This window comes from Actibacterium sp. 188UL27-1, assembly GCF_016901225.1.
Lineage (GTDB): Bacteria > Pseudomonadota > Alphaproteobacteria > Rhodobacterales > Rhodobacteraceae > 188UL27-1.
In genome coordinates, this window is the sequence record NZ_JAFEUL010000005.1 from 55650 (window position 1) to 112598 (window position 56949).

General features: G+C 60.5%; 55 protein-coding genes and 1 tRNA gene (1 of these 56 cut by a window edge). 25 read left to right on the forward strand and 31 right to left on the reverse strand.

Annotated features, from left to right (window positions below):
• Positions 1-359: 359 nt before the first annotated feature.
• The 4 genes from IU397_RS08580 to pdxH form a co-directional block, all read right to left on the reverse strand.
• Positions 360-436 (reverse strand) — tRNA-Pro (locus IU397_RS08580).
• A gap of 60 nt (positions 437-496) precedes the next feature.
• Positions 497-970 (reverse strand): DUF192 domain-containing protein, encoded by a 474-nt coding sequence (locus IU397_RS08585; protein ID WP_204412348.1) that lies wholly within the window; start codon positions 968-970, stop codon positions 497-499.
• Positions 970-1527 carry a cold-shock protein gene (locus tag IU397_RS08590; protein ID WP_370541643.1) on the reverse strand — a complete coding sequence of 186 codons (558 nt, stop codon included), beginning with the start codon at positions 1525-1527 and terminating at the stop codon, positions 970-972. The genes IU397_RS08585 and IU397_RS08590 overlap by 1 nt, the downstream gene beginning before the upstream one ends.
• 100 nt (positions 1528-1627) lie before the next feature.
• A complete protein-coding gene (pdxH, locus tag IU397_RS08595) occupies positions 1628-2230 on the reverse strand; it encodes a pyridoxamine 5'-phosphate oxidase (RefSeq protein ID WP_204412350.1) in 603 nt (200 codons plus the stop codon).
• A 163-nt stretch (positions 2231-2393) separates the two neighbouring features.
• Here pdxH and fabI point away from each other — a divergent pair, with 163 nt between their 5' ends.
• Genes fabI through trpE form a run of 5 tightly spaced genes read left to right on the forward strand, consistent with a single transcriptional unit; the run spans position 2394 to position 8408 of the window.
• A complete protein-coding gene (fabI, locus tag IU397_RS08600; protein ID WP_204412352.1) occupies positions 2394-3206 on the forward strand; it encodes an enoyl-ACP reductase FabI in 813 nt (270 codons plus the stop codon).
• Between the two features lie 18 nt (positions 3207-3224).
• Positions 3225-3728: a xanthine phosphoribosyltransferase gene (gpt, locus tag IU397_RS08605; RefSeq protein ID WP_204412354.1), complete on the forward strand. Its 504-nt coding sequence runs from the start codon at positions 3225-3227 to the stop codon at positions 3726-3728.
• A 42-nt stretch (positions 3729-3770) separates the two neighbouring features.
• Entirely contained in the window at positions 3771-4991 is a 1221-nt protein-coding gene (locus tag IU397_RS08610) for an aminotransferase (protein ID WP_204412356.1), read from the forward strand.
• Between the two features lie 34 nt (positions 4992-5025).
• Complete coding sequence (locus IU397_RS08615; protein ID WP_204412358.1) at positions 5026-6888, forward strand: peptidyl-prolyl cis-trans isomerase; 1863 nt, start codon at positions 5026-5028, stop codon at positions 6886-6888.
• A 2-nt stretch (positions 6889-6890) separates the two neighbouring features.
• Entirely contained in the window at positions 6891-8408 is a 1518-nt protein-coding gene (gene trpE / locus IU397_RS08620; protein WP_204412360.1) for an anthranilate synthase component I, read from the forward strand.
• A gap of 207 nt (positions 8409-8615) precedes the next feature.
• On the opposite strand, the gene IU397_RS08625 is transcribed toward trpE, so the two are convergent.
• Positions 8616-10853, reverse strand: coding sequence for a divergent polysaccharide deacetylase family protein (locus IU397_RS08625; protein WP_204412362.1), 2238 nt, complete (start codon positions 10851-10853; stop codon positions 8616-8618).
• Between the two features lie 137 nt (positions 10854-10990).
• On the opposite strand from IU397_RS08625, the gene IU397_RS08630 reads away from it, so the two are divergent.
• The 7 genes from IU397_RS08630 to lexA all read left to right on the forward strand — a co-directional run bounded on the left by IU397_RS08630 (position 10991) and on the right by lexA (position 16484).
• Positions 10991-11572, forward strand: coding sequence for an aminodeoxychorismate/anthranilate synthase component II (locus IU397_RS08630; RefSeq protein ID WP_204412364.1), 582 nt, complete (start codon positions 10991-10993; stop codon positions 11570-11572).
• Positions 11569-12585, forward strand: a complete 1017-nt coding sequence (gene trpD / locus IU397_RS08635) for an anthranilate phosphoribosyltransferase (protein ID WP_204412366.1) — start codon at positions 11569-11571, stop codon at positions 12583-12585. The genes IU397_RS08630 and trpD overlap by 4 nt, the downstream gene beginning before the upstream one ends.
• Positions 12585-13241 carry a uracil-DNA glycosylase gene (locus tag IU397_RS08640; RefSeq protein ID WP_204412369.1) on the forward strand — a complete coding sequence of 219 codons (657 nt, stop codon included), beginning with the start codon at positions 12585-12587 and terminating at the stop codon, positions 13239-13241. The genes trpD and IU397_RS08640 overlap by 1 nt, the downstream gene beginning before the upstream one ends.
• Before the next feature lie 2 nt (positions 13242-13243).
• Complete coding sequence (gene trpC / locus IU397_RS08645; RefSeq protein WP_204412371.1) at positions 13244-14059, forward strand: indole-3-glycerol phosphate synthase TrpC; 816 nt, start codon at positions 13244-13246, stop codon at positions 14057-14059.
• On the forward strand, positions 14059-14535 hold the full coding sequence (moaC, locus tag IU397_RS08650; protein WP_204412373.1) for a cyclic pyranopterin monophosphate synthase MoaC: 477 nt from the start codon (positions 14059-14061) through the stop codon (positions 14533-14535). Before trpC ends, moaC begins: the two co-directional genes overlap by 1 nt.
• A gap of 2 nt (positions 14536-14537) precedes the next feature.
• Positions 14538-15710, forward strand: coding sequence for a gephyrin-like molybdotransferase Glp (glp, locus tag IU397_RS08655; protein ID WP_204412761.1), 1173 nt, complete (start codon positions 14538-14540; stop codon positions 15708-15710).
• An 87-nt stretch (positions 15711-15797) separates the two neighbouring features.
• Entirely contained in the window at positions 15798-16484 is a 687-nt protein-coding gene (gene lexA / locus IU397_RS08660) for a transcriptional repressor LexA (protein ID WP_204412375.1), read from the forward strand.
• A 155-nt stretch (positions 16485-16639) separates the two neighbouring features.
• Here the strand turns inward: lexA and IU397_RS08665 are convergent, their stop codons facing one another.
• Positions 16640-18730: a ComEC/Rec2 family competence protein gene (locus IU397_RS08665; protein ID WP_370541644.1), complete on the reverse strand. Its 2091-nt coding sequence runs from the start codon at positions 18728-18730 to the stop codon at positions 16640-16642.
• A 48-nt stretch (positions 18731-18778) separates the two neighbouring features.
• Between IU397_RS08665 and gltX the strand changes: the two genes are divergently transcribed.
• Together gltX and gltA are read left to right on the forward strand one after the other, a co-directional pair.
• Positions 18779-20185 carry a glutamate--tRNA ligase gene (gltX, locus tag IU397_RS08670; protein WP_204412377.1) on the forward strand — a complete coding sequence of 469 codons (1407 nt, stop codon included), beginning with the start codon at positions 18779-18781 and terminating at the stop codon, positions 20183-20185.
• Positions 20186-20266: 81 nt separating this feature from the next.
• Positions 20267-21571, forward strand: coding sequence for a citrate synthase (gene gltA, locus IU397_RS08675; RefSeq protein ID WP_204412379.1), 1305 nt, complete (start codon positions 20267-20269; stop codon positions 21569-21571).
• Positions 21572-21933: 362 nt separating this feature from the next.
• Here gltA and IU397_RS08680 read toward each other — a convergent pair whose 3' ends face one another.
• From IU397_RS08680 to IU397_RS08745, 14 genes are all read right to left on the reverse strand, one after another.
• Positions 21934-23040 (reverse strand): alkene reductase, encoded by a 1107-nt coding sequence (locus tag IU397_RS08680; protein ID WP_204412381.1) that lies wholly within the window; start codon positions 23038-23040, stop codon positions 21934-21936.
• Between the two features lie 67 nt (positions 23041-23107).
• Positions 23108-23452: a 2Fe-2S iron-sulfur cluster-binding protein gene (locus tag IU397_RS08685; RefSeq protein ID WP_204412383.1), complete on the reverse strand. Its 345-nt coding sequence runs from the start codon at positions 23450-23452 to the stop codon at positions 23108-23110.
• A 117-nt stretch (positions 23453-23569) separates the two neighbouring features.
• Entirely contained in the window at positions 23570-24919 is a 1350-nt protein-coding gene (locus IU397_RS08690) for a selenium-binding family protein (protein WP_204412385.1), read from the reverse strand.
• A 200-nt stretch (positions 24920-25119) separates the two neighbouring features.
• Positions 25120-25896, reverse strand: coding sequence for an enoyl-CoA hydratase-related protein (locus tag IU397_RS08695; protein ID WP_204412387.1), 777 nt, complete (start codon positions 25894-25896; stop codon positions 25120-25122).
• A 72-nt stretch (positions 25897-25968) separates the two neighbouring features.
• The gene (locus IU397_RS08700; protein WP_204412389.1) at positions 25969-26421 is read right to left on the reverse strand and encodes a cytochrome c-type biogenesis protein; all 453 of its coding nucleotides are present in this window, start codon (positions 26419-26421) and stop codon (positions 25969-25971) included.
• A complete protein-coding gene (locus IU397_RS08705; protein ID WP_204412391.1) occupies positions 26418-28391 on the reverse strand; it encodes a heme lyase CcmF/NrfE family subunit in 1974 nt (657 codons plus the stop codon). Before IU397_RS08705 ends, IU397_RS08700 begins: the two co-directional genes overlap by 4 nt.
• 98 nt (positions 28392-28489) lie before the next feature.
• Complete coding sequence (locus tag IU397_RS08710; RefSeq protein ID WP_204412393.1) at positions 28490-28696, reverse strand: hemolysin XhlA family protein; 207 nt, start codon at positions 28694-28696, stop codon at positions 28490-28492.
• Positions 28689-29246, reverse strand: a complete 558-nt coding sequence (locus tag IU397_RS08715; protein WP_204412396.1) for a holin family protein — start codon at positions 29244-29246, stop codon at positions 28689-28691. The genes IU397_RS08710 and IU397_RS08715 overlap by 8 nt, the downstream gene beginning before the upstream one ends.
• Positions 29237-29848: a holin-associated N-acetylmuramidase gene (locus IU397_RS08720; RefSeq protein WP_204412398.1), complete on the reverse strand. Its 612-nt coding sequence runs from the start codon at positions 29846-29848 to the stop codon at positions 29237-29239. Before IU397_RS08720 ends, IU397_RS08715 begins: the two co-directional genes overlap by 10 nt.
• Positions 29849-29936: 88 nt before the next feature.
• Positions 29937-30386 carry a cytochrome c maturation protein CcmE gene (gene ccmE / locus IU397_RS08725; protein WP_204412400.1) on the reverse strand — a complete coding sequence of 150 codons (450 nt, stop codon included), beginning with the start codon at positions 30384-30386 and terminating at the stop codon, positions 29937-29939.
• A gap of 10 nt (positions 30387-30396) precedes the next feature.
• Positions 30397-31425: an N-acetyl-gamma-glutamyl-phosphate reductase gene (gene argC, locus IU397_RS08730; protein ID WP_204412402.1), complete on the reverse strand. Its 1029-nt coding sequence runs from the start codon at positions 31423-31425 to the stop codon at positions 30397-30399.
• Positions 31426-31460: 35 nt separating this feature from the next.
• Positions 31461-32273 (reverse strand): glutamate racemase, encoded by an 813-nt coding sequence (locus tag IU397_RS08735; protein WP_204412411.1) that lies wholly within the window; start codon positions 32271-32273, stop codon positions 31461-31463.
• 3 nt (positions 32274-32276) lie between these two features.
• Positions 32277-33152 carry a lysophospholipid acyltransferase family protein gene (locus IU397_RS08740; RefSeq protein WP_204412413.1) on the reverse strand — a complete coding sequence of 292 codons (876 nt, stop codon included), beginning with the start codon at positions 33150-33152 and terminating at the stop codon, positions 32277-32279.
• 78 nt (positions 33153-33230) lie between these two features.
• On the reverse strand, positions 33231-36632 hold the full coding sequence (locus IU397_RS08745; protein WP_204412415.1) for an indolepyruvate ferredoxin oxidoreductase family protein: 3402 nt from the start codon (positions 36630-36632) through the stop codon (positions 33231-33233).
• Between the two features lie 154 nt (positions 36633-36786).
• Between IU397_RS08745 and IU397_RS08750 the strand changes: the two genes are divergently transcribed.
• From IU397_RS08750 to grxD, 6 genes are all read left to right on the forward strand, one after another.
• Positions 36787-37698, forward strand: coding sequence for a LysR family transcriptional regulator (locus IU397_RS08750; protein WP_204412417.1), 912 nt, complete (start codon positions 36787-36789; stop codon positions 37696-37698).
• Between the two features lie 315 nt (positions 37699-38013).
• Entirely contained in the window at positions 38014-40173 is a 2160-nt protein-coding gene (gene purL, locus IU397_RS08755) for a phosphoribosylformylglycinamidine synthase subunit PurL (RefSeq protein ID WP_204412419.1), read from the forward strand.
• A 236-nt stretch (positions 40174-40409) separates the two neighbouring features.
• On the forward strand, positions 40410-40562 hold the full coding sequence (locus tag IU397_RS08760) for a hypothetical protein (RefSeq protein ID WP_204412421.1): 153 nt from the start codon (positions 40410-40412) through the stop codon (positions 40560-40562).
• Between the two features lie 156 nt (positions 40563-40718).
• Positions 40719-41192, forward strand: a complete 474-nt coding sequence (locus IU397_RS08765) for a GNAT family N-acetyltransferase (RefSeq protein WP_204412423.1) — start codon at positions 40719-40721, stop codon at positions 41190-41192.
• Positions 41193-41255: 63 nt separating this feature from the next.
• Positions 41256-41492 (forward strand): BolA/IbaG family iron-sulfur metabolism protein, encoded by a 237-nt coding sequence (locus IU397_RS08770; RefSeq protein WP_204412432.1) that lies wholly within the window; start codon positions 41256-41258, stop codon positions 41490-41492.
• Positions 41493-41622: 130 nt separating this feature from the next.
• Complete coding sequence (gene grxD / locus IU397_RS08775) at positions 41623-41985, forward strand: Grx4 family monothiol glutaredoxin (protein ID WP_204412434.1); 363 nt, start codon at positions 41623-41625, stop codon at positions 41983-41985.
• Between the two features lie 27 nt (positions 41986-42012).
• Here the strand turns inward: grxD and IU397_RS08780 are convergent, their stop codons facing one another.
• The 3 genes from IU397_RS08780 to IU397_RS08790 all read right to left on the reverse strand — a co-directional run bounded on the left by IU397_RS08780 (position 42013) and on the right by IU397_RS08790 (position 43507).
• Positions 42013-42522 (reverse strand): DUF1877 family protein, encoded by a 510-nt coding sequence (locus tag IU397_RS08780; RefSeq protein ID WP_204412436.1) that lies wholly within the window; start codon positions 42520-42522, stop codon positions 42013-42015.
• A 206-nt stretch (positions 42523-42728) separates the two neighbouring features.
• On the reverse strand, positions 42729-43127 hold the full coding sequence (locus IU397_RS08785) for a cell division protein ZapA (RefSeq protein ID WP_204412439.1): 399 nt from the start codon (positions 43125-43127) through the stop codon (positions 42729-42731).
• Complete coding sequence (locus IU397_RS08790) at positions 43127-43507, reverse strand: hypothetical protein (protein WP_204412441.1); 381 nt, start codon at positions 43505-43507, stop codon at positions 43127-43129. Before IU397_RS08790 ends, IU397_RS08785 begins: the two co-directional genes overlap by 1 nt.
• Before the next feature lie 229 nt (positions 43508-43736).
• Here IU397_RS08790 and tkt point away from each other — a divergent pair, with 229 nt between their 5' ends.
• Positions 43737-45758 carry a transketolase gene (gene tkt, locus IU397_RS08795; protein WP_204412443.1) on the forward strand — a complete coding sequence of 674 codons (2022 nt, stop codon included), beginning with the start codon at positions 43737-43739 and terminating at the stop codon, positions 45756-45758.
• 66 nt (positions 45759-45824) lie between these two features.
• On the opposite strand, the gene IU397_RS08800 is transcribed toward tkt, so the two are convergent.
• Positions 45825-46208 (reverse strand): hypothetical protein, encoded by a 384-nt coding sequence (locus IU397_RS08800; RefSeq protein WP_204412445.1) that lies wholly within the window; start codon positions 46206-46208, stop codon positions 45825-45827.
• 307 nt (positions 46209-46515) lie between these two features.
• Between IU397_RS08800 and gap (IU397_RS08805) the strand changes: the two genes are divergently transcribed.
• Both gap (IU397_RS08805) and gap (IU397_RS08810) read left to right on the forward strand, forming a co-directional pair.
• Positions 46516-47520 (forward strand): type I glyceraldehyde-3-phosphate dehydrogenase, encoded by a 1005-nt coding sequence (gene gap / locus IU397_RS08805; protein ID WP_204412453.1) that lies wholly within the window; start codon positions 46516-46518, stop codon positions 47518-47520.
• Between the two features lie 389 nt (positions 47521-47909).
• Positions 47910-48911: a type I glyceraldehyde-3-phosphate dehydrogenase gene (gene gap / locus IU397_RS08810; RefSeq protein ID WP_204412455.1), complete on the forward strand. Its 1002-nt coding sequence runs from the start codon at positions 47910-47912 to the stop codon at positions 48909-48911.
• A gap of 52 nt (positions 48912-48963) precedes the next feature.
• Here gap (IU397_RS08810) and IU397_RS08815 read toward each other — a convergent pair whose 3' ends face one another.
• The 4 genes from IU397_RS08815 to IU397_RS08830 all read right to left on the reverse strand — a co-directional run bounded on the left by IU397_RS08815 (position 48964) and on the right by IU397_RS08830 (position 50847).
• Entirely contained in the window at positions 48964-49419 is a 456-nt protein-coding gene (locus IU397_RS08815; RefSeq protein ID WP_204412456.1) for a hypothetical protein, read from the reverse strand.
• A gap of 111 nt (positions 49420-49530) precedes the next feature.
• The gene (gene coaD, locus IU397_RS08820) at positions 49531-50022 is read right to left on the reverse strand and encodes a pantetheine-phosphate adenylyltransferase (RefSeq protein WP_204412458.1); all 492 of its coding nucleotides are present in this window, start codon (positions 50020-50022) and stop codon (positions 49531-49533) included.
• Between the two features lie 67 nt (positions 50023-50089).
• Positions 50090-50299: a hypothetical protein gene (locus IU397_RS23265; RefSeq protein ID WP_239479691.1), complete on the reverse strand. Its 210-nt coding sequence runs from the start codon at positions 50297-50299 to the stop codon at positions 50090-50092.
• 113 nt (positions 50300-50412) lie between these two features.
• On the reverse strand, positions 50413-50847 hold the full coding sequence (locus IU397_RS08830; protein WP_204412460.1) for a CBS domain-containing protein: 435 nt from the start codon (positions 50845-50847) through the stop codon (positions 50413-50415).
• Between the two features lie 145 nt (positions 50848-50992).
• On the opposite strand from IU397_RS08830, the gene IU397_RS08835 reads away from it, so the two are divergent.
• On the forward strand, positions 50993-52492 hold the full coding sequence (locus IU397_RS08835) for a CoA-acylating methylmalonate-semialdehyde dehydrogenase (RefSeq protein WP_204412462.1): 1500 nt from the start codon (positions 50993-50995) through the stop codon (positions 52490-52492).
• Between the two features lie 351 nt (positions 52493-52843).
• On the opposite strand, the gene IU397_RS08840 is transcribed toward IU397_RS08835, so the two are convergent.
• The 3 genes from IU397_RS08840 to IU397_RS08850 form a co-directional block, all read right to left on the reverse strand.
• The gene (locus tag IU397_RS08840) at positions 52844-53554 is read right to left on the reverse strand and encodes a VPLPA-CTERM sorting domain-containing protein (protein WP_204412464.1); all 711 of its coding nucleotides are present in this window, start codon (positions 53552-53554) and stop codon (positions 52844-52846) included.
• Positions 53555-53920: 366 nt separating this feature from the next.
• Complete coding sequence (locus IU397_RS08845) at positions 53921-54865, reverse strand: DUF808 domain-containing protein (protein WP_204412466.1); 945 nt, start codon at positions 54863-54865, stop codon at positions 53921-53923.
• A 681-nt stretch (positions 54866-55546) separates the two neighbouring features.
• Positions 55547-55816 (reverse strand): usg protein, encoded by a 270-nt coding sequence (locus IU397_RS08850; RefSeq protein ID WP_204412467.1) that lies wholly within the window; start codon positions 55814-55816, stop codon positions 55547-55549.
• 192 nt (positions 55817-56008) lie between these two features.
• Between IU397_RS08850 and gyrA the strand changes: the two genes are divergently transcribed.
• Positions 56009-56949, forward strand: partial view of a DNA gyrase subunit A gene (gene gyrA, locus IU397_RS08855; protein WP_204412470.1) — the 5' end (the start) only. It continues 1810 nt past the right edge of the window; only the first 941 of its 2751 coding nucleotides appear in the window; its start codon is at positions 56009-56011; its stop codon lies off the right edge, out of view.

Here is a 56949-nt window from a genome sequence, read left to right on the forward strand (position 1 = left end):
AAACTGACGTAGGTTAGGGGAGTCGGTCAACCAGTAATTGAGCGTTTGGGAAACTCTTTTCTGTTGACGGAAATCGCGCCAGGCCACCGGTTTGATTCTCTTTTGTTACAAAGGGTGTCGGCCAAATCTGTGCATATCTAAAATTTTCGATACAATATATAGATTTAGCAGGCGTGATTGAGAGCTTGTGTGAGCATTAGCTGTTGCCAATGGGTGGTGACCGCAGTCATCCAAGATTAGCATTGCAGTGACGCACGCGGCGCGAATGCCACACCTGCCACGGCACAACAGGCCAACCACCATATGTTGACAATTTGGTAAGGTCTGCGCGCTAACGCACCAGATGGCTTGTCAGGAAGTGGTCGGGACAGCTGGATTCGAACCAACGACCTACGGTACCCAAAACCGTCGCGCTACCAGACTGCGCCATGCCCCGATCAGGCGCACTCTTTACGATGCAAAATCCCCGTTGAAAAGCCCAAGGATGCGTCAGCGGTTAATTTGACGCCGTGTCATCACAGGGCCATACCGCGTCATCGCCGAAAAACGGATGCTGCATCTGGCTGCCCGCCTCGATACCGTAGATATCGGACAACCCGCCATTGATTTCCAAGACAGCGATGATGTTGTCACCCCCGGGTATGCCGGTCAGATCCCCCGGCACAGCATTTTCATGGACATGCTGAACCGTGCCGGTCGGATCGACGAAAATCATGTCGAGCGAAATCAACGTGTTCTTCATCCAAAATGCGACGGGTTGTGGGCGATCGTACAGGAATAGCATTCCGGCCGACCGGGCCATGCTTTCGCGAAACATCAACCCCTCGGCGCGTTCCGCATCATCATCGGCAATCTCAACCCTGAATTGTGCGCGGCCCCAATCGCCGCGCAGGGCCACCTCTCCCGGGTCACAGGCTCCGATGGCCTGAGTGGCGCCGAGGGCGAGGCAAACGACCATGAAAAACCGCATCACTCGCGATCCTGCAGCGCCGCCTCCCAGGATGTGACCTGTGTGGCCATCCGGCCACGCTTTCCATCAACCGTGCGCAGCCCGACAGCCTCGCCCGGTTGCAAATCCGCCAAGCCAGAGCGTCGCAGCACCTCAAAATGGACAAACACATCTTCGGGCCGACCAAAAATGTTGGCAAAACCAAAGCCTTTGGTCTTGTCGAACCATTTCACACGGGCGGGTTCCAGCGGCAAACTGGCCAGAACGTCCGGATCGACCGTCGCCATGTCTTCCAACGGGGCGGGCTCTGTCGGCACGGGCGGATCGATCCGCAATACTTCGACAGCCTGCATGCCACGGGCTGTTTGCTGAACGATCACCTCGATCCCAGCGGAATCCGCCACCGAGCTCTGGCCGAAATTGCGCAGGACATTCGCGTGCAACAAGATGTCGGGGCCGCCATCGTCGGTCACAACAAAACCAAAGCCCTTGGTAGGGTCAAACCACTTAACGTGACCCTGCACCGTACGCGGTGCTAAGTATTCGTCTTTCATTTCCACGAAGCCATCATCATTCATACCAGGGTGACGCAGTCTGCTTTACGTTGCGTCTGTTAACGTCATTCAAACTCAGAAATAACAATATTTCCAGAGGTTTGTCATCCACGAAGCGTGAATTTCAAGGATTCAAGCGACAGATCTCCCACTCCTCATGTCCAGATTTCGTCCAGCGAAACCGGTCATGCAACCGGAAGGCACCATCGGACCAGAATTCAATTTCCACGGGTTTGATCCGAAACCCGCCCCAAAAGGGTGGTCTTTTAGGATTTGGCCCGTTTTTGGCCGTCACCTCTGCAACTTTAGCGAGCAATGCCCCGCGCGAGGACAAAGGCTGACTTTGATTGGACGCCCAGGCCCCCAGCCGACTTTGCAGCGACCGGGAGGCGTAATAGGCATCAGCCTTGGGTCCGTCTTCCTTGGTCACCGCACCTCTCACACGAATTTGCCGCTGTAACGATTTCCAGTGTAACACAAAAGCCGCGTTACCTGACGTCAGAATTTCCTGCGCCTTACAACTCTCATAATTTGTATAAAAGACAAAGGCGTCATCTTCTATCTCTTTTAGCAAAACCATGCGCACATTGGGCATGCCCTGCGGATCGACAGTCGCCAGGGCAATTGCGTTGGGATCGTTGATTTCAGACGTCGTAGCCTCGGCCAGCCACTGGCGGGCAAGCTCAAACGGGTCTTTCCCGTCGAATGGTCCAGTTCGGTCCGTCAATATTACCTCCGGGCGAGATTACCGCGGTTAACGATGGTTACCAGCCAAATCAAGGCTGACCTTGCTGACCCCACCGATTGCCTAATGACGCGTGCCCTTGAAACCCCACCGGTGCTTGGCCTAAAGGACCACATCAGCACAAGGATTAGGCCGGAGGGCAGAAATGGCGACACAATTGATGACAGGCAAACGTGGTCTGATCATGGGGCTCGCCAATGACAAGTCCATTGCCTGGGGCATCGCCAAGGCCTGTGCGGATGCGGGGGCTGAACTGGCACTGACCTATCAGGGGGAGGCATTCAAGAAGCGCGTCACCCCCCTGGCCGAGCAGCTTGGCGTAACACAGATCGCCGATTGCGATGTCAGCGATGAGGCCTCCATCGACGCGGTGTTCAACCAGTTGCAGTCGGCCTGGGGCCAGCTTGACTTTTACGTGCATGCCATTGGCTTTTCGGACAAAAATGAACTTCGGGGCCGGTATGTCGACACATCGCGCGACAATTTCGCGATGTCGATGGATATCTCCGTTTACTCGTTCACGTCCTGCGTCCGCCGGGCGGAAAAGATGATGTCCAAAGGCGGGTCCTGCCTGACCCTCACCTATCTGGGCGCGGAACGCGTGATGCCCCATTATAACGTCATGGGTGTTGCCAAGGCCGCGTTGGAAGCCAGCGTGCGTTATCTGGCCGAGGATCTGGGCAAGGATGGTATCCGCGTGAATGCCATCTCGGCGGGGCCGATCAAGACGCTGGCCGCCTCCGGTATTGGCGATTTTCGCTATATCCTGAGATGGAACGAGCTGAACGCCCCCCTGCGCCGGACGGTAAACCAAGAAGAGGTCGGCAAATCCGCTCTTTACCTACTGTCGGATCTGGGATCCGGGGTGACGGGCGAGGTGCACCATGTCGATTCCGGGTACCACGCCGTCGGCATGAAGGCCGTGGATGCCCCCGATATCGATGCTGCAAAAAAGTAAACGGCCGGAGCACGCACCATGACGGATCGACTGCCCCATGAAAAAGGATTCCATGTTAGCTGGGACCAGATCCACCGCGACGCCCGCGCGCTGGCATGGCGGCTGGACAAACGCGGCCCCCTGGATGACGGTGCCTGGAAATCGGTGGTGGCCATTACACGCGGCGGGATGGCCCCCGCGATGATCGTGGCGCGTGAGCTTGATATCCGCACCGTCGATACGATCAGCGTCAAATCCTATGATCACCAATCGCAATCCGCCGCCAAGGTGCTGAAATCGCCGGACCAACCGCTGATGGGAACAGGCCATGGTGTTCTGGTGATCGATGATCTGGTCGATAGCGGCCGCACCTTGCAGTTGGTGCGCGACCTCTATCCGGATGCCCATTACGCCACCGTTTATGCCAAGCCCAAGGGTCGCGACATGGTGGACACGTTCATCACCGAGGTCAGTCAGGACACATGGATCTTTTTCCCGTGGGACATGGCCCTACAATATGTGGAACCTTATCGCGGGACCTGACCGCGTCTGCAGTTTACGCCACCTATTGAACCGGATGCGTTTATGACCTTGCCCGTATCGCCGCAGATGTCAGCCACTTTTCCACCGCCGGTGATGGAGGCACGACGCTGGCTGGAAGGTCGCACCTTTGCATCCAACCGCCCTTTGCTAAATGTCAGCCAGGCCGCGCCGGTCGATCCACCGCCCGAAGAACTGCGACAGGCCATGGCGCAGATTATCCTGTCGGAGCCGGAGAGCCATCTATACGGCCCCGTTCTGGGCCTTCCTGAACTGCGGGAGGAACTGGCCCGTACCTGGTCGCACGACTACCGCGGATCGGTCGGCGCGGATCAGGTGGCAATCACATCGGGTTGCAATCAAGCCTTCGCGGCGGCCCTGGCCACGCTGGCCGGACCCGGTGATGAGGTGATCCTGCCGACGCCGTGGTACTTTAACCACAAGATGTGGCTCGACATGGCCGGGGTCGCCGCGATCGCCCTGCCCTGCGGATCTGACATGCAACCGGACCCAGCGCGCGCAGCCACATTGATCACCACCAAGACGCGGGCCATCGCGCTGGTGACGCCCAACAACCCCACCGGTGCGGAATATGACCCGCAGACGGTGCAGACGTTTTTTGAACTGGCCCGCAGCCACGGCATCGCGCTGATCGTCGATGAAACCTATCGCGATTTCCACGCCGCAGAGCCCGGCACCGCTCTGCATCCCCTGTTCCAGAACCCGGATTGGGACAAGACCCTGATTTGTCTTTATTCCTTTTCCAAGGCTTATCGCCTGACAGGCCATCGGGTTGGTGCGATGATTGCGGGCGCTGCGCAATTGTCGCAGGTCGAGAAATTCCTGGATACGGTGGCCATCTGCCCAAACCAGTTGGGCCAGCGGGCGGCCCTGTGGGGCATGCAAAACCTAGGCAGCTGGCTGGCGGGGGAACGGCTTGAGATTCTGGACCGTCGCGGGGCGATTCAGGATCATTTCACTCCGCTGAAACAGGCAGGTTGGCAGTTGTTGGGATGTGGGGCTTACTTCGCTTACATACGGCATCCGTTTGCCGTGCCGTCCAACGCATTGGCGCCGCGATTGGTGGATGCGGCACAAATCCTGTGTTTGCCCGGCACCATGTTCATGCCCACCGAAGATCCGGGTGGCGCAGATCAATTGCGCATCGCCTTTGCCAATATCGACCGGTCCGAGATCGCGGTTCTGATGGCCCGTCTCGCAGAGGTGACCAATGACAGCCTTGCCGACGCCACCGCGCTGTCATAGGACCTGACAATCGCGCAGGTAGGAGAGCCGAGATATGGCAGACAAAAAATCGCCCGGTATCGGAAAACAGGCCGCAAATGGCTTTATCTGGGTCATTCTTCTTCTGCTGATCGTGGGTCTGGCCGGATTTGGGGCAACCAGCTTTGGTGGATCGCAAGCGGCTGTGGTCACCGTGGGCGCGCGCCCGGTGGATGCAAACCAATATCTGCGTGCGGCGCGGGAGGCGCTGCGCCGCGACCAGCAGCAGCAGGGCCGGACCTACACCATGGCCGATCCGCGCGCCCAACAGATTGCCCAGCAGGTTCGGACCGAGCTGGTCGCCGCGGCCGCGGTAGAGAACGAGGCGATCCGCCTGGGCATTTCCATTGGCGATGACCAGGTGGCGGATCAGATCGCCAGCAACCAGGCCTTTCAGGGGGCTGGCGGATTTAATCAACTGGCATTTGAAGAGGTTCTGGGACGGCTTGGCATGAGTCAGCGGGCGTTTATCGAGAATGTCCGCCATGAAACCTCCCGATTTCTGCTGCAAAACGCGGTCAGCGGCGGCGTCGCCCAGACCGAAAGTTACATCGACCAGATGCTGAGCTTTGTGGGCCAGCGTCGCAGCTTTAAGGTCGCGACATTCGCATTTGATGACGATGACGGCACCCCGCCCCCCTTGCCCAGCGATGAGGACCTGCAAAGCTTTTACGATGACAATCCCGGGCAGTTCACCCTGCCGGAGCGCAAGCGGATCACCTATATCTGGATCACACCAGAGCAGTTGGCCGAAACGACAGACGTGACCGACGAACAGCTCCAGGCTCTTTACGACGACCGGATCGATGAATACCGCCAACCCGCGCGGCGTCTTGTGGAACGCCTTGCCTTTGCGGATACCGACGCGGCCAATGCCGCAAAAACCCAGATCGAGGCGGGAGAGACCACGTTCGATGCCGTGGTGGAAGGGCGTAACCTGACCCTGGCTGATGTCGATCTGGGCGAAGTGACAGTTGAGGCATTGGGAGAGAACGGGCCAGCCATCTTTGCCTTGACCGAACCCGGGATCGTAGGGCCGCTGGATACCGGCCTGGGCCCAGCCTTGTTTCGGGTGAACGCCATTCTGGAGGCGCGCGAAATCACCCTGGACGAGGCGCGCGATGATCTTCAGACAATTGCGGCCCTTGATGCGGCCCGTCGCCGGATCGACGGGGCGTTGGGCGATATCGATGACCTGCTGGCCTCTGGCGCAACCCTTGAAGAGGCGGCCGACGAAACCGATCTGGTTCTAGGGCAAATTGACTATACCCCCACCAGCGAAGAGCCCATCGCAGGCTATCCGGCCTTCCGCCGGGTTGCGTCGCAGGTGACCGAGGATGATTTTCCAGAGGTGGACAGCCTGTCGGATGGCGGCATCTTCGCATTACGCCTGGATGAGGTTGTCCCGCCGGAACTTCAGCAACTTGCAGACGTCCGCCAGGTCGCCATCGAAGCATGGCAACAGGACCGCCGCATCGCGCTGTTGCGGGAACAGGCCAACATCCTGGATGCGCAAATCGGTGTCGGCGCCGCCATCGACGGCGGCGACGCGGCGGTCGAAACCGTAACGCAAGTCACACGCGATGCGCCGACGGCAGGTGTGCCCCCCTCCGTCACACAGGAAGCCTTCACACTCGAGGAAGGCAAGACAGCCGTGGTCGAAGCTGGAGGCAGCGTCTATCTGGTACAGCTGACCAGTATCGAACCGCCTGATTTTGAAGATGAACGGATCCAATTGGTACGGGATTCCTTGCAGCAACAGGCCGGGATCTCCCTTGGGCAAGACATATTCACCATGTATTCCAATGCGTTGGTCGAACGCACCGGCCAGGACTTGAACGGCCGCGTGCTCAACGCCGTCCACGCCGAACTCCCCTAGACATGGCCACATTGGAACCCGCATTCGACAGCTTTGCCCACGGGTTTGAGGCGGGTCGAAATCAGGTCGTCTTTGCCCGGATGGCCGCTGATCTGGATACGCCGGTCTCCTTGATGCTCAAGCTGGCCGGGGCGCGGACCGACAGTTTCATGCTTGAAAGTGTTACGGGCGGCGAGGTGCGCGGGCGCTACTCCGTGGTTGGATTAAAGCCTGATCTGATCTGGCAATGCCACGGCCAGACGGCGCGCATCAATCGCGAGGCGCGCTTCAATCCCGGTGCCTTTGTCGAACAGGAGGCCCCACCGCTGGATGCGTTGCGGGCACTTTTGACCGAAAGCCGGATCGCGCTGCCCGATGGCCTACCGCCCATCGCTGCGGGGCTGTTCGGGTATCTGGGCTATGACATGATCCGTCTGGTGGAGCATCTGCCCGACATCAATCCCGATCCGCTTGGCCTGCCGGATGCAACGCTCATGCGTCCCTCTGTGGTGGCCGTGTTGGATGGCGTGAAGGGTGAGGTCACGGTGGTTTCCCCGGCCTTTACCGGTGCGGGGATTTCTGCCCGTGCGGCCTATGCCCAGGCGGCGGAGCGGGTGATGGATGCAGTACGCGATCTGGAACGCGGCCTGCCCCACGATACGCCCGACCTGACGGACGGGTCGGATCTGGGCCTGCCTGTGTCGAACTTTACCAAGGACGGCTATAAGTCGGCTGTCGAAAAGGCACGCGATTACATCAAAGCAGGCGACATCTTCCAGGTCGTACCGTCGCAGCGGTGGCGCCATGATTTCAAGCATCCACCCTTTGCGCTGTATCGATCCTTGCGGCGAACCAATCCATCGCCGTTCATGTTTTTTTTCAACTTTGGCGGCTTTCAGGTGGTGGGTGCCAGCCCCGAGATCCTGGTGCGTCTGCGCGATGGGGAGGTCACAGTGCGCCCCATCGCAGGCACCCGGCACCGCGGTGCCACCCCTGCCGAGGATCGCGCGCTTGAGGCAGATCTGCTTGCCGATCCCAAAGAACGCGCAGAACATCTGATGCTGCTGGACCTGGGCCGTAACGATGTGGGTCGCGTGGCCAGGATCGGGACGGTGCGCCCGACCGAAGAGTTCATCATCGAACGCTATAGTCATGTCATGCACATCGTCTCCAATGTGGTCGGAGAGATTGCAGAGGACCAAGATGCACTCTCGGCCCTGTTAGCCGGTCTGCCTGCGGGCACGGTCTCCGGTGCGCCCAAAGTGCGTGCCATGGAGATTATTGACGAGCTGGAGCCCGAAAAGCGCGGTGTCTATGGCGGCGGGGTCGGCTATTTCTCGGCCGACGGCGACATGGACATGTGCATCGCGCTGCGAACGGCCGTTTTGAAAGACGAGGCGCTCTATATTCAGGCAGGCGGCGGCGTTGTCTATGACAGCGATCCCGAATTCGAATGGCAGGAAACGGTCAACAAGGCCCAGGCGATCCGCACGGCAGCCGCCGCCGCGGCACAACAGGCGGATGAACGCAGAAACTGCTGAACTAAAGCGATCACGCCGTTCACCGTTACTGATCCCAGTCCGTCAACGCATCCAGCCAAAAACGTGGGTCCAGATCCCCCAAGGCATTTGGGTCGAACATATCCGTCCGAATGGACCGATCATGTTTACAGCTTTGCTGGCAGCGCGGCGAACGCTTGAACAGGTGACGGGAGCCGCACACACGCCCGTCACAAAAGACCTAACGCCCTAGGGCTGGGTCAGAACGGCCGATGCGGGGGCCAAGGCGAAATTTCGCGCGCGAAGGCCCGTCGCCCATTTCCGAACACCTTCTATAGTTCCCGCAACGTTCTGGCCGACCATGATCACCGAACCGTCGCGGGCCGCCTTAAAGGCCGCACGGTCTAGAACACGGGCAATGGCATCGGGCGTCTCTCCATTGCCATCCAGGTTGCGGTACACCAAGGCGGAAGACAGCTCGGCCCGGTCCGCTTCTTGCTTGGCAGAGTTGAGACCTTGATCATAAAGGACCAACCCGTGACCTTCCTCCTTTAGCAGGGCAACGGCCTGGGCGGCGCGGTCACGGTCCTGACCCAGACCGACATCCGGCACATCCATCACACCGATGATCCCAGGAATGCTGGACAATTGCGCAGACAGCGTGACCTCAACATCCTGGGCGGTGGCTCCGGTCGGCAGACCCTGTGCCAGCATCAGCACTTCAACACCTGCCTGTCTGTAGGTCGCAACAATTGCCGCCGCATCGGGGTCGGTTGGGTTGATGGCGACGGTCATCGGGAAAGGCAGATCCCCCAAAACCTGCGGATCGATACGGGGACCGGGGCCATTCACCAGGATGACGCTGACCAATGGCAACTGGTCGGGGTTGGTAAAGTCGTTCGCGTTACGCGCCAGCGCGGTATCGGCCTGGGGCGCATCATCCGCCTCATCCACATCCCCATCGGGCGTTTCGGCGGCATCTTGCTCCTCGTCATCGCCGATGCTTGGCAGGCGGCGAACGCCGGGCAAGGTGGAGTTTCCATCGGGCGCGATCACGGCGGGACGATTGGCCTGCGCACTTTGCCCGCCATCCGCCGGTGCGGGGCTGGTGATCTGCGGCAGTTGCGCGGGCCCCACGGTTGCGGGTGCGCTGCCACGCGCGGCTGGACCCGGCTGGGTTTCGGTGACGTCCACCTGAGCTGTCTGGATGTTCTCCTCGTCCGTGTCAGACGGCGCAGCATTCTGGGGCAAGCGCGGCTCGGCCACGTCAGGTGCCGGCGCTCGTCGCTCCGGCTGCGGGACGCTTGGCAATTGTACCGGAAGCTGGTCCTCGTTCGGATCCACGATCAGATCCAGACCCTCGACCCGATTTGCACCGTTCTGCGCGTCAACTGGCCCCGTACTGACCTCAACGGTGACAGGTTCACCGACGATGCGCCGCCGATCATCAACGCTGACGGGCGCCCCGGTATCAGGGTCAGACATCACCATGATGTCAGGGGCAGTTGGACGCGCCGCAGCAGCAGGTGTGTCAGCGGCCACCGCCGCGCTGGCCTGACTGGACGGCGCAGGCGTGGTTGCGCCGGATGCGGTTGCCGGTACCAAAGTATCAGCTGTGGCTTGCGTCACAACCTCGGGCGGGTTGACTGGTGCTGGCGACGTCTCCACCATCTGGCTCGCAGCAGCTTGGTCTTGCGCACGGGGCGCAGGCCGCGACTGTTGTTCAACTGCGCGCGCCGTGACCTCTGCCTGGGGCGCGGCCGCTTCGGTCACCGCAGTCGCTTCGGCTGTCACAACGCTGCCACCGACCTGTTCTGCGGCCTGCCCGGCCACGGCTTGAGGGCTATCGGGCGGGACGGCCGCGGCCAGTTGCGGGATCTGGGCAGGCGTGGTTGGCACATCCGTGACCGGTTCGTTGCGCGCCACCGGGGCGGATCCCGCATCGGTCGTGGGCACTGTTTCCCGTGTCGGCGCCCGCGGTTCAATGGGTTGGGCCACAAGTGGTGCGCCGCCGTCTGTGGCGGCATTCAGCGCAGGCCCCTGGGCCGTATCGGGTGTCGACAACTCACCAACGCCGGTCGAGGCGATCTGGGGCGCATCCGCCGGAGCCGTATCCGGCGCAGGCGCATCGGGGCGTTCCGCCGTCTCTGGCGGGGTCAAGGTCGCGGCAGCCGGGCTTTGGTCAGTCGTCGGGATCGCGGGGGCGCGTTCCGCACTGCCCCGGCGAAACTCGGATCCCGCCGGGATCGAAAGCTCTGAGGCGACTGTGCCATCACTTTCGCTCGTTTCCGGGGCAGGCACATCACGCGCCGTCGCCGACATGTCTGGGGCGCGATCCACGGCCGGTGCGCGCAATACCGGTGCAGCCGCACGCCGGTTCTCTGACGCGACGACCTGTGGCATCGGCGACAAAAGCGACAGCGTGACCACAACAACAAGGGAGACAACGCTCCCCCAGAAAAACCCTGACAGGACACCTCGGCCCATGGCGTAGTTCCTTTTTCTTCGACTGCTCGTTCGCATTCTTGCGGACGCGCGACCGGACCTTGACCCTGCCTGCGACCTTGGCCCATCTATAGCCCGACAATTCACTGGGTTCACCCCATTTTGCGAAAGTGCCAAAAATGCTGTTGCTCATCGATAATTATGACAGCTTTACCTACAACCTCGTCCACTATCTGGGAGAGCTGGGTGCGGATGTGCAGGTCTGGCGCAATGATGCGTTGGATGTGCAACAGGCAATGGCGCTGAAACCTGCGGGGATCCTGCTATCGCCCGGACCCTGCGATCCCGATCAGGCTGGTATCTGCATGGCCCTGACCGAAGCTGCCGCCGAAACCCGGATCCCACTGATGGGCGTGTGTCTGGGCCACCAGGCCATCGGGCAGGTTTTTGGCGGCAAGGTCGTGCGCGCCAACGAGATCGTGCATGGCAAGCTCGGGGTGATGCACCATGCGGGCACCGGCGTGTTCGCGGGTCTGCCAAGCCCATTCAACGCGACCCGCTATCACTCCTTGACCGTCGAACGGGACAGTCTGCCCGACTGCCTGGAAATCAGCGCCTGGTTGGAAGACGGTATCATCATGGGCTTGCGGCATCGCGAATTGCCGATCGAGGGCGTGCAATTCCACCCTGAAAGCATCGCCTCCGAACACGGTCACAAGATGCTGCAGAACTTCCTTGATACGTTGCCCGTTCCGGCATGAGCGATCAATTGAAACCATTGATCGGGATGGCAGCGGATCGTCCCCTGACAGGCGCCGAGGCGGAAGCTGCGTTCAACGTCCTGTTTGACGGCAATGCGACGCCCAGCCAGATCGGCGGTTTGCTGATGGCATTGCGCACGCGGGGCGAGACGGTGGATGAAATCGCCGCCGCGGCCCGGGTCATGCGGGCGAAATGCCGCGCGGTTCAGGCCCCGGATGACGCGATGGACATCGTGGGAACCGGGGGGGACGGCAAGGGCACGCTCAATATCTCGACCGCGACCGCCTTTGTGGTGGCGGGTGCCGGTGTGACGGTGGCCAAGCATGGCAACCGCAATCTAAGCTCCAAATCGGGGGCTGCAGATGCGTTGGGACAGCTTGGTATCAATGTGATGGTCGGAGTGGATGTTGTCGAACGCGCTTTGGCAGAGGTGGGTATCGCCTTCATGATGGCGCCCATGCATCACCCGGCCATCGCCCATGTCATGCCCAGCCGGACAGAGCTTGGCACGCGCACCATCTTTAACATCCTGGGCCCGCTGACAAACCCGGCCGGGGCGAAACGGCAGTTGACCGGTGCCTTCAGCCGGGATCTGATCCGACCCATGGCCGACACGCTGGCGCAACTTGGCGCGACCCGCGCCTGGCTCGTCCATGGCAGTGACGGTACGGATGAGCTGTCAATTGCGGGTGTGTCCTACGTCGCCGCACTCGATGCCGGGAGGGTTACAGAGATGGAAGTCCATCCTGAGCAGGCCGGTTTGCGCGTCCACCCGTTCGAGGCCATCCTGGGCGGAGATCCCGCGACCAATGCCGTAGCCTTCAACGACCTTCTGGACGGTGCGACGGGGGCTTACCGCGATGCCGTGCTCCTGAACGCGGCGGCGGCCCTTGTGATCGCGGACAAGGCCAATGACCTGCGCGACGGCGTGGCCATGGCCGCCGAAAGCATCGATAGCGGTGCGGCCCGGGCCAAAGTGCGGGGCCTGGCCTCCGTCACGCAGGCGGCCTGATGGCGCTGGATGTGTCACGGCTTGGGGCATGGCGTGATCTGTCCTTCTTTTCCCACGGCCTGCCCCTGGTCGAGGCTGCCTTGGACAATGAGGATCGCGCGATCTTTCCGCCGTCCGATCAGATCTTTGCCGCGTTTGAGCTGTGCCCCCCCGAGGCGGTCCGTGTTCTGGTCCTGGGCCAGGATCCCTATCCGACCCGGGGTCATGCCCATGGGCTGGCCTTCTCTGCCGAACCGCATGTGACACCCCTGCCCCGATCCCTTGCCAATATCTACGCCGAGATGACGGACGATCTTGGGGGACGGCCCGCCAATGGCGATCTGCGGTTCTGGGCAAGGCAGGGTGTCTTGCTGCTCAACACCGCACTCACAGTGCCCGAAGGTGATGCCGGGGGGCATATGAAGATCGGCTGGCAGGATCTCACCCATCAAGTGCTGGACCATCTGGACCAGGCCCCCCTCGCAGCTTTGTTATGGGGCAAGCCCGCCCAAAAGCTGGGCGCGGCGCTGCGGCATCCCGATCACCTCAAAATCGAAACGGCCCATCCCTCCCCCCTGTCTGCGCGGCGGGGTTTCTTTGGATCACACCCCTTTTCGGCGGTGAATAGATGGTTGGAAAGCCGGGGGTCTTCGCCCATAAATTGGATCAAGGAGTGACCATGTCCGATACGATCCTCGACAAGATCAAGGCCTATAAGCTGGAGGAGATCGCCGCACGGCAGGCGGAGCGTTCGCTGGCCGATGTCGAAGCAAATGCCCGTGCCGCGCCGGCTCCGCGCCCGTTCGCGACCGCCCTGGTCGAGAGCAGTCGCGATGGATATGGCCTGATTGCCGAGATCAAGAAGGCGAGCCCCTCCAAAGGGGTCATTCGGGCCAATTTCGATCCGCCTGCCCTGGCGCAGGCCTATGCCGATGGCGGTGCGACCTGCCTGAGCGTTCTGACCGATGGCCCCTCGTTTCAAGGCGATGACGCCTATCTGACCGCCGTGCGTGAAGCATGCGACCTGCCGATCCTGCGCAAGGATTTCATGTATGATCCCTATCAGGTGGCCGAAGCCCGTGCCCTGGGCGCGGATTGCATACTGATCATCATGGCCAGTGTCACCGATGGCCAGGCCGCTGAACTGGAAGCCGCCGCAACCGAATGGGAAATGGATGTTCTGATCGAGGTTCATGACAGCGCCGAACTGGAGCGGGCCGGTCGGCTCAACTCCGCACTCGTCGGGATCAACAACCGCGATCTGCATACATTTGAAACCTCCATCGAGGTGACGAAAAAGCTGGCCCGGGAAGTGCCCGAAGATCGCATCATCGTCTCTGAATCCGGTCTGTCCACGCCTGAGGACCTGTCGCAGCTGGCCATGTATGGCGCACGCTGCTTTCTGATTGGTGAGACATTGATGCGGCAGGAGGATGTGGCCCAAGCCACCCGTGATCTGTTGGCCAACCCGCTGACCGCCTCAGGGGGCATGTGATGGCGCTCACCCATTTCGATGCCCGGGGGCAGGCGCGTATGGTCGATGTGTCCAACAAGGCGGTCACAAATCGGATCGCCACAGCGGCGGGATATGTCAGAATGGCCCCCGATACGCTGGCCCTTGCCGAAAGCGGGACGGCGAAAAAGGGGGATGTGCTGGGTGTCGCCCGATTGGCCGGGATCATGGGCACTAAACGCACGGCCGATCTGATCCCGCTATGTCATCCGCTGCCAATCACCAAGGTGGCCGTGGATCTGGACGTGGACCGGGACCTGCCCGGCATTCGCATCACCGCCACAGTCAAAACCACGGGCCAGACCGGGGTCGAGATGGAGGCACTTACCGCTGTCAATGTGGCCGCGTTGACCGTCTATGACATGCTCAAGGCCGTGGACAAGGCAATGGAGATCGGCGGTATCCACGTGACCCTGAAGGATGGCGGAAAATCGGGTCGCTATGAGGCCACGTCTTGAGCCTGATCTCGGTCGATGACGCGCTGCACCATGTCTTTGACCTGCTATCGCCCGTCGGCACCGAAACAGTGCCGCTGTCGCAGGCTGCCGGTCGCGTGCTTGCAGAACCGGTCATTGCCGGGCGCGACCAGCCCCCATTTCCCAGCTCTGCAATGGACGGCTATGCCGTGCGCACCGATGATGCACAACCCGGAGCCACCCTGACCGTCATCGGCGAAGCCGCCGCCGGCGCGCGGTTCCATGCACCCGTTGCTCCAAACCAGGCCGTCCGCATCTTTACCGGGGCGCCGGTGCCCGAAGGTGCCACCCGGATCGTCATTCAGGAAGACGTGGTCCGAAACGGCGACACAATCACGCTGAACCCCGATCTGGATAACGCGGCCTACATCCGGCCCCAAGGCACTGATTTTCCCAACGGGCTGACCCTGCCAGAGGGACGCAGGCTCGGCCCCAATGACCTGGCCCTGGCCGCCGCCATGAACTGCCCACACGTCACAGTGCGCCGCCGTCCCGTTGTGGCGCTTTTGGCGACCGGCGACGAGCTTGCCATGCCGGGCGATGATCCGGGCCCCGATCAGATCATCGCCTCCAACATCTTTGCGTTGAAGGCAATATTGCAGGCTGAAGGCGCCGCTGTGCGCTTGCTGCCAATTGCGCGCGACCGGACGGACAGCCTACGCGCCGGTTTCGAACGGGCACGGGGCACGGATCTGCTGGTGACGACCGGGGGCGCATCGGTCGGCGATCATGACCTTGTCGGGCAGGTAGCGGCTGAGTTGGGGATGGCGCGGGCATTTTACCGGGTGGCCATGCGCCCGGGCAAACCATTGATGGCGGGCCGGGTTCTGGGCCGGCCCATGGTTGGCCTGCCGGGCAATCCCGTCTCCGCCATCGTCTGCGGTCACATCTTCCTGCGCCCTGTCATACGCGTTCTGCTCGGGCTGGCAGCGGCCCCCCTGACCCGTCAACGCGCGACACTGGCCGCCCCACTGCCGCAAAACGGCCCGCGCGAGCATTACATGCGCGCATATCTCACGGATGGTCAGGTACGGGCCCATGACCGCCAAGACAGCTCACTCCTTTCCGTCCTGGGGCTGTCCAATGCCCTGCTGGTACGCGCACCTCACGCGCCCGCATGTGACGTCGGCACCACCGTCCCGGTCATCCCCCTTTGAGATATCCGGCCAAGAGTTAAGAGTTTCTTGACACAAAACGTGAACACTGGCAGAACAGGGGTGAACAGACACCCTTGGAGATGCCAAATGCTGACGAAGAAACAGCTGGATTTACTCGATTTTATCAATGCGCGCTTGAAAAAGGACGGTGTTCCCCCATCGTTCGACGAAATGAAGGATGCGCTGGATCTACGGTCTAAATCCGGGGTGCACCGGCTGATCACGGCGCTTGAGGAGCGGGGTTTTATCCGGCGCCTGGCCCATAAGGCGCGCGCCATCGAAATCGTGAAGTTGCCTGACTCCATGGGAGGATCACCCGCAGGGTTCACACCCCGTGTCATTGACGGGGACCGCGACAGCAAACCAAACGGCAGCCTGCCCATCAATGTCGATGCCGTGGAACTGGATGTCATGGGTCGCATTGCGGCCGGTGTTCCGATAGCCGCGATATCCGAAGTGTCCCACACCGTCGCCGTGCCCGGTCAGATGGTCGGCAAAGGACGCCACTACGCGCTGGAGGTCAAAGGGGACTCAATGATCAATTCCGGCATCAATAACGGGGACGTGGTGGTGATCCGTGAACAGGACACCGCCGATAACGGGGATATTGTGGTGGCCCTCGTCGAAGGACATGAAGCAACGCTCAAGAAATTCGGCCGCCGGGGCAACATGATCGCATTGGAAGCCGCAAACCCAGCTTACGAAACACGGCTGCTGCCTGCCGATCAGGTCAAGGTACAAGGCCGCCTGGTCGGATTGATCCGCAGCTACTAGGGGCTGGATCAACCCGTTTTCTCCGCGGGGATGGACATTCCAGACTGATGTCGCAGCATGGTCGCCATTTTGACAATCCACATGCCCATCATGTGTCCAGAAATATCCCCGCCGGAGGCACAAAATCTTCACCCGGCCCGAGGCAGCAAACACACCTACCTTTGGGCGCGGCTCCACAATCTATCGCCAGCCTGATCCCGCGCCGATACGATCCTGATCTTGCCTTGATCATCCGGCCACAATGCGAGCGAACCGGTATCGCGCAACGTGTCCGGTGTAATGACCTGGCACGGGCCGGACGGGGCCTGATCGGGCGCACGGGTCGAGATCAAGATACCCGGACCACAGGGCGCAGAGGCGCGGCTTGCCACAGCGCGCCCCGACAGATGGCGGATCTCCGTTCCGGCCAGATCCAATACCAGATCTCCCTTCTGGCCCTGGAAGACAAGGCGCGCGGCCGCCGCGCTCTGATCCACCGTATCCCCGTCATTTTCCAACCAGATCCCGGCCGCAAAACCATCGCCTTTGACCTTGTTCAAGGCGCGCCCGTCCGCCGTCATGACGCCAATCAAACCCGCTGTCTCGGATATCAAAACCGGTGGGCGCTCTGTCTGTGTCCATATCATCAGACCCGCGGCGATCAGACCAATCCCGCCATATCGCGCACGCCCCTGCCACAATATCACGACCAGCGCTCCAATGGACATAACCGGCAAGACCCAGGGACCCGGCGCCATGATCCGGGTTACAGACCCGTCGAGCCCCGCCACCCAGGAGGACACGCCCAGGATCCATAAAAGGCCCCACCGCATGGGTTCCAAGGCCAACTGTTCCAGCCCAAACGGTGCCAGCAGCGCGGCAATCACCGCGGCGGGCATGACAAGCGCACCCATCACAGGTACAGACAGGAAGTTTGCGATCAGTCCATAATCGGCAATCTGGTTGAAATGCGCCGCCCCGAACGGCGCCGTCGCTGCACCCGCCACCGCCGATGACATGAGCAACGCCACCGCGCCCTGGGCCAGTTTGGGCAATCGCCAGGGCTGCACCGGCAGATCGCGCAATCCGCCAAAGACCGCGATCAGCGCAATCGTGGCGGCGAACGACATCTGAAAGCCCGGTGAAAACAGGCTTTCCGGTCGCAGGACAAGCACGATGATGGCGGCGATGGCAACAGAACGCAGGCTGATCGCACGCTGATCCAACAACACCGCGCATAGCATGACCGACACCATGATAAAAGCCCGCTGGGTTGACACGGTGCCGCCTGAAAGCAGCAAATAGGCAAATCCCGCGACCAGGGCGGTGGCTGCTGCAATCTTTTTGACCGGCACACGCAACGCCAAGGCAGGGATCAGCGACAGTGCCACCCGCAAGCCACCAAAGATGACGCCGGTCAAAAGCCCCATATGCAGGCCCGAAATTGCCAGGAGGTGAGCAAGGTTGGACTTGCGCAAATCCTCCAGATCCTCTTGCGGAATGCCGGATCGATCACCGGTCGTCAGCGCGGCGGCAAACCCGCCCGCCTTGCCTGGCATTCGGTCCTGCACTGCTTGTGACAAGTATCGCCGGATCTGGAACACCCGCAAAGCCAGGCTGTTTGCCTTGGCTGGTTCCAGGGCCAGCACAGGTGAACGGGTATATCCCACAGCCCCCAAACGGTCGAACCAGGCCTTGCGGGCAAAATCAAAACCGCCAGGCTCCACCGGTCCGCCAGGCGCAGACAGGTGCCCTGTCAGGATCACCACCATCCCCGGCGCCGGATCGACAAAGCCCTGCTGACCATGGAGCGAGACACGGACACGGGCCGGCGTTCGGTCGGGTGCCATCCGTTCCAGCATGACATGATCCAGCGTCAGGCGGATCTTGTCGGATGCGGAGCGGTCGATCGCCACAACCCGCCCCTCGATCGGGCCGTAATATCGAAACCCCAGGACGGGGGCGGCAACACTATGGGCCCGCGCGCCAGCCAAAAGCGCCCCCACGATGATCAAAACCATGGCCATGAAAAGGGGCCGCACTGCCTCCCCTGCCCACCATCCCGCCCCAATGATCAGGGCTGCGACGACGATGGCCCACCCGTAAAGCGACCAGTCCGGCTCAACCGGAAGCGCGAAATACAAGCCAACCCCGGCCCCCAGACAGATGGGTGCCCATAACAACAAATACCCGCGCTGCGCCAGCAACGCGGTTTCCAAACCGGTCAGCAGCGCCGGTCTTGTCCTGTCGGGCTCGGCAGCATACACGGTGCCGACGCTATCTCCTGCATGGTTGATGAAAGGTTAAAGCCGCCCATGTCTTCGGTCGTTACCCGTATTGCTCCCTCTCCCACCGGTTTCATGCATATCGGCACGGCCCGGACGGCCTTGTTCAACTGGCTTTATGCGCGCGCGACCGGAGGGCAGTTCCTGCTGCGGATCGAAGACACCGACCGGGCACGCTATGCGCCCGAAGCCGTGGATGCGATCCTGCAAGGAATGTCATGGCTCGGGTTGGACCATGACGGTGATGTCGTCAGCCAGTTCGAGCGGGTGCCGCGCCACAGGGAGGTCGCACTGACCCTGCTGGAAACAGGCATGGCCTATAAATGCTTTGCCACACAGGACGACATCGCCGCGTTTCGGGAGGCTGCGCGGGCGGCTGGAACCTCGACCCTCTATCGTTCCCCATGGCGGGACACTGATCCGGCGACCCACCCGGACGCGCCTTTCGTGATCCGCATCAAGGCCCCGCAGGACGGCCAGGCGGTGATCGAGGATGCGGTGCAAGGCCGGGTGACCTGGGCCAATGAGACACTGGACGATATGATCCTGCTACGGTCTGACGGAACACCCACCTACATGCTGGCGGTGGTCGTGGATGACCATGACATGGGCGTGACCCACGTGATCCGCGGTGACGATCATTTGTCGAATGCCCCGCGCCAGGCGCTGATCTACCGGGCGATGGGATGGCCTCTGCCCGTTCACGCCCATATCCCTTTGATCTTGGGTCCAGATGGCAAAAAGCTGTCAAAACGCCATGGTGCCACCGGTGTCGAAGAATACAAAAAGATGGGATATCCGGCAGCGGGCATGCGCAATTACATGGCCCGGCTTGGTTGGTCCCACGGCGATGACGAGTTTTTTACCGATGCCCAGGCACGCGAGTGGTTTGATCTGGACGGCATCACGAAATCCGCCGCGCGGTTTGATTTCAAGAAGTTGGAGCATTTGTCCGGTCAGCATATTGCCGTTGCCAGTGACGCCGATCTGCTGGATGAGATTGCAGCATTTCTGGACGCGGCCGGGGCCGACCCCCTGACCGATCAACAAAAGAACGGGTTGGGACGCGCCCTTTACTGTCTGAAAGACCGCGCGAAGATCTTTCCTGAACTCCTTGAGAAGGCTCATTTTGTCTTGAGCAGCCGCCCATTTGAGCCGGATGAGAAATCGGCCAAGGCGCTCAATTCGGTATCCATTGGTATACTCAAAGATTTGACGCCGCAGTTGCAAAATGCTAGCTGGACGCGAAGCGATCTTGAAGAATTGCTAACCACTTTTGCCGAAAGCAAGGAACTGTCTTTCGGAAAACTGGCGCAACCGCTTCGAGCAGCCCTTGCAGGGCGCGCCATCTCACCAAGCGTCTATGATATGATGCTTGTGATCGGTCAGGCGGAGACGTTGGACCGACTCACGGACGTAACGGGTGCACCGCAATGATTGCGTGGCGGTAACCCGACTGAAAACATTCCTCGGTCCGGAGCCAAACCGGACTTACGGCCGACTGAAAGGACGCACACCATGCCAGATACCAGCCGACCAGCACGCCACGCCACATTGACCATCGACGGGAAAGAGATCCAGTTGCCCCTGATGTCAGGCACCGTGGGGCCCGATGTCATGGATATCCGCAAGCTCTATGCGCAAAGCGATATTTTCACTTACGATCCCGGGTTTACGTCGACCGCCGCCTGCGAAAGCACGATCACTTATATCGATGGCGATAAGGGCGAATTGCTGCATCGTGGCTATCCGATCGACCAGCTGGCCGAAAAATCCCATTATTTGGAAGTCTGCTACCTGTTGCTCTACGGGGAGCTTCCGACCGCCGCGCAGCTCGAAGATTTTGAGCATCGGGTCACCATGCACACCATGTTGCATGAACAGATGCAGAATTTTTTTCGTGGGTTCCGCCGCGACGCGCATCCCATGGCCATCATGGTGGGTGTCGTGGGGGCCATGTCGGCCTTTTACCATGACAGCACCGATATCGCCGATCCCTGGCAGCGCGAGGTCGCCTCGATCCGCCTAATCGCCAAGATGCCGACGATTGCCGCATGGGCCTACAAATATCATATCGGGCAACCCTTCGTGTATCCGCGCAACGATATCGACTATGCGTCGAACTTCTTGCGCATGTGCTTTGCCGTCCCGGCAGAAGATTACGTGGTCGATCCGATCCTATCCCGCGCGATGGACCGGATTTTCACCCTGCATGCGGATCATGAACAGAACGCCTCGACGTCGACCGTCCGGTTGGCCTCCTCGTCCGGGGCGAACCCATTTGCCTGTATCGCCGCAGGCATTGCCTGTCTTTGGGGTCCGGCCCATGGCGGCGCCAACCAGGCCTGCCTGGAAATGCTGAAAGAGATCGGCACACCAGACCGCATCCCCGAATTCATCGCCCGCGCCAAAGACAAGGACGACCCGTTCCGCCTGATGGGGTTCGGCCACCGGGTCTATAAGAACTTCGACCCCCGCGCGACCGTGATGAAGGAGTCGGCGGACGAAGTGCTGGACCTGCTTGGTGTCGAAAACAACCCTGTCCTGCAGGTCGCCAAGGAGTTGGAGAAACAGGCCCTGGCAGATCCGTACTTTGCAGAGAAGAAGCTGTTTCCGAATGTGGACTTCTATTCCGGCATCATTCTGGAAGCGATGGGCTTCCCCACATCCATGTTCACGCCCATCTTTGCACTCTCCCGTACCGTTGGCTGGATCTCGCAGTGGAAAGAAATGCTGATGGATCCCAGCCAGAAAATCGGTCGCCCCCGCCAGCTTTACACCGGTGCATGCACCCGGGATTACATCGAGGTTGAAAACCGGTAGCTCCGGCAACGTAACCTGCACTTAGTAGTAACATTACCTCAGGGGGCGTCGCTTGGTGCCCTTTGTACTTGTCAGTTCATCGGTGACAGCAACTCCCGCGCTGTCACTGGTATTGATCCCTTCAAACACACCCGCCTTCTTTGTCGGATCTGTCGGTTCAACCTCGGTCTTTACGCAAACCAGCTTATCCCACGCCTGCGATGAAGATCGGGTAAGCCCCCAGAATCAAAGCGTAAAAATCCCCTGCACTCCGATCACGATGCTGACAATCAGAATGGGCGTTCCCGTTTAAACGGGAACGTCCTCGGTAAGTTGAACGAGCGCGCCAGATCGTTATAGGATTGCTTGCGATATGGCGGTGTTCAGGCAACTTTGTCGGCCGGATGATCCATGAACGGGTAATCCGTGTACCCTGTCTCATCGCCCCCATAGAATGTGTCCGCATCCGGCTCGTTCAATTTGGCGCCGATGCGAAACCGTTCGGGCAGGTCTGGGTTGGCAATAAACGGTCGGCCAAAAGTCACTGCATCCGCAGTCCCGCTCGTGATGGCATCCGATGCAGACTGCGCCTCATAACCGCCATTGGCGATGTAAAAACCCGACCAAAGCTGGCGCAACCGGTCGATCAACGCGCTGTCATCGTCATTGGGGGTGGAGCCCGGAAAGGCCTCAACCATGTGCAGATAGGCCAGTTTGCGGCTGTCCAGCATCTCGATCACTGCGGCAAACAGGGTTTCGGGATCCGTATCGCTGATATCATTGGCCTGCCCCAAAGGTGACAGGCGCACGCCCGTCCGATCCGGCGACCAAATCTCTCCAACCACATCCAGCACCTCTTGCAGGAACCGCATCCGGTTTTCGATGCTCCCGCCATAGGCGTCATCGCGATGGTTGCTGCCATCCTGCAGGAATTGATCCAAAAGGTAACCATTGGCGGCATGGACCTCGATCCCGTCAAAACCTGCTTCCTTGGCCGATTTGGCGGCGTGACGGTATTCCGCCAGGGTTTGGGTAATCTGAACTTCGGTCATGGCATCCGGTGTGCTGCAGTCTTCAAATCCGTTCGCGGTAAAGGTCTGAGCATCGGCCCGGATAGCCGACGCTGACAATGGCGCCCGCCCGTCGGGCAACAGAGAACTGTGGCTGATCCGGCCCACATGCCAAAGCTGCAGAAACACGCGCCCGCCCGCAGCATGGATCGCATCCGTGACCTTTTTCCAGGCCGTCACCTGCGCCTCGGTATAAATGCCGGGCGTGTCCAGGTATCCTTTCCCCATGGCAGAGATTTGCGTGGCCTCCGTAAAAATCAAACCGGCAGAAGCGCGTTGGCGATAATAGGGCACGGCCATCGCCTTTGGCGTACCGTCCCCCTGCGCCCGGTTCCGGGTCAGCGGCGCCATCAGCACCCGGTTGGGCAAGTCCAGCGCCCCCATTTGGACGGGCGAAAACAGGGCGGCATTCTGGGTCATGATCATCTCCGATTTGTATCATTAGTCGGAGAAACGTCTGGCGCATGATCCGGTTCCGGGTCATCCGCTATGCGTCAGGCGGGTACCGGTTTCCGGCTATGGCAAATGGGTTTTGATACAGCCCCCGATGGCTCTCAACGCCCACATCCAGCACGCAATCGCAGGTCGGGCGGGCCACGCAAAGCAGGATAAAACCCGCCTGACTTTGCCGCCGGTTCAACGCCGTTCCCTTCGGCTGGCGCACATGACCGGTGATCAGCTTGGCCGCGCAGGTAATGCAGCCCCCGTAGTTACAGGCTATCGGCAACTGGATCCCGGCGCGCAACGCGGCGGCATAAATCGGTTCATCTTCTGCGACGTCCAGGGGCACCCCGTTGCGATTGCGCAAGGTGACCCGATAGGTGGTCGTCATGCGAGGCAAAGCAGACGCCGCACCCAGTCCAATGCACGCCCCCGCGGTGGGGGTGCATTGGCCGCCTGCTCCGCAACCTCCCTGGCCAGCGCGCAGGCGCCACAACCGCACATCAGCTCACATCCAGATGTCGGAGGTAACGTCGCCACCGGGATAGCGCATCTCGTGGCAGCGCGACGGGCCGTTAGGTTCCCGGCCAAAATCCACGACGAAATCAGGGTTGATGGCCATGCCGCCCTGAGCCGTGTCGCAATCCACGATATACATCTGCGCGCCCTTATCCTTCATGCCGGGGTAGAACTGATTGTCCCAACTGGAAAAAAGCGAGGTGGTAACATAAAGCCGCTTACCGTCCAGGCTCAGTTGGATCATCTGCGGCGCGCCCTGGACGGTCACGCCGTTGACCTCGAGCGCCTTGCCCAAAAGCCCGCCGATCCAGACCTGACCCGTCATCTTGGGATTGGCTTTGTCCGCAATGTCATATTGACGAAGGTCGCCGTGTAACCAATTGGCAAAATACAGATATTTGTCATCCATCGAAATCAGGATATCGGTGATCAGCGACGGCATCGGCACCGGAAAACCCTCCACATCGACTGTGGGAATGTCGATCACCTTCTCGATCTGGAAATCGTCACCATCCTTCCACCACCGAAACACGTTCGAACTGAGCGTGGCGGCAAAGAATCCCTCGTTGGAGGTCGGATCATGCATCCCCCGCACCTCCAGTGGGATCATGCCCTCGGCGCCCATATCGATGCTCTTGACGATCTTCTTGGCCTCAAAGTCCCAGAAATGGACCGACTGGCCGTATTTGCCCTTGCCCACATCCTCCAGATCGAAACCAGGCATGAACGTATTCGGCGCGCCCCACTCGCTGCTGACCATCATGTTGTGGCGCGGCTGGTACCAAAAGTCGTAATTGTAATTCATGCCGGTGATATCATTCTCCCACCGGCCCACGATGTTGAACTCCTTGTCCAGATGCAGAAAGCCACCCGGCGCGTTGCCATCGGCATCCCCCAGCATCGAGATGATGATATCCGATTTCAGGCAATGCACGGTATGTGGCCCGCTAAGGCCCGTCTTGGCCTTGATCTCGTCGCCAGACACGACCATGTGCAGCTTTGGCACTGTGGCATCCGACACATCGACCACGTTGATGTTCGAGGTCCGCACCCCCGGCAGCAGCAAATATTTCCGCGCCATCGAGCTATCATCATGGCAAGACGAACAGGCATTCCACCCCGAATGGTGCAACTCATCCCCGATCTGCGGCATCTCCGTCCGCGCGATCACACTGGAATAGGTAGGGCTCTCCGGATCCACATCGACAGTCGCCAGATAATCCGGCTTCTCAACGCCGGTCCCCACATAAAGGGCCACGGTATATAGCAGCGTCTCCCGCGGGGCTTTCATCGCGTCGGCGGGCGACGCGTAGCCGGGGCCACAACACTCATCAAGCATGGTCATTCCTCCCTGATTTCCGCTGTTTTGCAGAATATTATTAGTACAGGGATGGTATGGTAGATCAGAATTCTGTCAACGATTCAGAAACAACGCGCCGTAACGGGTCCGCCAGCAAAAGCCCGGACGTGACGCAAGCCCCATCATGTGTCTAAAAATATCCCCGCCGGAGGCAAAAAATCCTGGGACGTGCGGTTCGGTTATCGCCCTTCATAGGCAGCAGGGCGCTTTTCCAGGAATGCCAACACACCTTCCTTGAAATCGCGGGTCTGACCCAGCTCACCCTGCAAATGCGCCTCCAGCGCCAATTGCCCCTCAAGGTCGTTGTCAAACGTGCCGCGGATCGCGGCCTTTGCGTTCCGGTAAGCAACGGTGGGACCCTCGGCCAGGTGCAAGGCACGGTTCCACCAGTGATCCAGGAAGTCATCATCGGGCACATGCTCCCAGATCATGCCCCAATCATCGGCCTGCTTGGCGGTGATCTTGTCGGCAAAAAGGGCTGCCCCCATGGCCTTGGCAAAACCCATCTGACGCGGCAGCCAGTACGTGCCACCCGCATCCGGGATCAAACCGATCCGGGTAAAGGCCTGAAGGAACACGGCCGACTCGGTCGCGATCACCACATCGGCGGCCAGGGCAAGGTTCGCTCCGGCCCCGGCAGCCGCCCCGTTCACCGCACAGATCGTGGGCACCGGGCAGTCAAAAATGGCCTTTAACATCGGGACATATTCATCCCGCAACGTCCGCTCCAGATCCAGATTGCCCGCATTGGCACGGTCCCCCAGGTCCTGGCCGGAACAAAACGCCTTGCCTTTCCCGGTCAAAACCGCCACTCGCGCCTCTTTGCCTGCCATTTGAAAGGCATGTGTCAGCTCGGCCCGCATCTGCGTATTCAGCGCATTCATCACCTCGGCCCGGTTCATGGTGATCAGGGCCACATTCTCGCGCACGGCATAACGGATGGTTTCGTATTGCATTGGATCCAGGCCCCTCCTTGACGTTGGCGTTACCTTACGGGAGCGCGCGGTGAGGGAAAGGCCGACTGTGCGTCACTCGTCAAGAATTTCACGCAAGCGCGCCTCATCCCCGGCGCTCAGCGGGGCCTCCGTCGCCTGCGCCGGATCACGACGGCGGATATAGGACGCACCGGCAACCCCTGCGATCAGCAACATGACCGGCCCCGCGATCCACAGGATCAGGTTCATACCACCGGTCGATGGGGTCATCAGAACGCCTTCCCCATAGCGGGCCACGAAAAACGCCTTGATCTCCGGATCGGTCTTGCCCGCCGCCACCTGTTCACGAACGGCCCGACGGGCATCGCGCGCCCAATCGGCATTGGAAGAGGCGATGGTCTCCGACTGGCATTGCACACAGCGCAATTCATGGTCCAGGGCCCGCGCCCGCTGCTCCTGCGCGGCATCCGGCAACATCTCTGACGGATCAAGCGCCCAGGCTGCGCTGGCAACCAACATGGCGCACAGGAAAACCAGAACTCTCATTCCGCAGGCACTCCTTGTGGTGTGGCCTTGCGCGCCCCCGCTGCCACCCGGTGACGCCGGTCCATCAGCGACAGGAACCCGCCCAACGCCATAATCATACACCCGGCCCAGATCCAGTTGGCAAGGGGCTTGATATAGGTGCGCACAGCCCAGCCCCCGTTGGCCTGCTGATCGCCGATCACCAGATACAGATCGCGAAACACGCCGTTATCAATCGCCGCCTCTGTCGTGGGCATACCGGCAACGGGGTAGATGCGTTTTTCGGGCTGCAATGTCGCCACCAGGCGATCATCTCTTGCGATATCGATGGTCGCCATGGTCGACAGGTAATTCGGCCCCTCGACCTCCGACACGTCCCGCAAGGTGATCTCGTATCCGGAAACGTCATAGCCCTGCCCGATCTGGGCCACGCGGATGTCCTCAACCTTCCAGGCGATCAAAACCGCAATCCCCAGGGTCGTCACACCCAAACCGGAATGGGCCAGCGCCTTGCCCCAATCCGCGCCCGGCAAACGGGTCAACCGTTGCAACCTGCTGGACAGCGGACCCCGCCCGGTCCGCGTGACCAGCTCTGCCAGCGCGCCACCAACAACCCAGATACCCAGGATGAATCCCAGCGGTGCCAGGATTGATTTGCCGGTTTGCAGTGACCAAACAAGGGCCCCACCCGCAATGCTCAGCGCCAGGATGCCCCAAAGTGGCTGCATGGCGCGATCCACCTTGGCACGTTTCCACGGCAATAACGCGCCCAGCGGTAAGACGGCCGCCAATGCGACCATGAATGGTGTGAAGATCGCGTCAAAGAAATGCGGCCCCACGCTGACCACACGCTGAAAGACCATCTCTGCCACCAATGGCCAAATCGTTCCGATGAACACGACAAAACAACTCACCGCGAGCAAGACGTTGTTGACCACCAGCGCGCTTTCCCGGCTGACCATGCTGAAAACTCCCCGCGCCTCCAACGAGCCTGCGCGAAAGGCGTAAAGCGTCAGCGCGCCGCCCAGGAAAATGGCCAGGATCAACAGGATCAGCACACCCCGGTCCGGGTCATTTGCAAAGGCATGGACACTGGTCAACACGCCGGATCGCACGATGAATGTCCCGATCAGGGAAAATCCAAAGGCCAGAATGGCCAGCAAAACAGTCCAGCTTTTCAGCGCCTCACGCTTTTCAACCACGATCGCTGAATGCAGAAGGGCCGCCGCCAGCAGCCATGGCATAAAGCTGGCATTCTCCACCGGATCCCAGAACCAGAAGCCGCCCCAGCCCAGTTCATAATAGGCCCACCACGATCCCAGCGCGATCCCGATGGTCAAAAACACCCAAGCCGCAAGCGTCCAAGGGCGCACCCACCGCCCCCAAGCCGCATCTACGCGGCCTTCGATCAACGCCGCAACGGCAAAGGAAAATGCCATCGAAAGCCCGACATAGCCCAGATACAGAAACGGTGGATGAAAGGCGAGACCCGGATCCTGCAACAGCGGGTTCAGGTCCTGCCCGTTCATCGGCGGCGTCTCGAGCCGCAGGAACGGGTTCGAGGTGAACAGGATGAACGCATAGAATGCCACACTGACCGAGGCCTGCACGGCCAGCACCCGCGCCCTGAGGGTGGCCGGTAGGCCCTGACCGAACCACGCGGCCGACGCGCCGAATCCCGCCAGGATCATGACCCATAACAGCAGGCTGCCTTCATGATTCCCCCAAACCCCCGACACTTTGTAAATCATCGGTTTCAGCGTGTGGGAATTCAGCGTGACCAGCCGCAACGAAAAATCAGACGTCACAAATGCATAGGTCAGCGCGAAAAAACTCGCCGCGACTAGAACGAATTGTGCGGTCGCGGCAGGTTGCGCCAACGCCATCCAGCCGGTCCAACGGTTATGCGCGCCCACCAGCGGCACAACGGTTTGGACGCAGGCCACAACTGCCGCCAGGATTAAGGCGAAATGACCGAGTTCAATAATCATTTGTCATAAGTAGCGGCCCGGATGCTGGCCGCCAACGCAAAACGGCCTGCGACATAGTCGCAAGGCCGTGATCAGTGTCTCACTTGTTCAGGCAACCATCAAACGACGATGAACCCACCTTTCAGAACATAGGCGATCAGCGCGGTCAGCAACGCACCAAAAACCAGGCGCACCAGCCATTTCAACATGTCCTCGATGGAGCCCAATCGTTTCTCCACGGCCAATCGATGGACCTCATCTACCGCGTTGCGCATCTCAAGTGCATGCAGACGGCGGTCCACCTGGCGGCACCACTCTTCATCCATGGCCGTGCCTCCAGTCCCGCAATGCGGGGTTGTCAGACGTGTTGCCGGTGCCATCCATGGGTTGATCGACGACATCCTGCCCTCCCTCTAACGCCTTGAGCGTTCTCAGGTTTTCGGTCACCACCTTGGTCTGCCCCATGGTCGCGGCGATGGAGCGTTGGAACTCCTGCCCCTTCGCCTGGTGACGCGCACCAAAATAGAACGAAACGATGGCACCCATCAGCCACCACAGAGGCTCTGGCACCAGGGCGATGCCTTGCATCCGTTCGGCAAACCAAATCGGATCCACCATGGCGCTGACGAACAGGCCCAACGTACCAATGGCCAAGGCCGGCCGGGGCAGACGGTTAAGTCCGTCAATCATCCGGTCGAACAGACCCTTGCGCGGCACAGCGAACTCGGCCGCAAACTGGTCAAGCGCCGCGCCATTTTGCGCCAGGCTGCGCACCGCCTCGGCCTCCGCATTTGGGCGAAACACCTCCGCGGTCTCCCGGATCACGTTACGACCAGAGCCGAACAAAAAACCCAGAACCCCGTCGATCAACCCCATTTGGCGACCCGTGCGCGATGCCCGGCCTCCGTCAGGTGATATTTCGGGCTGATGAACTCCTCGGCCCGGGTGATCCAGCCACCCTTGCCGCCATTGCGACGCCGCGCATATTTCCGGCTTTTCGGGCGACGGTCGGCCAGCGCGTAATAGTAATTGCGCCGGGCAATCCCATAGGCATCGGCCAGGTGACTGGGCGCCTCACGCTCCGCCGCCTGTGCCGCACCGATGGTCTGGGGCCCGATGGCACCATCGACACTGATCTGCTGACCCATCTGCCGCAGCAAGCGCTGCAGGATTTTCACCGCATTCCCGCCCGCGTTGACATACATGTCAAAGACGCTGGCTTGGATCGACTTCGGCAAGGACGCGATGCGCGGCCGGACAAAGTAATGTTCGATGAAAATCTCAACGGCCTTGGCCCGATCCAGCCGTTTCACATCGGCCACCGTGACGCGGCCATCGCCGGTCAAATCGATGCCCAGCCGCCGCATGGTCCCGATGGTGACGCCCCATTTCGTGGCCCCGCCCGGATCATCCGGGTCATTCACATAGCCGCCTTCCCGGCGGACGATCTCTTCCGCAATATCCTGAACTGTTTGCATGTGCCTCTTCCCCTGGCAGTAACGTTTTATTCACCAATGGGAAGCTGCCTGAAGAGGTTAAAGAAACCTTTACCCGACCGTACGGTGGTTAAGAGCCGGTCTCGGGTTCCTGGTAAACACCCTGTTCTTTCAGCGCGTCGATCACCTCTTGTGGCATATAGGTTTCATCATGTTTCGCCAGTATTTCAGTGGCTTGGAAGACACCGTCAATGTAGCGCCCAGTGGCCACCGTGCCTTCACCCTCACCAAACAGATCAGGGCGAATACCGGTATAGGCCACGGGGATGGAGGCCGCCCCATCCGTCACCGAAAACGTGATCGACTCACCCTGACCGATCACAAGCGTGCCTTCCTCGACCAGACCGCCCAATCGGATCACCAGATTGGCCGGAACAGGATCGGCAGCCAGTTCAGACGGGCTTTTAAAGAACTGAAACGCATCATCCGGTAGAAACCACAACAACCCCAAAACCCCGGCCAGGCACGCAAAAGCCAAGCCAATGATCTGGATACGTCTTTGTTTTTTCAGACCTTTCATGCTTACCTCCCTATGGAAAGACTGGCGCCATCAACAGCCCCGCCGTCTCCTCTTCGCCGAGCATCACGTTCGCATTTTGCACAGCCTGGCCCGAAGATCCCTTGGTCAGATTGTCCAATGCCGCATAAACGGTGGCCCGCCCTGCTTTGCGTTCCGCCACCACGCCAAGATGAACATAGTTCGACGCGCGCACGGATCTTGTCGACGGGGCCTGCCCCAGGGGCAAAACATGGCAAAACGGTTCATTTGAATACACCGCGATAAGTGCCGCATGGATCTGATCCGCATCGCCATGAACATAGGCCGCCGCCAAAATACCCCGGTTCGCGGGCACGAGGGTTGGCGTGAACTGGATCTCAATAGGCCGCCCCGCCGCACGGCTCAGTTCCTGGTCGAACTCCCCAAGGTGCCGGTGTTTGGCCCCCACCGCATAGGGGTAATATCCCTCGGATAACTCCGCGTGCAGCAGGTTCTCCTTCAGCGCCCGCCCCGCGCCAGAGACGGCGCATTTCAGGTCCAGGATGATCTCATCGGGATCGATCACCCCACCGGCCACCAAGGGCAGCAAGGCAAACAAACCCGTTGCCGCATTGCAGCCTGTCCCGGCCACGAACCGAGCCGCGGCGATGTCGTCGCGGTAAAACTCGGTCAGGCCATACACCGCTTCTTTCTGCAATTCGACCGCGTCATGCGGTTTGCCGTACCACGTCTGGTAATCCACCGGGTCGCGCAGCCGGAAATCCGCGCTTAGATCCACAACTTTCAAATCCCGCGGGAGGTTCGGGATCACCCGTTGGCTGGTCACATGGGGCAACGCGCAAAAACACAGATCGATATCGCCAAAATCGGTCTCATCGATCTTAGCCAAACGCGGCAGTTCCAGATGGGCCAGATGCGGAAACACCTCCGCCATGGTAAGCCCAGCTTTGCGTTCGGCACATAACGCCTTGATTTCGAATGAAGGATGAGAGGCGATCAACCGGACAAGCTCTGCGCCAGTATAGCCCGAGGCGCCAAGGATGGCGATGGAATGGGTCATGAATTCAGATCCTGATATCAGGGAGCGGACAAGGGTTAGGCAGCATCGAATGCGATCTGTCGTCGCAAAAACTGCGTGGCCTTGTCGCTGACACGGCGCGGATCGCCGGTCGTCAGGAACACCGAACAGTCTCCCGATCCGCGCAAATCAGGATGCCGCTGCAGGTAATCCGCCAGGCTCTCTGCCACCAGATCCGCCTGGGAAAAAACCTTGACATTCGGCCCCAACGCGGCGCGAAAGGCCTCCTCCATCAGCGGGTAATGGGTGCAGCCCAGAATGGCGGCTTCAGGCGTTGGCATCTTGCGCTGCAACGCCTCCACATGGGAGCGGACCAGCGCTTCGGCCAGGATCAGATCGCCATCCTCGATGGCATCGACGACACCGCCGCAGGCCTGCGCCTCCACATCCACCCCGATCGCGCGAAAGGCCAGTTCCCGCTGGAAGGCCCGGCTGGCCACCGTCGCGGGCGTCGCGAACAAGGCGACATGTTTCACGGCCACCTCGCGCGGGGGGGAGTTGTCGCCCCATTGGCGTTCGGTCAGCGCCTCGATCAGCGGCACAAAGACACCCAGCACCCGTTTGTCCTGCGGCACCCAGGCTTCCTGCATCCGGCGCAAGGCAGCGGCAGAGGCGGTGTTGCAGGCCAGGATTACCAGATCGCAACCCGCCGCCCAAAGCCGCTCCACACTGGCGCAGGTCAGATTGTAAACATCATCCGCGTCGCGCACCCCATAGGGCGCGTGGGCGCTATCGCCCAAATAGGCAATGGGCATGTCCGGCAACCGTTTGGTAACAGCGTCCAGCACCGTCAGCCCGCCCAAACCGCTGTCAAAGATGCCAACGGCCATGGGTCAGCTCTTGTACCGCTCTTCGAACTCAAACCCATAATCCAAGGATTTCAGAGGTTTGGGGCTCAAGGCATAGGTCTCTTGGCGCAAAAAATCCATCATGGCATGGGTATCGCCTGCGCGTTCGGCCAACGCAACCGGATCAATGGGTGTGCCGATGGCAATATCCACCGGCTCATCGACCCGCGCCTTGAACTCTCGGATCAGCAGCGCCATCCGCAGCGTGTAATGCAGATGGCTGGCCACCTGAAACAGCCGCGAATTGTGCCCGTCAAAATAGATGGGCAGCACCGTCGCCCCGGATTTGGCCACCATCCGCGCCGTGAACCCCCGCCAACCCGGATCCATCGGGCGCGAAAACGGCTTGGCCGCCGTCGCGACCGTCCCGCCGGGAAAAACGCCGATCGCCCCACCCTCGGCCAGATATTCCAACGACCGCTTCCGCGTCTCGATATTCTGACGCACCGCCTCCTTGGTCTCGTCGAATGAGACCGGCAACAGGATGCGGTTCAACTCTTCGGCTCGCTTGAACACGCTGTTGGCCAGAATACGGAAATCGCCGCGCACATGGTTTAGGATATGGCCGATGATCAGCCCATCCAGAATGCCGTAAGGGTGGTTGGCAATCAGGATCAGAGGCCCCGTTTTCGGGATGTTCTCCATCGACCCGCCGACCACGTTCAGGCTCAACCCGTAGCGTTCCACCATGACCTGCCAAAAATCGCGCCCGGCGGCCACGTCGTGCTCGTATCCTGCGGCGCGTTTGATCAGGCCCAGTCGCCCGGTTGCGTTCTCCAAAACACGAATGACGGCACGCCCGCCCTTGGTTTGGGCCGAGCTGGCATAACTGATCTCACGGGCCACCTGACGGTTCGGCATCGACACCTCCTCCGATTGAAAAGGATGTATAGCGAGATATCGCTTATGCCTAGTCCATCGGATGTTTTTTGCCCCGTGTTACTCCGCCGCCTGTTGCAGATGGTGTGGCCCCGCCTCAAACGCGGCCCACAACTCCGCCTTGCGCAAAGCAGCTGTTTCGGCTGCCTTTTCCTTGACCGGGCCAAAGCCGCGGATTTGCAGCGGCAACGCGGCCAGGGCCATGGCGGCCTCCATCCGGTCCGGCGTGACTTGCGTCAAAAGACGCGCCATATCAGCCTCATATTCGCGGATCAGGCGGCGTTCCATCTTGCGCTCCGCAGTATAGCCAAACGGATCAAGCGGCGTGCCCCGCAGGGCCTTGAACCGCGCCAGCACCGGAAAGGCCCGCGCCATCCACGCACCAAAGGCCCGCTTCTTGGGCCGCCCGTCCGGCCCGGTCCGGGACAAAAGCGGGGGCGCAAGGTGATAGGTCAGTTTCAGATCGCCATCAAACTCCGCCGCCGCCTTCTCTGCCGAGGTTCGCAACAAACGTGCCACCTCATATTCATCCTTATACGCCAGGAGCTTATGATACCCTTTCGCAACCGCCAGCTTCAGTGCCGGATCCGCGATGGGGTCGACCAGTTTGCGATACCGCTTGGCCAGTCGCGGCCCCTGATAGGCCACCAGATGCGCCTCGCGAAAGGCAATCTGCTGCTCCGGCGTACGCGGTTTTTCAACCACCTCCGCCGTCAGAACGCGCCCTGCCTCTTCCGGATGCACCGCCGCCCAGCGCCCGTATTCAAAGGCTTTCAAGTTGCCTTCGACGGCCGCCTTGTTCAGCTCAATCGCCTGTTTGATCGCGGCCATGCTCAGGGGTACAAGGCCGCGCTGCCACGCTGCCCCCAGGATCATCATGTTCGAAAAGATCGAATCCCCCAGCAAGGTCTTCGCCAGCTTCGACGCGTCAAAGAACTGAACGCCGTTCTTCAGCTTGGCTTCCAGCGACAGCTTCAACCGGTCATTCGGGATGCGAAATTCGGTATCGCGGGTGAAGTCTCCGGTGACGATCTCGGCGGCGTTCACAACTGCGCCGGTGCGCCCCGTGCCCATCAGGCCCAGCGTCTTGGCCCCCGCCGTCGTCACCAGATCACCACCGATCACGCCATGGGCTTCCCCCGTGGCCACGCGGATCGCGCTGATATGTTCCGGCCGCGCGGCGATACGGCAATGGATATGCACGGCGCCACCTTTCTGGGCCAGGCCGGCCATCTCGATCATGCCGGCACCCTTGCCGTCGATATGGGCGGCCATGGCCAGAATCGCGCCGATGGTCACAACACCGGTGCCGCCCACCCCGGTGATGACCAGGTTATGGGTGCCCCGGATCTCTGGCAGGCGCGGCGCGGGCAGGTCTGGCACCGTCACCTCCTGCACCGGGTCCTTGCGGATCTTGGCCCCTTCGATGGTGACAAAGGATGGGCAGAACCCTTTGACACAGCTGAAATCCTTGTTGCACGACGACTGATCGATCGCCCGCTTGCGCCCCAGCTCCGTCTCAACCGGCACGATTGACACGCAATTGCTTTGCACCCCGCAATCGCCACATCCCTCGCAAATATCCGTGTTGATAAAGACGCGCTTGTCCGGATCCGGAAACTCCCCCCGCTTGCGACGGCGGCGTTTTTCCGCGGCACAGGTCTGCACATAAACAATGGCAGACACACCATTGATCTTGCTGCATTCTTCCTGGGCCACTTGCAGATCTGACCGCTCGAACCGCTTGACGCCGGACGGAAAGGCGGACAGATCCACATCCTCCTTGTCGTCATAGACCAGCGCGACATGCCCCACGCCCATCGCCAGCAACTCGCGGCAGATCTGATCGGCGCTCAGATCGCCGTCATTGCGCTGTCCACCGGTCATGGCGACCGCATCGTTGAACAGGATCTTGTAGGTGATCGTGGTCCCTGCCATCAGGGCCGCGCGGATCGCTTGCACGCCCGAATGGTTATAGGTCCCGTCGCCCAGGTTTTGAAACACGTGGTCGCGGGTCGAAAACGGCGCCTCCCCGATCCAATTCGCGCCCTCCCCGCCCATCTGGGTAAAACCGACCGTCTCCCGGTCCATCCACTGTACCATGTAATGGCACCCGATCCCCGCATAGGCGCGACTGCCCTCCGGCACCTTGGTTGATGAATTGTGTGGGCAGCCCGAACAAAAATACGGCAACCGCGCCGCGATATCACTGGCATTGTCGGCCCGCCGCGCCTCATCGATCCGGGCCATCCCGGCCTTGATCCCATCGGTGCCGCGCCCTTCCTCGCATAGGATCACACCCAGTTTCGCCGCGATATCGACGGGGTCCAAGGCATAGCGGGTCGCGAACAGTTCTTCCCCGTCCTTATGCCAGCCGTAAACCCGGCGACCGCGACGATCATCAAAGATCGCCTCCTTGACCTGCACCTCGATCAGCTTGCGCTTTTCCTCAACCACCACGATCAGGTCCAGACCTTCGGCCCAATCATGGAAGCTGTGCATATCCAGCGGCCAGACCTGCCCGATCTTGTAGGTGGTGATCCCCAACCGCTCCGCCTCTGCCGCATCAATGCCCAGCAGGCTCAGCGCGTGGACCAGATCAAGGTAATTCTTGCCAGCCGCCACAAACCCGATCTTGGCGCCCGGCTTGCCCCAAACCCGCTTGTCCATGCCATTGGCGCGGCTGAACGCCTCTGCCGCAAAACGCTTGTAGTCGATCATGCGCGCTTCTTGCTCGACCGGCGTGTCAACCAGGCGAATGCTCAACCCACCCTCGGGCAGCGCAAAATCCGGCAGGGCGAACTGCATCCGGTGCGGGTCGCCATCCACCACGGATGTCGCCTCCACCGTGTCCTTCATCGTCTTGAGGCCGACCCAGACCCCGGCAAACCGCCCCAAGGCCCAACCATAGAGCCCGTAATCCAGGATCTCCTGCACCCCTGCCGGGCTGACGATGGGCATGTAGGCGTCGACCATGGCCCAGTCAGACTGGTGCAACGTGGTGGAGCTTTCGCCCGTGTGATCGTCACCCATGGCCATGATCACACCGCCATGGGGGGAGGTTCCGGCCATGTTGGCATGCCGCATCACATCGCCGGACCGGTCCACGCCGGGCCCTTTGCCGTACCACAGGCCAAAGACACCGTCGTAACGCCCCTCGCCCCTCAGTTCGGCCTGCTGACTGCCCCATAGGGCGGTTGCCGCCAGATCCTCGTTCAAACCGGGTTGAAAGGTAATGTCATGGGCGGTCAACAACTTGCCCGCCCGCATCATCTGCTGATCCACCGCGCCAAGGGGTGATCCGCGATAGCCGGTCACATAGCCTGCCGTGTTCAGCCCCGCTGCGGCATCGCGGGCCCGCTGCATCAGCATCAACCGGACCAATGCCTGTGTCCCGTTCAGCAAAACCGGTGATTTCGTCAGATCGAACCGATCATTCAGGCTGATGACCTGGTCATTCATGATGCGCTACCTCCCCGTTTCGCTGCCCTTATGTTAGGTCACATTTCCTGACCTACCAAACAAAAAATGCGGCATTCCGTCGAAGGGGCTGTCACTGCCAGGGCCGTTAGCGATAAAACCTTCCGCAGGGCCAATTCGGTCAGAAAGGTGCATCATGGACTGGGACAAACTCAGAATCTTTCACGCCGTCGCGGATGCTGGTAGCCTGACCCATGCGGGTGAGGCCCTGCACCTGAGCCAGTCTGCCGTGTCCCGTCAGATTCGCACCCTGGAGGAAAGCCTGAACACCACCCTGTTCCACCGCCATGCCCGCGGTCTGATTCTGACCGAACAGGGCGAGTTGCTGTTTGACGCCACCACGGCAATGAACAAACGCCTGGACACCGCCGCCGCCCGGATCCGCGATAGCGAGGAAGAGGTGTTTGGGGATCTGCGCGTTACCACGACCATCGGCTTTGGGTCGCTCTGGCTGGCCCCCCGCCTCGCCGGGCTCTACGAACAATACCCCGAGATGACCATCGACCTGATGCTCGAAGAGCGGGTGCTGGACCTGCCCATGCGCGAAGCCGATGTCGCAATCCGCATGAAAGAACCCAGCCAGGCCGACCTGATCCGCAAACGGCTGATGGGGGTGCGGATGCGCCTTTATGCAACGCCCGATTATCTTGATAAATTCGGAACACCGACCAGCTTCGCCGATTTGGGAAATCATCGTCTGATCTGTCAGGCGGCCTCCAGCACGCAGGTGGCCGCCGGTGCCGCCCTGATCAATCATCTGCTCACGTATGATTTCGCCTCGCAACTGACCGTGAACAACTACTTCGGGGTGCTGCAGGGTGTTTTAAACGATTTGGGCATCGGTGTTCTGCCCGATTATGTGACCCAAAACGCCCCCCGTCTGGTGCGAGTGCTGCATGATGTGGAATCCGGTGAAGTTCCGGTATTTTTAGCCTATCCCGAAGAACTTAGGCAATCCAAGCGCATTGCCGCATTCCGGGATTTTGTGGTCCAGGAAATTCAGGCCCAAAAGAAACGCCAGCGAGAGGCGGGCATGTCCGCCGCCTGAGTTATGCGTTGCATTCATGCCAGCTATGATAGCGGTCTGCGCATTTATTCCTTGAACGGTGAATGCCCGGCCCCTATCTCCATATCGTAGACGAAAGACCACTTGGTCTTGTCTATACCTCCCTGTTGGACTTGGGCCGAGTTTATCTCGGCCTTTTTTTTGCCAGATCGCCCAGCGGCATCCCTGTCCCCGCGGGGACAAAACCAAGGGCCATGTCGCCTGTCCCCGCGGGGATAGTCCGGTCAGGGGCTTTTCCCCGCATCCCCTCTCCCCTATGAACAGGTCCGTACCGCGTCTGACGCCAAAGGGGATCCCGTGCACGAACCGCAAATCACCGACGATCTGATCGCGGCCCACGGCCTTAGCTCTGACGAATACCAGACGATCCTCGACATCATCGGGCGGACCCCCAGCTTTACCGAGTTGGGCATTTTTTCCGCCATGTGGAACGAGCATTGTTCTTACAAATCGTCAAAAAAGTGGCTCCGCACGCTGCCGACAGAGGGTCACCAGGTCATTTGCGGCCCCGGTGAGAATGCCGGCGTTGTCGATATCGGCGATGGACAGGCGGTGGTTTTCAAGATGGAGAGCCACAATCACCCCAGCTATATTGAGCCTTATCAGGGGGCAGCGACTGGCATGGGGGGCATTCTGCGGGATGTCTTCACCATGGGCGCCCGCCCCATCGCGGCGATGAACGCGCTTAGCTTTGGCAGCCCGGATCACCCGAAAACCAAGTCTCTTGTTGCCGGTGTCGTGGCCGGGATCGGTGGCTACGGGAACTGCTTTGGGGTGCCGATGGTGGGCGGGGAGGTCCGGTTCGATCCGGCCTATAACGGCAACTGTCTGGTGAACGCCTTTGCCGCCGGGTTGGCCGATGCGGACAAGATCTTTTACTCCGCCGCTTCGGGCATTGGCATGCCAGTTGTCTACCTGGGCGCCAAGACCGGGCGCGACGGTGTGGGTGGTGCCACGATGGCCAGTGCGGAATTCGACGACACAATCGAAGAGAAACGCCCGACCGTGCAGGTCGGCGATCCCTTCACCGAAAAACGTCTGCTGGAAGCCTGCCTTGAATTGATGGCCTCGGGCGCCGTGATCTCGATCCAGGATATGGGGGCCGCCGGTCTGACCTGCTCCGCGGTCGAGATGGGGGATAAAGGCGGGCTTGGCGTCTCGCTGAACCTGGATGCCGTGCCGGTGCGCGAAGACGGCATGACCGCGTATGAGATGATGCTATCCGAAAGCCAGGAACGCATGCTGATGGTCCTGCGCCCCGAAAAACAGGCGGAGGCCGAGGCGATCTTTGCCAAATGGGACCTCGACTTTGCCGTTGTGGGGCAGACCATCGCCGAGGATCGGTTCATCATCCGACATGGCGGAGAGGTCAAAGCCGACCTGCCGCTTTCAAACCTTTCGGGTGCGGCCCCGGAATATGACCGCCCCTGGCAGGCGACACCCCCTGCCCCCGATTTGGACCCTGTGCCGGAAATTGACCCAATCGACGCCCTGAAGGCCCTGATCGCCGCCCCCAACTATGCGGGTAAATCCTGGGTCTACGGTCAATACGATCAGACGGTCATGGCGGACACGGTGCGCACGCCGGGCCTGGGCGCCGGGATTGTGCGGGTACACGGCACCAACAAGGGCCTCGCCTTCACCTCTGACGTGACCCCGCGCTATGTGGCGGCCAACCCCGTGGAAGGCGGCAAACAGGCCGTGGCAGAGGCCTACCGCAACCTCACCGCAGTAGGGGCCCTACCCCTGGCGACCACGGACAATCTGAATTTCGGAAATCCCGAAAAACCCCATATTATGGGACAGTTAGTCGGCGCTCTTAAAGGAATCGGTGCAGCCTGCGCGGCGCTCGACATGCCCATCGTCTCTGGCAATGTCTCCCTTTACAATGAAACGGACGGTCAGCCGATCCTGCCGACCCCCACAATCGGGGCGGTGGGTTTGATCGCCGATCTGGACCATAGGATCACCGGCACCGCGCGGGCTGGGCATGTGCTGCTGATGCTGGGGGAGATGCAGGGACATCTGGGGCAATCCGCTGTCTTGGCCGAAGTGTTCAACCGGACCGATGGCGACGCCCCTCCCGTTGATCTGGCGGCAGAGGCCATGGCGGGCGCGTTCATCCGGGACCAGATCGATTGGATCGATGCCTGCACCGATATCTCAGACGGGGGGCTGGCCCTGGCTGCGTTCGAACTGGCCCTTGCCGGTGACGTTGGTCTGACGCTTGACCCCGCTGACACGCCGACCCTGTTTGGCGAGGATCAGGGGCGTTACCTGATTGCCTGCTCCTTTGACAAGGCGGAGGCGCTGATGATAGCCGCCGGTCAGGCTGGTCTCACGCTCGCCTCGGTCGGTCGGTTTGGTGGCGAAACCGTGAAGGTGGGCCCGTGCGAGGCAGAGCTTTCCGAGCTTCGCCTGATATACGAAACCGCATTCGCCGACGCCCTGACCTAAGCAATCGGGCCAGGGCAATATGGTGATGGGCGCAACACAATTCATCAGCGTATGGAATAATTAACAAAACATTCATTCATTTTTATTATACGTTTTGCAGTGATATTCCCGACCAGCATTCAGGATGAAAGGGAAGATCGATGATATCTTGCAGCACCACTGACATCAGGTCCGCCACGCCGTGGACTGCCAGATCCTTTATCATAGTCGCCTTGATTACCATTTTGGCCGGGGCTGTGACGCAGCTGGACAACGCGGATGCGTCGGACCCGCGCGAGGCGCCTGCCCTCTCACCCGTCGTCTATACGGACTGGCACGGAAATGTTGCGCGCTCCTCCTCTGCAATCGACCGGACCGCCAAGCTGGAGGCGCCCCAGTCCGATTTTTGACCATGGCTTACCGATGCGGGCTGCCTGATGCGCGGCCCGCACTGATGCGCAACACTGATGCCATTGCCAATGTCAGCCCGCCCTCGGCGGTGATCTTGGTTGCAGGCGTGGCACCGGCATTCTATGCGAAGGCGAAACATAAGAACCCATATCGCCATGCTCCGTTCCGCCACACCCGATGACCTTGATTTCGTTTGCGCCCTCCAGGCCCGGCCGGAATACCATGCGCTGATTGCCGAAGATGGCCGGGACAGGTTGCTGGGATACCTGTCGGGAACATCGGAACAACTGCTGATCTGGGCGCGCAGCGATACCCGGGAGGGCTTTGTGCTTTTGTCCGGTAACCTCCATGATGGGGGCAAGGTTGAGCTGCGCCGCCTGGCGCTGGACCAACCCTGGCGCGGGCAAGGTCAGGCCTTGCTGGCCGATCTGATCACCTACGTCTTTGATACGATCGGGGCCTACCGGCTGTGGTTTGATGTGGCCGACGACAATGATCGGGCGCGCCGGGCCTATGAACGCGCAGGGTTCATCCATGAGGGGACGCTGCGCAAACACTGGCATCGCCGCACGGGCGACAAGGTGGATCTGGCGCTGTATGGCATGCTGGCCGAAGACCGAAAGCCCTAGTGCCCCTTGCGGGCCTGCGGCGCTGGCCCTAACTTCCGGGTAACTGGTATAAGGACATCGCCCATGGCCCTGTTGGCCAAAGATATCGAAGAGCTCATCCGGGAAAGCTTTCCCACGGCGCAGATCACGGTGTCGGGTGATGACGGCGTGCATTTCGCGGCACAGGTGATTGATGAGAGCTTTCGCGGGCAGAACCGCGTCCAGCAACAACGCGCCGTGATGAAGGCGTTGAAGGGAAAGATGGACGGACCGAATGGCGAGTTGCATGCCCTTGCGTTGACCACGAAAGCACCGGAATGACAGCGATTTATGTCGTTCTGGCCGGTCTGCCCGGCCTTGGACTTATCCGGGCAGCAGAACAGTTGCAGCGCCCAAAGAACCCACAGACTTATGCACAGGGCATGGTGCCCCTATATGCGAGGAGATCGAAATGACCGAAGCGCAGGCCCAGATCAAAGACACCGTGACCGCCAATGACGTTGTGCTTTTCATGAAGGGCACCAAATCGATGCCGCAATGCGGATTTTCGTCCCGTGTGGCGGGTGTGTTGAACTTTATGGGCGTCGAATTTGCCGATGTGAATGTGCTGGCCGATGACGGTATTCGCCAAGGGATCAAGGATTATTCCGACTGGCCGACGATCCCGCAGCTTTATGTCAAAGGTGAATTCGTGGGCGGCTGCGATATCATCACTGAGATGACCCTGTCCGGTGAGCTGGATACGCTTTTTCAAGAAAATGGCGTTACCTTCGACAAGGATGCCGCTGACAAGATCCGCGAAGCCAACGGATGACGTGACGTCGTCCACCGGTCGCATGCGCTAACTGTGGATGACAACCAGGCCGTCCTGGGCCAAGGCGGCTTCGGCGATGAACCCTTTGCACGCCGCGAGGCTGTGAAGCAGCCACTGTAATCCGCCATCGGGATCGTCGGTCCAGTCGTTTGGATAGATGTCGTCTTCATCCAGGCGGCGTGCGTCATAGCGGGTTTTGATCCAGGCCGCATCAATCGGATCGAGCGCCGCGGCGATCTGCTTGACCACTTGGGGCGCATGGCCGAGGGGTGGCGCAAGGCCATATTCCTCTTCGGTCAAAGGGCGCCCGCCATACATGAAGCTGAGCGGGGTATCCCCCATCATCGCGCCGTCATTGAGCAGATAGTTCAAGCCGTCAAAGCTTTTGCCCAGATCAAGGGCGGCAGCGGTCCGCCGGATATCCGTGCCTTCGATCCGGGACGCGCCGGACAGGCTGATGAGATCGTCCAGAATATCCGGATCTTGCGAAATGGCGGTCAACTGCTCCGCACTCGACCGGACCAAGGTGCATGACATTCCCATCGCTTTGCTCCCCAACATGGACAGACGCCAATGTGCGGACGGTAAGAGCGACGACAAGCCGCCCCGGGATGCTTGTGGTATCAACGGCAGAACTTGGCCGGTCGCTTCGGTAGTGTGATCAAAAGCTTGCCGATGACACGGGACGCCACGGGCAGATCAGATATGGCCCGCCGGGAACGGCTGAGGTGCAAAGAATGCCGTCAGGTCGCGGTCTTTTCCTCGGCCAAGGTCGCCAACGCTTCGGCCCGGGCCGCGATTTCCGACATGCCTTCGGTCACGGCGTCGGGGATCACCGGCACCTCGACCCGAACCTGGACCGGCTCCGCCGTAGCGCCGCTGAGGGCCGCGATCTGACCTGCCTGCTCCTTGACCTTTGCCTCTGCAGATTTGGCGCGATCCTCGAAAGCCGCCGTGCGGTCGGCGAGCATCAAGCCAGCCATCAACAGCATCCGCGCCTCCGGCATCCGGCCGATCTGTTCGACCAAGGTCGAGGCTTCATTGTTAAGCAACCCGGCTGCCGATTTCAGGAAATGCTCTTCGCCTTCCTGGCAGGCAACCTGAAAGGTCCGTCCGCCAATCTCGATACTCAGTTCCGGCATCAGGACGCCTCCGTGACCAGGGGGGCAAGTGCGGCGATCAGATCATCCAGTTCGGCCCGGTCCGCGGCCCGACTGGCTTTCAAATCAGCCTCGGCGGTTTCCAGCGCGCTGACCCGTTCCTGCAATTGCTCTTTCTTTGCTTTGACCGCCGCGACCCGCTCGCGCAGTTGGGCATTGGCGGTCTGTTCGGCCTCTAACGCCTCTTTCAAGCCGGTAATCTCGACATCGGCTTCGGCGCGGGCGGTTTCGGCCCCAGCGGCCTGGGCCGCCGCAATCGCCTCGTCGGGGGCACCGGCACCGGGATCAAACCCCTGCAAAGCCTGGCCAATCCGATCCATGGCGACCGCTATTCGCTGTTCCAGTTCCGCAATATCCGACATGCGGTCTCTCCCTCGTGAATTCTTTGGTCCCGCCTCGCTGGTTTGGGCGAATCGTGAACCATCCGTTCGTCTGTCAGTTTATCGAAGCGCCAGACGGAATGCGCCCCCCTTTTGCGTCAACGGCTTACGGCGCGCTCTTCATCTCCTTGAACTTCACGCCGCCGCTGCTAAACCTGCCCTCGACGACCCGAAGGACGGGTCGGTTACCTGGCCGAAAGGAACCCCGCCCTTGGACATCGCCGCCCTGAAATCCGCGCATCCCGATCATTGGTCCAAGGCCGCCGCCATTCGCACCCTGACATTGGATGCCGTCGCCGCCGCCAATTCGGGCCATTCCGGAATGCCCATGGGCATGGCCGATGTCGCGACCGTCCTGTTTGAAAAACACCTGAAATTCGACGCCAGCGCGCCGAATTGGCCTGACCGGGACCGGTTCATCCTGTCGGCGGGCCATGGATCGATGCTGATCTACAGCCTGCTGCACCTGACCGGCTATGCCGACATGACCTTGCAGCAGATCAAGGATTTTCGCCAATTGGGCGCGATCACGGCGGGCCATCCGGAATTCGGCCATGTCACCGGGGTCGAGACGACGACAGGCCCCCTCGGGCAAGGTATCGCCAATGCCGTGGGATTTGCCATCGCCGAAGAGAGCCTGCGCGCCCATTGGGGCAAAAAAATCATCGATCACTACACATATTGTATCGCCGGTGACGGCTGCCTGATGGAAGGCGTGAGCCAGGAAGCCATCGCCTTGGCCGGGCGGCAGAAACTGTCGCACCTGATCGTGATGTGGGATGACAATGGCATCACCATCGACGGCAAGGTGTCGATTGCGGATGTCACCGATCAGGCTGCACGGTTCGCCGCCAGTGGCTGGCATGTGGTGAGTTGCGACGGCCATGACCCCGATGACATCGACCGCGCGCTGACGCAGGCCAAGGCATCGGACAAGCCCTCCATGATTGCCTGCAAAACCCATATCGCCCTTGGCTCCAGCGCGCAGGACACAGCCAAGGGGCACGGTGCGTTGACCGATGCCCAACTGATCGCCGACACCAAGGCGGGCTATGGTTGGGATCACGCGCCGTTCGATATTCCAAAGGATATCAAGACACAGTGGGAAGAAATCGGCCGCCGCGGTGCCGGGGACCACGCCGATTGGCAGACTCGGTTCGAGACCTTGAGCGAGCGCAAACGCGAGGAGTTCAACCGCGTGATGGCGGGTGAAAAGCCCGCCCGCCTCGCCTCGACCATCCGTGCGCTGAAAAAGCAGTTGACCGAGACCGCCCCCAAGGTTGCCACCCGCAAGGCCAGCGAAATGGCGCTGGAAGTGGTCAACCCGATGATGCCTGAAACCATGGGTGGCTCGGCGGATCTGACCGGTTCGAACAACACCCGCACCACCGATCTGGGCGTGTTTGACGAAGCCAATCGCAAGGGGCGCTATATCCATTACGGGATCCGCGAACATGGGATGGCCGCGGCGATGAACGGCATGTCGCTGCATGGTGGTGTGCGCCCCTATGGCGGCACGTTCATGTGTTTCACGGATTATGCGCGCCCGGCCATGCGTCTGTCGGCGTTGATGAAGCGCCCGGTTGTGTACGTCATGACCCATGACAGTATCGGGCTGGGTGAAGACGGCCCCACGCACCAGCCGGTCGAACATCTGGCCATGCTGCGGGCCACGCCCAACATGCATGTGATCCGCCCCGCCGATGCCGTCGAAACGGCCGAGGCGTGGGAAATTGCCCTGAGCCAGTCAGAAACACCGTCGGTCCTGGCCCTGTCGCGCCAGGGGCTGCCAACGCTGCGGACGGAGCATAAGTCCAAGAACCTCAGCGCCCAGGGCGGCTATGTGCTGGCCGATGCAGAGGGCAAGCGGCAGGCGATCCTGATGGCCACCGGATCGGAGGTCGCCATCGCCATGGAGGCGCGCGACCTGTTGCAAACCATCGGGATCGGGACCCGCGTGGTATCTATGCCCTGTTGGGAGATTTTTGAGGAGATGGACGACACCTATCGCCGCCGCGTCCTCCCCGGTGGCCCCGTGCGTGTCGCGATCGAGGCTGGGATCCGATTTGGCTGGGATCGCTGGCTGTTTGGTGAGCGCGGCAAGCGCGAGAAGTCGGGCTTTATCGGCATGCATGATTTCGGCGCCTCAGCCCCGGCGGGGGAGCTTTACAGCCATTTCGGGATCACAGCCCAGGCAACCGCCGCCAAGGTCAAACAGCTGCTCGGCCTTTGACCCGGTCATAGACCCTGGTGAGACCAGCGGTTCAGCGCCGCTGGGTTTTTGCGTGTTCCGGCAGACCTAAAGCAGCTGCCGCGCCTCGGGTATGGCGAGCACGATGGCAAAGGATAAAAGCACAATCGCGATCCCCGCCGCCTTGACCCAGGCCGAGGGTTCAAAATCCTCCGACCATTGGCCAAAGGCGCAGGCCAGGCCCAGAAACACCGCGACGAAGGCCAGGCAATACAGACCGCCAAAGACGAAAAATTGCGGGTCGGTCAGCCTGAGGATGGCGTAGTTGTTGAGCGCGATCATCGCCATCCATCCCCCAAAGGCCAGGCCCGTCATCAGGCTGGGCAACGCAACGTAGAGGTTCCTGGACCACATTCGTAAGCTGATCGCAAAGCTCAAAAGTGGTATGACAAATGTTCCGATGACACCGGTCATCGCCAGAATGGCAAACATTACAAAGAATCCGTGTTAACTATTCAGGATGAATAGGGGCGGATATTCGCCGAGGCAAGGCCATCGCCATGCCCGGGGGCCCCGGCACTGCCGCCAAATGCAGCAGATCGGTTGCCCAGATTCCATGCATCACGCTTGCGGCACTGGCGCATCGGATCAATGTCACCGCTAACAGTGCGGCAAACCGCCCAACTGTTTCCAATTCAGATACATGTTTCCGCTAACACACTAAAATCCCTGAATTTTTTACTGTGCAGCCGCAGCATACCGCCATATACAGCACCCAGATTTCAGGTAGGAGCATGTTATGACAGTCACCCTTGGGATTAACGGATTTGGCCGGATCGGTCGCTGTACTTTGGCCCATATCGCCGAAGCCGCGCGCAACGATGTCCAAGTGGTAAAAATCAATGCGACCGGCCCGATTGAGACAAATGCCCATCTGTTGAAGTATGACAGCATCCATGGCCGCTTTCCGAGCACCGTCCGGGTCGACGGCGACACCCTGGATCTGGGCCGCGGCCCGATGAAGGTATTTTCCACCTACGACCCGACCGAGCTCGACTGGTCCGGCTGCGACGTGGTGCTGGAATGTACCGGCAAGTTCAACGAACGCGACAAGGCTGCCGTGCATCTGGATCATGGCGCGGCGAGCGTGCTGGTCTCCGCCCCTGCCAAGAACGCCGACGCCACCATCGTCTACGGCGTCAACCACCGCAGCCTGACGACGGACCATCGGGTCGTGTCGAACGGGTCCTGCACCACCAACTGCCTGGCCCCCCTTGCCAAGGTCCTGAATGACACGATCGGGATCGAACGCGGGATCATGACGACGATCCATTCCTATACCGGCGATCAGCCCACGCTGGACCGCCGTCACAAGGATCTGTATCGCGCCCGTGCTGCTGCCATGGCGATGATCCCCACCTCCACCGGCGCGGCCAAAGCCATCGGAGAGGTCCTGCCCGAGCTCCAGGGCCGCCTTGACGGGACCGCTTTGCGGGTGCCCACGCCCAATGTCTCCGCCGTGGATCTGACATTCGAGGCCGGGCAAGACGTGACCGTCGATGAAGTCAACGCCATCGTCGCCGATGCCGCCAACGGCCATATGGGTGCGGTCCTGGCCTATGATCCGGAGGCCAAGGTCTCCATCGATTTCAACCACACGCCGCATTCATCGATCTTTGCGCCGGATCAGACCAAGGTCATTGGTGGGCGCACCGTCCGCGTTTTGGCGTGGTATGACAATGAATGGGGCTTTTCCTGTCGCATGGCCGACACCGCTGCCGCCATGGGCCGCCTGCTGCACTGATCCCGCACCGCCGCTGATGGAACCTTGATCCCCAGAAACAGGTTCACGCGGCCATCACCCACCAGATCACCTTTAACAGGATCCGGTTAAATCCGTCCGCCTATGACGTGACGGATTGGACCGCTGATGTCAGCTTGTCCACCTGGACCGCGTTGTTTCGAATGCATGGGCAGGTCGTCCAGGCGCGCTATGCCCTTGCAACTTGGGGTGGGCTCCTTTGGTGGCCGGATCGAGTTTGGCCGCAAACGCGATATCGACCCGAACGGCGGCTGACGCACCTGGTTACCACCCGGTCACTGCATGAACATGCTTGACCTTTCGGTCCCCATGGGCACGTTAGCGATAACAACCGGTCCAGGCCGGGGAACAGTCATGCAAAGGGGCCAGCAATGACAGTCAAAGTGGCAATCAACGGGTTTGGACGGATCGGGCGCAACATCCTGCGAGCCATCATTGAATCCGGGCGCACGGATATCGAGGTTATCGCGATCAATGACCTTGGCCCGGTCGAGACCAATGCCCACCTTCTGCGCTTTGATTCGGTCCATGGCCGCTTCCCCCATACCGTCACAACGGGCGAAAGCAGCATCGATGTGGGCCGGGGGCCTATCGCCGTCACCGCCATTCGCAACCCCGCCGAACTGCCCTGGAGCGACGTGGATATTGTGATGGAATGCACCGGTATTTTCACCAGCAAGGCGGCATGTCAGGCACATCTGGATAACGGCGCCAGCCGCGTCCTGATCTCTGCCCCGGGCAAGGATGCCGACAAGACCATCGTTTACGGCGTGAACCATGGCAGCCTGACCAAGGATGACCTGATCGTCTCGAACGCGTCCTGCACCACCAATTGCCTGAGCCCCGTTGCCAAGGTCCTGCATGACACAGTGGGGATCACCAAGGGCTTCATGACCACGATCCACAGCTATACCGGCGACCAGCCTACGCTGGACACGATGCACAAGGATCTCTACCGCGCGCGCGCCGCCGCCATGAGCATGATCCCCACATCGACCGGCGCGGCCAAGGCGGTGGGCCTTGTCCTGCCGGAACTGAACGGGAAGCTGGACGGGGTCGCGATCCGGGTGCCCACCCCCAATGTATCTGTCGTGGACCTGACGTTTGAGGCGACCCGGGCCACCACCGCCGATGACGTCAATGATGCGATCCGACAGGCCGCCCAGGGGCCGCTCAAGGGGATCCTTGGCGTGACCGACGACCCGCTTGTCAGCCAGGATTTCAACCACGACCCGCATTCATCAATCTTTGCCACGGATCAGACCAAGGTGCTGGACGGCACCATGGTGCGTGTCCTCAGCTGGTACGATAATGAATGGGGCTTCTCGAACCGAATGGCCGATACGGCTGTGGCCATGGGAAAGCTGATCTGATTTTGGCGCGGCGTGTTCCAGCCGTCCCCGCCTGGACCTAGGATCGCCGGGGTCACAAGGCCCATGGCGGAACCGAGGGCTGCTCCCCAAAGGCGGCGGCCCGACCGTCCGCCCCCAGAACAGACCACCGCGCCGCGATCAACTGATACTGGCGCGTCTCCAGCCCCATCTCATCTCGCCGGAACGTGGGGCGCCACGCCCCCTCGACCTCGATCGGGCAGCGCATGTCGCTTACGTTGACCGGCGCCTCTGTTGCCCGCACGGCCCGGTGGTAGATGACCTTTAGCCAATGCTCCAACGGTTCCACATCCCGACTGCGACGCCCGGCAAAGACAACCTCTATCTCCTGATCCGTCTTCACGTAGCCCCGAACGATCAAGTCCCTGCGCCCGTTGCGCCGCATCTGCGGGATCAGGTCGACCCGGATCCGTCCCATCCATTTAGGAAAAAGGCCCATATCCTCATGGGCGGGGGTGATCTTGGCGGGGGGCAAACGACGGCTGGGCATGATCGGACCGGAGAGCAACATTCAGGTCCGCGGATCCGGCACCCTTGCGCAACGACCCTAGCCCGCAGCCCTTAACGAACACTTTCGCCGCCTGACAAAACTCACCCGCGCCTAGCGATATCGCGCCACCAGCGCGGCGTTCACCGCAGGGGTCACAAAGTTGGACACATCGCCGTTCAACCGCGCGATCTCCTTGACCAATTTCGACGCAATCGCCTGGTGCGCGGCTTCCGCCATCAAAAACACCGTCTCGACGCTGTCATCCATCTGCCGATTGATCCCAACCATCTGATATTCATACTCGAAATCAGCCATGGCACGCAGGCCCCGCACGATGATTGCGGCCCCCACATCATGGGCGCAATCGATCAGCAGGTTCTCAAAGGGATGGGTCACGATCTCGCACCCGGTATCCTTGGCCAGACTGGCGGTCTCTGCCTCGACCATGGCCGCGCGCTCTTCGAGGCTGAACAACGGCCCCTTGTCACGGTTGATGGCGACGCCGATCACCAGCTTATCGACCAGCGCCGTGGCGCGTCGGATGATATCCATATGTCCCAAGGTCACCGGGTCGAACGTCCCCGGATAAAGGCCCACGCGCATATTCCTGTCCCCCGCACGGTGTTTTGCGCGATGCAACACAAAACCGGTGGCGGGATCAAGCGCTTGGTCAGATCTTGCCGCGCCAGACCAAGCTTTGCCGGTTCAATGCCATCAGATCGGCATGCCCGTTCAGGATGTCGCGGGCCAGCGCCACCGCCCGGCCCAGGATATCATCGGAGGCATGGCAATAGGCCGGCCGACCACCGATATGATCATACCAGATCCCGCCACAGGCCACATCCAGGCAGATCCGCTGAAAGCAATGGTCCTGCGTCACAACCCAACCCGGCCCCGCCGCCGCGGGCAAGGCCCGCCGGGTCAGGTCCAGCCAATCGGCCTCCAGCGCGATCCGCGCCGGAGCATCGGGAAAAAGCGGCAGCGTCTCCAGTGTCAGTAGCCCATGATCATGCCCTCGAGGGCATCCTTCTCCATGGACACTTCACTGAGCCGCGCCTTGACGACATCACCAAGGGAAATCAGGCCGACCATCTGGTCGCCATCCATCACCGGCATATGGCGAAACCGCCCCTCTGTCATCTTGCTCAGAACACCGTCCGCCTTGTCATCGCGGTGGCAGGTGATCAGGTTTCGGGTCATCATGTCGGCGACCGGCTCGCCCAGGCACCCTGCTCCGCGACGCCCGATTTCGCGCACGATATCGCGCTCCGACAAGATGCCTTGCGCATCCATACCCGTCTTTGAAATCACGACCGTCCCGATGCGTTTCTCGGACAGGGTCTTTGCGGCGTCACCGACACTGGCCTCGGGTGATATCGTCACCACGTCACTCACACCCTTTGCCTTGAGTATCTGTTGCACAAGCATGCCTGGCCTCCATTGGCTGATGGGATGTTGCAATGCTGCGCCCGGCGTCACAGTTCTGTCAAGCCTGTCATGCCGTTACGGCAGACATCCCCTTTCCCCCGCCCGTCCCCTTGGATACACCCAATCGAAACGGGAGGGTTCATCCATGCAAGAGCTGACACATTACATCGACGGCGCCCATGTGGCAGGCCAGGCGGATCGCACCGCCGATATCTTTAACCCCGCCACCGGGGAGGTTCAGGCCAAAGTGCCGCTTGCCAGCGCCGACGAGGTGGACAAGGCCGTGGCGATCGCCGCCGCCGCCCAACCGGCCTGGGCCGCCGTCAATCCCCAACGCCGCGCGCGGGTGATGATGAAATTCGTCCAGCTTTTGAACCGCGATATGGACAAGCTGGCCGAGGCGCTGTCCCGCGAACATGGCAAGACCCTGCCCGATGCGGCGGGTGACGTGCAGCGCGGGCTGGAAGTGGTCGAATACTGCATCGCCGCCCCTCAGATGCTGAAAGGGGAATTTACCGACAGTGCCGGGCCTGGCATCGACATGTATTCGATGCGCCAGCCTTTGGGTGTGACTGCCGGGATCACGCCGTTCAACTTCCCCGCCATGATCCCGATGTGGATGTTCGCCCCCGCCATTGCCTGCGGCAATGCCTTTATCCTGAAACCGTCGGAACGGGATCCCTCCGTCCCGCTGATGCTGGCGGAGTTGATGGAAGAGGCCGGCCTGCCCAAGGGCATCCTGCAGGTCGTCAATGGTGACAAGGAAGCGGTGGACGCTATCCTCGACAATCCGGTAATCCAGTCCATCGGCTTCGTGGGCTCGACCCCCATCGCCGAATACATCTACGGGCGCGGCTGTTCCAACGGCAAACGGGTCCAGTGTTTTGGCGGTGCCAAGAACCACATGATCATCATGCCCGATGCCGATATGGACCAGGCCGCTGACGCGCTTGTCGGTGCGGGCTACGGTGCCGCGGGGGAACGCTGCATGGCGATCTCTGTCGCCGTGCCCGTGGGCGATGACACGGCCGACCGGCTGATCGAAAAGCTGATCCCGCGGGTGGAGGCGCTGAAGGTCGGCCCCTACACGTCCGGCAACGATGTCGATTATGGCCCCGTCGTGACAGCGGCCGCCAAGGCCAATATCGAGCGTCTGGTCCAGACTGGCATCGACCAAGGCGCCAAGCTGGTCGTCGATGGGCGCAATTTCAGCCTGCAGGGCTATGAAGACGGCTTCTTCGTGGGCGCGCATCTGTTCGACCACGCCACCAAGGATATGGACATCTACCAGACCGAAATCTTTGGCCCCGTCCTGACCACCGTCCGCGCGCAAACCTATGAAGAGGCGCTGACCCTTGCCATGGACCACGAATACGGCAACGGCACCGCGATTTTCACCCGCGACGGCGACACGGCCCGCGATTTTGCCGCCCGTATCAATGTTGGCATGGTCGGTATCAACGTGCCCATTCCGGTGCCGCTGGCCTACCACACCTTTGGCGGGTGGAAAAAATCGGTCTTCGGCGACCTCAACCAACACGGGCCCGACGCGTTCAAGTTCTACACCCGGACCAAGACCGTGACCGCCCGTTGGCCCTCCGGGATCAAGGAAGGCGGCGAATTCAGCATCCCCGTGATGGAGTAACCTGCGCACCGAAAAGCTGCTCCCTGTGCCGCACGTCCCCCACATCATCCGCGACCGGTCCAGACGCAACATCATCAAGAAATTCCATCGCTGGTCGGTGGGGCTTCTTGACGGCAAGATGGATCCTTGAAGACCGCCTTGACCCGGTCGATCATGGGGTCCGATGGCATCACCTGACGCGAGGTGGCTTGGGCCGCCCGTGACGCCATCGCCCGCAACGGTCGCGCGTTACTCGAACATCTTTATACTGTACGCGCCGATGGCAAGGAAATCGCGCAGGCGCTGTCCACCTGATACGAAAAAGGCGGCGCATCCGGGATGCGCCGCCTTGAAATTCAGATGAAACAGGGATCAGGCCGCGCGACGACGGCGCCCCATGACCATCAGCCCACCAAAAGCGGTCAACAGCAGCGGCAACGCAGCCGGGACCGGAACAGGCGAGACCGAGACATTGTCGACCAGCAGGCCCGATGAAACAGACGTATCACCTTCGTTAAAGACGCCAAACCCGAATGTCTGTGTTCCGTAGGTGGTGAACGTGTAGCTGAAGCTCGCATAGCCCAACTCTTCGTTGAACGGCGTACTTGATGTCGTAAATCCAGCCGATGTCGTATCACCGAGGGAGAAATACTGACCATCCGCAAAGAAGAAGGCGCCGTCATTGAAAGACGTCGGGGTGGATTCACTGGTCAAGAAATTGAAATCAAACGTCAGTGTATCGCCAACGCGCGCTTTCCAGGTCCGTGTCAAAACCGACCCGTTTGTGGCGTTTCCACCACCTGCTGACAACGCGCTGAACGCATCCAACGACCCAGCCGCAGCGCCAAGCGCTGTTTCGATAGCCGTGTCCGTTACGCCATTGCTGGAACGCAGCAGAGCCTGATTGGTGCCATCAGTCGGTGCAGCACCGTAGGAGCTTGTCTCGATCGATGCCGCACCAAATGTGGAAAACCGGTCGAATCCTTCTTCGAAACTGCCATTCCGCACCGTCACGGCCGACGCCGTCGATGCCACGGCCACCAGGGCCACCGTTAAAGTTGCGAGCTTTGTCAAACCGCCCATTGTCTCGTCCTCGTCATATTCGTTACCGCGCCCACCGACTTAATCTTCCGGTAACTTCTACCGACGGATGAGGACCGCACTGTGACCCATCTGCGCAGGGACACGGACATGAATGAGGCAATTTATGAACGGCCCCGTCGGATCGCCGGGGTATTGTGGCGTGCGGGGATTTGGATGTGAGGCGCCGCAAGCAACTGACTTTACCGCAAAAATCAGGCGCACAACCATAAGCTGAGCACACTTGGTACAAAAATCAGCGCTGATACCTCAGAACGGCAGATCTGCTCAAGGACACGCCCGGGCGCCGGGCTCCAACGGTCCCTCGCCCTTTCGTCGCATTCTCGCCTCAAAGGCGAACGGATCAGATCAGTGGGCCGCCGCTTTGCCATTTCCAAACAGCGCCAGGGCACGGCCGACAACCGGGATCAGCGCCAGCCCAAAAGCCAGCCCGATCACACCATCAATCGTGGCGGTGACCAGCCAGTTGACAAAACCCCCTTTGCCCCCAACCGCTTCAGCCGCGTGCTTGATCGTCTCGTAAGGGAAATGCCAGCCCAGATCATGCAGACCATGGACCAGAATATTGCCACCGACCCACAACATCGCCGCCGTCCCCACCGTCGCAATCACGGTCATCAGGGTCGGCATGTAGGCCACCATGGCCCGTCCCACGGCCCGTGTGGCAGCCAGGCGGCCGACCTGGCTCAACTTCAGACCGGCATCGTCCATCTTCACCAGCAACGCCACCGCGCCGTAAACCAGGGCCGTGATCCCGATGGCAACGACGGCCAGGATAATCCCCTGCAACCACCACTGATCCGCATCGATCGCCGACAGCGTGATCGTCATGATCTCGGCCGACAGGATGAAATCGGTCTTGATGGCGCCCTTGACCCGCTGCTCTTCCAGATGGGCGGCGTCCAGCGTCTCCGCCTCTTGCGGCCCATGTGCGGTATGGGGGACAAACAGGTGATATACCTTTTCTGCCCCCTCAAAACATAAATACGCCCCGCCGATCATCAAAAGCGGGGTCAAAAGCCAGGGCAAAAAGGCGTTTAACAGCAGCGCCGCAGGCAGCAGGATCACCAATTTGTTGAAAAAAGAGGCCCGCGCGATTTTCCAGATGATCGGCAATTCGCGTGCCGCGGGCAGGCCTGTGACGTATTTCGGGGTGACGGCGGCATCATCCACCACGACCCCCGCCGCTTTGGCGCCTGCCTTGCTGGCCTGGGCGGCGATATCGTCCAGTTGCGCCGCCGCCAATTTGGCAATCGCCGCAACATCATCCAGCAGCGCCAGCAATCCACTCATTCACCCATCCTCGTGACATGATCTTTTAGTCATAATGCCTCCTAGATCAAATTCGTTCCCCAGCCAAACAGCTTGTCCCGATCAGACGAAACTGGCCAGGCATGGATCTCACCTTTGACAGCACCGGCGCGGCGCTCCATCGGTCATTCTGGACCGGACGTGGATACTCAGCCATGCGACGCCAGTTTTTGCAGACCCTGACCAACATGGGCACATAATGCGCAGGCATGCCGAAGCGCGTGCCAGGGCAAAGCCAACGGATCGGATGATAACGCTCTTCACGATCTCCGCCTTCGACCTTGATTTTGGCCTAATCGCAATCCCGGCCAACCCCGACCTTGGGGATGATAAGAGTTGGTCGGTTAGCCTTATGCCCGGCAATACCATGGCATGGTACCCGCCCCGTGGACCGATGGAGAATACGACACCTGAGGCAAACCGCCTGATGCGGGCCAAAGCATGCAACCCGAGCAACGCCCGCCGCACCCGCACGAGAGCATTTGTTTCGGAGCCGGAAGCTGATCCTCATACCCAGATGTTCATTCAGCCTGCAAATTTCGAAAGGACGGCGCAACAGACCCATTACCAGATCGTGACCCCACCGCACAAATCGTATGTATGGTTTGTGCATTGTCTGTGCATGGGTTCTGCAGCACCAGCGACAGCCCCAAAAGGGCCGGATCAATGGACCGTGAACTCGCCCGTCACGTTGCGCCATTCACCGGGAGAGATCATCTTGCGATGGGTGAACCGCACGGAATGGAGCGGCCCCTCGATCTCATCCTGCCAGAACTCGATGAACTGGAACAGGCGGGGATGGTCCGGCGCCAGGTCATAGTCCTGCCAGACGAAGGTATTGAGAACACTCTGATAATCGGGCATGCGGTAATAAAACTCCGCTGTCGTCAGCCCGTATCCCTTCAGCATCAACTCGGTTTCAGTTTCCTGCATTGTCGTCTCCGTTTTTGCCTGCCCCGGGAAAAGGATGCCCAAGCGGAGTTACTTTTCAATGAAAACAATGTGTTGGCACTCTCCCACGGCGGCTGCCAAACGGCTGACCGATCAATGATTGCACCCCATATGGCTGGCGTTGTATAGTCAGGCAACTAGATCTAGCGTCACGCATAAAAACTGGGCAGCTGAATGACCGACACGCCGGAACCCCCTGAAAACACTGACGAAACACCGCCGGAACCGCCCCAGTTTGACGGCCCCAGCATCTCTATCGAACAGGAGATGTCGGACAGTTTCATGGATTACGCCATGAGCGTCATTGTCAGCCGCGCGATCCCGGATCTACGCGACGGGTTGAAGCCGGTGCACCGCCGGATCCTCTATTCGATGCAGGTCAACAACCAGACATTCGAGCGGGGATTCTCGAAATGCGCCCGGGTCGTCGGCGCCGTCATCGGTGTGTTCCACCCCCACGGCGAGGCAGCGGTTTATGATGCGCTGGTACGCATGGCGCAGGACTTTTCGATGTCCGCCCCGCTGCTGTTTCCACAGGGCAATTTCGGTTCCATGGATGGCGATCCGCCCGCCGCGCAGCGCTATACCGAGATCAAGATGGCCAAGATCGCCGCCGCCGTCCTGGCGGATATCGACAAGGAGACGGTTGATTTCATTGACAACTACGATGGCAAGGATGAGGAACCGGTTGTTCTGCCCGCCCGGTTTCCCAACATGCTGGTCAATGGTGCCGAAGGCATTGCCGTGGGCATGGCCACCCGTATCCCGCCCCATAATCTGGGGGAGGTGATTGACGCCACGCTCGCCCTGATCACCGAACCTGACCTGACCAGCGAACAGCTGATCGAGTATATCCCGGCCCCTGATTTCCCCACGGGCGGCATCATCCTGGGCTATTCGGGCGCGCGCAAAGCCTATCTGGAAGGGCGTGGCAGTGTCATCGTGCGGGCCAAGACACGGATCGAGGAGATCCGCAAAGATCGCTACGCCATTATCATCGACGAGATCCCCTACCAGGTGAACAAGGCCACGATGATCGAAAAGATCGCCGACACGGCCCGGGACAAAAAGATCGAAGGCATCGCCCATGTTCAGGACGAAAGCGACCGCAATGG

What these genes read in the sequence shown, in the direction of transcription:
- grxD (WP_204412434.1), top strand. Translation starts at nt 41,623, where the DNA reads ATGACCGAAGCGCAGGCCCAGATCAAAGACACCGTGACCGCCAATGAC.
- IU397_RS08780 (WP_204412436.1), bottom strand. Translation starts at nt 42,522, where the DNA reads ATGTCATGCACCTTGGTCCGGTCGAGTGCGGAGCAGTTGACCGCCATT.
- IU397_RS08585 (WP_204412348.1), bottom strand. Translation starts at nt 970, where the DNA reads ATGCGGTTTTTCATGGTCGTTTGCCTCGCCCTCGGCGCCACTCAGGCC.
- IU397_RS08800 (WP_204412445.1), bottom strand. Translation starts at nt 46,208, where the DNA reads ATGTTTGCCATTCTGGCGATGACCGGTGTCATCGGAACATTTGTCATA.
- IU397_RS08695 (WP_204412387.1), bottom strand. Translation starts at nt 25,896, where the DNA reads ATGCAATACGAAACCATCCGTTATGCCGTGCGCGAGAATGTGGCCCTG.
- fabI (WP_204412352.1), top strand. Translation starts at nt 2,394, where the DNA reads ATGGCGACACAATTGATGACAGGCAAACGTGGTCTGATCATGGGGCTC.
- IU397_RS08715 (WP_204412396.1), bottom strand. Translation starts at nt 29,246, where the DNA reads ATGGGGTTGATCGACGGGGTTCTGGGTTTTTTGTTCGGCTCTGGTCGT.
- IU397_RS08815 (WP_204412456.1), bottom strand. Translation starts at nt 49,419, where the DNA reads ATGCCCAGCCGTCGTTTGCCCCCCGCCAAGATCACCCCCGCCCATGAG.
- IU397_RS08630 (WP_204412364.1), top strand. Translation starts at nt 10,991, where the DNA reads ATGCTGTTGCTCATCGATAATTATGACAGCTTTACCTACAACCTCGTC.
- trpE (WP_204412360.1), top strand. Translation starts at nt 6,891, where the DNA reads ATGGCCACATTGGAACCCGCATTCGACAGCTTTGCCCACGGGTTTGAG.
- gpt (WP_204412354.1), top strand. Translation starts at nt 3,225, where the DNA reads ATGACGGATCGACTGCCCCATGAAAAAGGATTCCATGTTAGCTGGGAC.
- IU397_RS08680 (WP_204412381.1), bottom strand. Translation starts at nt 23,040, where the DNA reads ATGACCCAGAATGCCGCCCTGTTTTCGCCCGTCCAAATGGGGGCGCTG.
- IU397_RS08690 (WP_204412385.1), bottom strand. Translation starts at nt 24,919, where the DNA reads ATGCTTGATGAGTGTTGTGGCCCCGGCTACGCGTCGCCCGCCGACGCG.
- IU397_RS08765 (WP_204412423.1), top strand. Translation starts at nt 40,719, where the DNA reads ATGCTCCGTTCCGCCACACCCGATGACCTTGATTTCGTTTGCGCCCTC.
- argC (WP_204412402.1), bottom strand. Translation starts at nt 31,425, where the DNA reads ATGACCCATTCCATCGCCATCCTTGGCGCCTCGGGCTATACTGGCGCA.
- IU397_RS08830 (WP_204412460.1), bottom strand. Translation starts at nt 50,847, where the DNA reads ATGCTTGTGCAACAGATACTCAAGGCAAAGGGTGTGAGTGACGTGGTG.
- IU397_RS08770 (WP_204412432.1), top strand. Translation starts at nt 41,256, where the DNA reads ATGGCCCTGTTGGCCAAAGATATCGAAGAGCTCATCCGGGAAAGCTTT.
- lexA (WP_204412375.1), top strand. Translation starts at nt 15,798, where the DNA reads ATGCTGACGAAGAAACAGCTGGATTTACTCGATTTTATCAATGCGCGC.
- IU397_RS08640 (WP_204412369.1), top strand. Translation starts at nt 12,585, where the DNA reads ATGGCGCTGGATGTGTCACGGCTTGGGGCATGGCGTGATCTGTCCTTC.
- gltX (WP_204412377.1), top strand. Translation starts at nt 18,779, where the DNA reads ATGTCTTCGGTCGTTACCCGTATTGCTCCCTCTCCCACCGGTTTCATG.
- IU397_RS08700 (WP_204412389.1), bottom strand. Translation starts at nt 26,421, where the DNA reads ATGAGAGTTCTGGTTTTCCTGTGCGCCATGTTGGTTGCCAGCGCAGCC.
- gap (WP_204412453.1), top strand. Translation starts at nt 46,516, where the DNA reads ATGACAGTCACCCTTGGGATTAACGGATTTGGCCGGATCGGTCGCTGT.
- moaC (WP_204412373.1), top strand. Translation starts at nt 14,059, where the DNA reads ATGGCGCTCACCCATTTCGATGCCCGGGGGCAGGCGCGTATGGTCGAT.
- IU397_RS08850 (WP_204412467.1), bottom strand. Translation starts at nt 55,816, where the DNA reads ATGCAGGAAACTGAAACCGAGTTGATGCTGAAGGGATACGGGCTGACG.
- IU397_RS08625 (WP_204412362.1), bottom strand. Translation starts at nt 10,853, where the DNA reads ATGGGCCGAGGTGTCCTGTCAGGGTTTTTCTGGGGGAGCGTTGTCTCC.
- IU397_RS08720 (WP_204412398.1), bottom strand. Translation starts at nt 29,848, where the DNA reads ATGCAAACAGTTCAGGATATTGCGGAAGAGATCGTCCGCCGGGAAGGC.
- IU397_RS08710 (WP_204412393.1), bottom strand. Translation starts at nt 28,696, where the DNA reads ATGGATGAAGAGTGGTGCCGCCAGGTGGACCGCCGTCTGCATGCACTT.
- IU397_RS08685 (WP_204412383.1), bottom strand. Translation starts at nt 23,452, where the DNA reads ATGACGACCACCTATCGGGTCACCTTGCGCAATCGCAACGGGGTGCCC.
- IU397_RS08590 (WP_370541643.1), bottom strand. Translation starts at nt 1,527, where the DNA reads ATGAATGATGATGGCTTCGTGGAAATGAAAGACGAATACTTAGCACCG.
- IU397_RS08840 (WP_204412464.1), bottom strand. Translation starts at nt 53,554, where the DNA reads ATGGGCGGTTTGACAAAGCTCGCAACTTTAACGGTGGCCCTGGTGGCC.
- gap (WP_204412455.1), top strand. Translation starts at nt 47,910, where the DNA reads ATGACAGTCAAAGTGGCAATCAACGGGTTTGGACGGATCGGGCGCAAC.
- coaD (WP_204412458.1), bottom strand. Translation starts at nt 50,022, where the DNA reads ATGCGCGTGGGCCTTTATCCGGGGACGTTCGACCCGGTGACCTTGGGA.
- IU397_RS08745 (WP_204412415.1), bottom strand. Translation starts at nt 36,632, where the DNA reads ATGAATGACCAGGTCATCAGCCTGAATGATCGGTTCGATCTGACGAAA.
- gltA (WP_204412379.1), top strand. Translation starts at nt 20,267, where the DNA reads ATGCCAGATACCAGCCGACCAGCACGCCACGCCACATTGACCATCGAC.
- IU397_RS08610 (WP_204412356.1), top strand. Translation starts at nt 3,771, where the DNA reads ATGACCTTGCCCGTATCGCCGCAGATGTCAGCCACTTTTCCACCGCCG.
- trpD (WP_204412366.1), top strand. Translation starts at nt 11,569, where the DNA reads ATGAGCGATCAATTGAAACCATTGATCGGGATGGCAGCGGATCGTCCC.
- trpC (WP_204412371.1), top strand. Translation starts at nt 13,244, where the DNA reads ATGTCCGATACGATCCTCGACAAGATCAAGGCCTATAAGCTGGAGGAG.
- IU397_RS08750 (WP_204412417.1), top strand. Translation starts at nt 36,787, where the DNA reads ATGGACTGGGACAAACTCAGAATCTTTCACGCCGTCGCGGATGCTGGT.
- IU397_RS08705 (WP_204412391.1), bottom strand. Translation starts at nt 28,391, where the DNA reads ATGATTATTGAACTCGGTCATTTCGCCTTAATCCTGGCGGCAGTTGTG.
- IU397_RS08740 (WP_204412413.1), bottom strand. Translation starts at nt 33,152, where the DNA reads ATGCCGAACCGTCAGGTGGCCCGTGAGATCAGTTATGCCAGCTCGGCC.
- IU397_RS08790 (WP_204412441.1), bottom strand. Translation starts at nt 43,507, where the DNA reads ATGTCGGATATTGCGGAACTGGAACAGCGAATAGCGGTCGCCATGGAT.
- IU397_RS08615 (WP_204412358.1), top strand. Translation starts at nt 5,026, where the DNA reads ATGGCAGACAAAAAATCGCCCGGTATCGGAAAACAGGCCGCAAATGGC.
- ccmE (WP_204412400.1), bottom strand. Translation starts at nt 30,386, where the DNA reads ATGAAAGGTCTGAAAAAACAAAGACGTATCCAGATCATTGGCTTGGCT.
- IU397_RS08735 (WP_204412411.1), bottom strand. Translation starts at nt 32,273, where the DNA reads ATGGCCGTTGGCATCTTTGACAGCGGTTTGGGCGGGCTGACGGTGCTG.
- IU397_RS08785 (WP_204412439.1), bottom strand. Translation starts at nt 43,127, where the DNA reads ATGCCGGAACTGAGTATCGAGATTGGCGGACGGACCTTTCAGGTTGCC.
- IU397_RS08845 (WP_204412466.1), bottom strand. Translation starts at nt 54,865, where the DNA reads ATGAGTGGATTGCTGGCGCTGCTGGATGATGTTGCGGCGATTGCCAAA.
- IU397_RS08835 (WP_204412462.1), top strand. Translation starts at nt 50,993, where the DNA reads ATGCAAGAGCTGACACATTACATCGACGGCGCCCATGTGGCAGGCCAG.